The 55,779-nt window shown below is 67.2% G+C and carries 57 protein-coding genes (1 of these 57 only partly in view); 36 read left to right on the top strand and 21 right to left on the bottom strand.

Annotation, left to right across the window (positions count from 1 at the left end; genetic code table 11):
* Positions 1-866: the 3' portion of an ATP-binding protein gene (locus H9638_RS03075; RefSeq protein WP_191745698.1), read on the top strand. The gene continues 730 nt to the left of window position 1, outside the view; only the last 866 of its 1,596 coding nucleotides appear in the window; its start codon lies beyond the left edge, outside the window; its stop codon occupies positions 864-866.
* Between the two features lie 175 nt (positions 867-1,041).
* A complete protein-coding gene (locus H9638_RS03070) occupies positions 1,042-1,521 on the top strand; it encodes a GtrA family protein (protein ID WP_191745697.1) in 480 nt (159 codons plus the stop codon).
* Positions 1,522-1,593: 72 nt separating this feature from the next.
* On the opposite strand, the gene H9638_RS03065 is transcribed toward H9638_RS03070, so the two are convergent.
* The 4 genes from H9638_RS03065 to H9638_RS03050 all read right to left on the bottom strand — a co-directional run bounded on the left by H9638_RS03065 (position 1,594) and on the right by H9638_RS03050 (position 5,139).
* Complete coding sequence (locus tag H9638_RS03065) at positions 1,594-2,427, bottom strand: glucose 1-dehydrogenase (protein WP_191745696.1); 834 nt, start codon at positions 2,425-2,427, stop codon at positions 1,594-1,596.
* A gap of 103 nt (positions 2,428-2,530) precedes the next feature.
* Positions 2,531-3,256: an AAA family ATPase gene (locus H9638_RS03060; protein ID WP_191745695.1), complete on the bottom strand. Its 726-nt coding sequence runs from the start codon at positions 3,254-3,256 to the stop codon at positions 2,531-2,533.
* Positions 3,257-3,402: 146 nt separating this feature from the next.
* Positions 3,403-4,701, bottom strand: a complete 1,299-nt coding sequence (locus H9638_RS03055) for an MFS transporter (protein ID WP_191745694.1) — start codon at positions 4,699-4,701, stop codon at positions 3,403-3,405.
* Positions 4,702-4,770: 69 nt separating this feature from the next.
* The gene (locus H9638_RS03050; protein WP_191745693.1) at positions 4,771-5,139 is read right to left on the bottom strand and encodes an L-rhamnose mutarotase; all 369 of its coding nucleotides are present in this window, start codon (positions 5,137-5,139) and stop codon (positions 4,771-4,773) included.
* A 302-nt stretch (positions 5,140-5,441) separates the two neighbouring features.
* On the opposite strand from H9638_RS03050, the gene rhaI reads away from it, so the two are divergent.
* The 5 genes from rhaI (at position 5,442) to H9638_RS03025 (ending at position 12,053) form a co-directional block, all read left to right on the top strand.
* Entirely contained in the window at positions 5,442-6,608 is a 1,167-nt protein-coding gene (rhaI, locus tag H9638_RS03045) for an L-rhamnose isomerase (RefSeq protein WP_191745692.1), read from the top strand.
* Between the two features lie 65 nt (positions 6,609-6,673).
* A complete protein-coding gene (locus H9638_RS03040; protein WP_191745691.1) occupies positions 6,674-8,740 on the top strand; it encodes a bifunctional aldolase/short-chain dehydrogenase in 2,067 nt (688 codons plus the stop codon).
* Positions 8,741-8,771: 31 nt separating this feature from the next.
* Positions 8,772-10,250, top strand: coding sequence for a rhamnulokinase (locus H9638_RS03035; RefSeq protein ID WP_191745690.1), 1,479 nt, complete (start codon positions 8,772-8,774; stop codon positions 10,248-10,250).
* A gap of 143 nt (positions 10,251-10,393) precedes the next feature.
* Entirely contained in the window at positions 10,394-11,407 is a 1,014-nt protein-coding gene (locus tag H9638_RS03030; protein WP_191745689.1) for a LacI family DNA-binding transcriptional regulator, read from the top strand.
* 7 nt (positions 11,408-11,414) lie between these two features.
* Positions 11,415-12,053: a nucleoside/nucleotide kinase family protein gene (locus H9638_RS03025; RefSeq protein WP_191745688.1), complete on the top strand. Its 639-nt coding sequence runs from the start codon at positions 11,415-11,417 to the stop codon at positions 12,051-12,053.
* Positions 12,054-12,082: 29 nt separating this feature from the next.
* Here the strand turns inward: H9638_RS03025 and yczR are convergent, their stop codons facing one another.
* A complete protein-coding gene (yczR, locus tag H9638_RS03020) occupies positions 12,083-13,492 on the bottom strand; it encodes a MocR-like transcription factor YczR (RefSeq protein WP_191745687.1) in 1,410 nt (469 codons plus the stop codon).
* A gap of 61 nt (positions 13,493-13,553) precedes the next feature.
* Here yczR and yczE point away from each other — a divergent pair, with 61 nt between their 5' ends.
* Positions 13,554-14,216 (top strand): membrane protein YczE, encoded by a 663-nt coding sequence (yczE, locus tag H9638_RS03015; RefSeq protein ID WP_225216888.1) that lies wholly within the window; start codon positions 13,554-13,556, stop codon positions 14,214-14,216.
* A gap of 91 nt (positions 14,217-14,307) precedes the next feature.
* Here the strand turns inward: yczE and H9638_RS03010 are convergent, their stop codons facing one another.
* Both H9638_RS03010 and H9638_RS03005 read right to left on the bottom strand, forming a co-directional pair.
* The gene (locus H9638_RS03010) at positions 14,308-15,072 is read right to left on the bottom strand and encodes a PDC sensor domain-containing protein (RefSeq protein ID WP_191745686.1); all 765 of its coding nucleotides are present in this window, start codon (positions 15,070-15,072) and stop codon (positions 14,308-14,310) included.
* Positions 15,069-15,857, bottom strand: a complete 789-nt coding sequence (locus H9638_RS03005; protein ID WP_191745685.1) for a winged helix-turn-helix domain-containing protein — start codon at positions 15,855-15,857, stop codon at positions 15,069-15,071. The genes H9638_RS03010 and H9638_RS03005 overlap by 4 nt, the downstream gene beginning before the upstream one ends.
* A 167-nt stretch (positions 15,858-16,024) precedes the next feature.
* Between H9638_RS03005 and H9638_RS03000 the strand changes: the two genes are divergently transcribed.
* From H9638_RS03000 to H9638_RS02985, 4 genes are all read left to right on the top strand, one after another.
* Positions 16,025-17,089, top strand: a complete 1,065-nt coding sequence (locus tag H9638_RS03000) for an ABC transporter ATP-binding protein (RefSeq protein ID WP_318241761.1) — start codon at positions 16,025-16,027, stop codon at positions 17,087-17,089.
* Positions 17,090-17,174: 85 nt separating this feature from the next.
* Positions 17,175-18,374 carry an extracellular solute-binding protein gene (locus H9638_RS02995; protein WP_191745684.1) on the top strand — a complete coding sequence of 400 codons (1,200 nt, stop codon included), beginning with the start codon at positions 17,175-17,177 and terminating at the stop codon, positions 18,372-18,374.
* 144 nt (positions 18,375-18,518) lie between these two features.
* Positions 18,519-19,439, top strand: coding sequence for an ABC transporter permease (locus tag H9638_RS02990; protein ID WP_191745683.1), 921 nt, complete (start codon positions 18,519-18,521; stop codon positions 19,437-19,439).
* 9 nt (positions 19,440-19,448) lie between these two features.
* Positions 19,449-20,252, top strand: coding sequence for an ABC transporter permease (locus H9638_RS02985; RefSeq protein ID WP_191745682.1), 804 nt, complete (start codon positions 19,449-19,451; stop codon positions 20,250-20,252).
* A 3-nt stretch (positions 20,253-20,255) separates the two neighbouring features.
* On the opposite strand, the gene H9638_RS02980 is transcribed toward H9638_RS02985, so the two are convergent.
* Complete coding sequence (locus tag H9638_RS02980) at positions 20,256-20,717, bottom strand: TetR family transcriptional regulator (protein ID WP_191745681.1); 462 nt, start codon at positions 20,715-20,717, stop codon at positions 20,256-20,258.
* Positions 20,718-20,843: 126 nt separating this feature from the next.
* On the opposite strand from H9638_RS02980, the gene H9638_RS02975 reads away from it, so the two are divergent.
* Positions 20,844-21,419 (top strand): GNAT family N-acetyltransferase, encoded by a 576-nt coding sequence (locus H9638_RS02975; protein ID WP_191745680.1) that lies wholly within the window; start codon positions 20,844-20,846, stop codon positions 21,417-21,419.
* A 61-nt stretch (positions 21,420-21,480) separates the two neighbouring features.
* Here the strand turns inward: H9638_RS02975 and H9638_RS02970 are convergent, their stop codons facing one another.
* From H9638_RS02970 to H9638_RS02955, 4 genes are all read right to left on the bottom strand, one after another.
* A complete protein-coding gene (locus H9638_RS02970; protein ID WP_191745679.1) occupies positions 21,481-22,917 on the bottom strand; it encodes an MFS transporter in 1,437 nt (478 codons plus the stop codon).
* 117 nt (positions 22,918-23,034) lie between these two features.
* Positions 23,035-23,643, bottom strand: a complete 609-nt coding sequence (locus H9638_RS02965; RefSeq protein WP_191745678.1) for a TetR/AcrR family transcriptional regulator — start codon at positions 23,641-23,643, stop codon at positions 23,035-23,037.
* Between the two features lie 150 nt (positions 23,644-23,793).
* The gene (locus tag H9638_RS02960; RefSeq protein WP_318241760.1) at positions 23,794-25,125 is read right to left on the bottom strand and encodes an MFS transporter; all 1,332 of its coding nucleotides are present in this window, start codon (positions 25,123-25,125) and stop codon (positions 23,794-23,796) included.
* A 151-nt stretch (positions 25,126-25,276) separates the two neighbouring features.
* Positions 25,277-26,461 (bottom strand): helix-turn-helix domain-containing protein, encoded by a 1,185-nt coding sequence (locus H9638_RS02955; RefSeq protein WP_191745677.1) that lies wholly within the window; start codon positions 26,459-26,461, stop codon positions 25,277-25,279.
* Between the two features lie 156 nt (positions 26,462-26,617).
* On the opposite strand from H9638_RS02955, the gene H9638_RS02950 reads away from it, so the two are divergent.
* The 8 genes from H9638_RS02950 (at position 26,618) to H9638_RS02915 (ending at position 34,620) form a co-directional block, all read left to right on the top strand.
* Positions 26,618-28,279: an amidohydrolase gene (locus H9638_RS02950; protein WP_191745676.1), complete on the top strand. Its 1,662-nt coding sequence runs from the start codon at positions 26,618-26,620 to the stop codon at positions 28,277-28,279.
* Positions 28,276-29,526, top strand: coding sequence for a M20 family metallo-hydrolase (locus H9638_RS02945; protein WP_191745675.1), 1,251 nt, complete (start codon positions 28,276-28,278; stop codon positions 29,524-29,526). The genes H9638_RS02950 and H9638_RS02945 overlap by 4 nt, the downstream gene beginning before the upstream one ends.
* Before the next feature lie 67 nt (positions 29,527-29,593).
* Positions 29,594-31,312 (top strand): alpha-glucosidase, encoded by a 1,719-nt coding sequence (locus tag H9638_RS02940; protein ID WP_191745674.1) that lies wholly within the window; start codon positions 29,594-29,596, stop codon positions 31,310-31,312.
* 42 nt (positions 31,313-31,354) lie between these two features.
* Positions 31,355-32,188 (top strand): aldo/keto reductase, encoded by an 834-nt coding sequence (locus H9638_RS02935; protein WP_191745673.1) that lies wholly within the window; start codon positions 31,355-31,357, stop codon positions 32,186-32,188.
* A gap of 64 nt (positions 32,189-32,252) precedes the next feature.
* Positions 32,253-32,723, top strand: coding sequence for a DoxX family protein (locus tag H9638_RS02930; RefSeq protein ID WP_191745672.1), 471 nt, complete (start codon positions 32,253-32,255; stop codon positions 32,721-32,723).
* Positions 32,724-33,107: 384 nt separating this feature from the next.
* Positions 33,108-33,266 carry a hypothetical protein gene (locus tag H9638_RS02925; RefSeq protein ID WP_191745671.1) on the top strand — a complete coding sequence of 53 codons (159 nt, stop codon included), beginning with the start codon at positions 33,108-33,110 and terminating at the stop codon, positions 33,264-33,266.
* An 85-nt stretch (positions 33,267-33,351) separates the two neighbouring features.
* Complete coding sequence (locus H9638_RS02920; protein WP_191745670.1) at positions 33,352-34,158, top strand: DUF427 domain-containing protein; 807 nt, start codon at positions 33,352-33,354, stop codon at positions 34,156-34,158.
* Between the two features lie 132 nt (positions 34,159-34,290).
* Positions 34,291-34,620: a hypothetical protein gene (locus H9638_RS02915; RefSeq protein WP_191745669.1), complete on the top strand. Its 330-nt coding sequence runs from the start codon at positions 34,291-34,293 to the stop codon at positions 34,618-34,620.
* Between the two features lie 62 nt (positions 34,621-34,682).
* Here the strand turns inward: H9638_RS02915 and H9638_RS02910 are convergent, their stop codons facing one another.
* The 4 genes from H9638_RS02910 to H9638_RS02895 all read right to left on the bottom strand — a co-directional run bounded on the left by H9638_RS02910 (position 34,683) and on the right by H9638_RS02895 (position 38,612).
* On the bottom strand, positions 34,683-36,188 hold the full coding sequence (locus H9638_RS02910) for a thioester domain-containing protein (RefSeq protein ID WP_191745668.1): 1,506 nt from the start codon (positions 36,186-36,188) through the stop codon (positions 34,683-34,685).
* On the bottom strand, positions 36,185-36,484 hold the full coding sequence (locus tag H9638_RS02905; protein WP_191745667.1) for a hypothetical protein: 300 nt from the start codon (positions 36,482-36,484) through the stop codon (positions 36,185-36,187). The genes H9638_RS02910 and H9638_RS02905 overlap by 4 nt, the downstream gene beginning before the upstream one ends.
* A 156-nt stretch (positions 36,485-36,640) precedes the next feature.
* A complete protein-coding gene (locus tag H9638_RS02900; RefSeq protein WP_191745666.1) occupies positions 36,641-37,285 on the bottom strand; it encodes a response regulator in 645 nt (214 codons plus the stop codon).
* Positions 37,278-38,612, bottom strand: a complete 1,335-nt coding sequence (locus H9638_RS02895) for a sensor histidine kinase (RefSeq protein WP_191745665.1) — start codon at positions 38,610-38,612, stop codon at positions 37,278-37,280. Before H9638_RS02895 ends, H9638_RS02900 begins: the two co-directional genes overlap by 8 nt.
* A gap of 192 nt (positions 38,613-38,804) precedes the next feature.
* Between H9638_RS02895 and H9638_RS02890 the strand changes: the two genes are divergently transcribed.
* Together H9638_RS02890 and H9638_RS02885 are read left to right on the top strand one after the other, a co-directional pair.
* A complete protein-coding gene (locus tag H9638_RS02890) occupies positions 38,805-39,884 on the top strand; it encodes an ABC transporter permease (RefSeq protein ID WP_191745664.1) in 1,080 nt (359 codons plus the stop codon).
* Between the two features lie 50 nt (positions 39,885-39,934).
* Positions 39,935-40,636: an ABC transporter ATP-binding protein gene (locus tag H9638_RS02885; RefSeq protein ID WP_191745663.1), complete on the top strand. Its 702-nt coding sequence runs from the start codon at positions 39,935-39,937 to the stop codon at positions 40,634-40,636.
* Positions 40,637-40,643: 7 nt separating this feature from the next.
* Here H9638_RS02885 and H9638_RS02880 read toward each other — a convergent pair whose 3' ends face one another.
* Positions 40,644-41,189, bottom strand: a complete 546-nt coding sequence (locus H9638_RS02880; RefSeq protein WP_191745662.1) for a GNAT family N-acetyltransferase — start codon at positions 41,187-41,189, stop codon at positions 40,644-40,646.
* A 105-nt stretch (positions 41,190-41,294) separates the two neighbouring features.
* Between H9638_RS02880 and H9638_RS02875 the strand changes: the two genes are divergently transcribed.
* Positions 41,295-41,525 carry a hypothetical protein gene (locus tag H9638_RS02875; protein ID WP_191745661.1) on the top strand — a complete coding sequence of 77 codons (231 nt, stop codon included), beginning with the start codon at positions 41,295-41,297 and terminating at the stop codon, positions 41,523-41,525.
* Here the strand turns inward: H9638_RS02875 and H9638_RS02870 are convergent, their stop codons facing one another.
* Together H9638_RS02870 and H9638_RS02865 are read right to left on the bottom strand one after the other, a co-directional pair.
* On the bottom strand, positions 41,526-41,957 hold the full coding sequence (locus H9638_RS02870) for a MarR family winged helix-turn-helix transcriptional regulator (RefSeq protein WP_191745660.1): 432 nt from the start codon (positions 41,955-41,957) through the stop codon (positions 41,526-41,528). It abuts the gene before it with no gap.
* Complete coding sequence (locus H9638_RS02865) at positions 41,954-42,895, bottom strand: alpha/beta hydrolase family protein (RefSeq protein ID WP_191745659.1); 942 nt, start codon at positions 42,893-42,895, stop codon at positions 41,954-41,956. The genes H9638_RS02870 and H9638_RS02865 overlap by 4 nt, the downstream gene beginning before the upstream one ends.
* Positions 42,896-43,224: 329 nt before the next feature.
* Here H9638_RS02865 and fepB point away from each other — a divergent pair, with 329 nt between their 5' ends.
* The 6 genes from fepB to H9638_RS02835 are packed head-to-tail and all read left to right on the top strand — an operon-like array spanning position 43,225 to position 49,525.
* The gene (gene fepB / locus H9638_RS02860; protein WP_191745658.1) at positions 43,225-44,232 is read left to right on the top strand and encodes a Fe2+-enterobactin ABC transporter substrate-binding protein; all 1,008 of its coding nucleotides are present in this window, start codon (positions 43,225-43,227) and stop codon (positions 44,230-44,232) included.
* Between the two features lie 23 nt (positions 44,233-44,255).
* Complete coding sequence (locus H9638_RS02855) at positions 44,256-45,275, top strand: FecCD family ABC transporter permease (protein WP_191745657.1); 1,020 nt, start codon at positions 44,256-44,258, stop codon at positions 45,273-45,275.
* The gene (locus H9638_RS02850) at positions 45,272-46,333 is read left to right on the top strand and encodes a FecCD family ABC transporter permease (protein WP_318241759.1); all 1,062 of its coding nucleotides are present in this window, start codon (positions 45,272-45,274) and stop codon (positions 46,331-46,333) included. Before H9638_RS02855 ends, H9638_RS02850 begins: the two co-directional genes overlap by 4 nt.
* Positions 46,334-46,372: 39 nt before the next feature.
* Complete coding sequence (locus tag H9638_RS02845; RefSeq protein WP_191745656.1) at positions 46,373-47,302, top strand: ABC transporter ATP-binding protein; 930 nt, start codon at positions 46,373-46,375, stop codon at positions 47,300-47,302.
* Positions 47,299-48,171 carry a siderophore-interacting protein gene (locus tag H9638_RS02840; RefSeq protein WP_191745655.1) on the top strand — a complete coding sequence of 291 codons (873 nt, stop codon included), beginning with the start codon at positions 47,299-47,301 and terminating at the stop codon, positions 48,169-48,171. The genes H9638_RS02845 and H9638_RS02840 overlap by 4 nt, the downstream gene beginning before the upstream one ends.
* Complete coding sequence (locus tag H9638_RS02835) at positions 48,161-49,525, top strand: enterochelin esterase domain-containing protein (protein WP_191745654.1); 1,365 nt, start codon at positions 48,161-48,163, stop codon at positions 49,523-49,525. Before H9638_RS02840 ends, H9638_RS02835 begins: the two co-directional genes overlap by 11 nt.
* Positions 49,526-49,547: 22 nt before the next feature.
* On the opposite strand, the gene H9638_RS02830 is transcribed toward H9638_RS02835, so the two are convergent.
* The gene (locus H9638_RS02830; protein ID WP_191745653.1) at positions 49,548-49,805 is read right to left on the bottom strand and encodes a hypothetical protein; all 258 of its coding nucleotides are present in this window, start codon (positions 49,803-49,805) and stop codon (positions 49,548-49,550) included.
* Between the two features lie 183 nt (positions 49,806-49,988).
* Between H9638_RS02830 and H9638_RS02825 the strand changes: the two genes are divergently transcribed.
* The 3 genes from H9638_RS02825 (at position 49,989) to H9638_RS02815 (ending at position 52,182) form a co-directional block, all read left to right on the top strand.
* On the top strand, positions 49,989-50,486 hold the full coding sequence (locus tag H9638_RS02825; RefSeq protein WP_191745652.1) for a MarR family winged helix-turn-helix transcriptional regulator: 498 nt from the start codon (positions 49,989-49,991) through the stop codon (positions 50,484-50,486).
* 90 nt (positions 50,487-50,576) lie between these two features.
* Complete coding sequence (locus H9638_RS02820) at positions 50,577-50,825, top strand: hypothetical protein (protein ID WP_191745651.1); 249 nt, start codon at positions 50,577-50,579, stop codon at positions 50,823-50,825.
* A 124-nt stretch (positions 50,826-50,949) separates the two neighbouring features.
* Complete coding sequence (locus H9638_RS02815; protein WP_191745650.1) at positions 50,950-52,182, top strand: CynX/NimT family MFS transporter; 1,233 nt, start codon at positions 50,950-50,952, stop codon at positions 52,180-52,182.
* On the opposite strand, the gene H9638_RS02810 is transcribed toward H9638_RS02815, so the two are convergent.
* Positions 52,179-52,892, bottom strand: a complete 714-nt coding sequence (locus H9638_RS02810; RefSeq protein WP_191745649.1) for an NUDIX hydrolase — start codon at positions 52,890-52,892, stop codon at positions 52,179-52,181. The genes H9638_RS02815 and H9638_RS02810 overlap by 4 nt on opposite strands.
* Before the next feature lie 154 nt (positions 52,893-53,046).
* Between H9638_RS02810 and H9638_RS02805 the strand changes: the two genes are divergently transcribed.
* From H9638_RS02805 to H9638_RS02795, 3 genes are all read left to right on the top strand, one after another.
* Positions 53,047-53,661, top strand: coding sequence for a GyrI-like domain-containing protein (locus H9638_RS02805; protein WP_191745648.1), 615 nt, complete (start codon positions 53,047-53,049; stop codon positions 53,659-53,661).
* Between the two features lie 742 nt (positions 53,662-54,403).
* Positions 54,404-54,742, top strand: coding sequence for a PadR family transcriptional regulator (locus H9638_RS02800; RefSeq protein WP_191745647.1), 339 nt, complete (start codon positions 54,404-54,406; stop codon positions 54,740-54,742).
* Entirely contained in the window at positions 54,739-55,719 is a 981-nt protein-coding gene (locus H9638_RS02795) for a permease prefix domain 1-containing protein (protein ID WP_191745646.1), read from the top strand. The genes H9638_RS02800 and H9638_RS02795 overlap by 4 nt, the downstream gene beginning before the upstream one ends.
* Positions 55,720-55,779: the final 60 nt, after the last annotated feature.

The following is a 55,779-nucleotide window of genomic DNA, read 5'->3' as shown; positions in this document are numbered from 1 at the left end:
CGCCGCTGCCACCGGAGCTGCGCCCGGTGCGCCGCACTGTGCAGGGGCAGTCGTTTTCCGACCAGCTTGTCTGGTTTGGAACCGGCGATCAGCAGCGGGCCTTCAGCGTCACCGCACGGTCCGTGCAGCGGCAGGGTGGTTTCCAGGGCTCTGTGATCGCCTTTAGCGATGTCACCGGACTGGTGAACGCCGTCGCCGCGAAGGAAGACTTCGTGGCCAACGTTTCACATGAGCTCCGCACCCCGCTGACCTCAATCATGGGCTACCTCGATCTGGCACTGGAGGAGGAAGAGGAGATCCCGGCGCACGTGGCGACCTCGTTGAAGATCGCCCTGCGCAACTCCGAGAAGCTGCTCGAACTGGTTTCTGACCTGCTCTCCGCTGCAGCCGGCCCCAGCAGCATTAAGCAGCAAAGCTCGGATCTAGCCGACCTGCTCCGCAGCGCCATGACCTCAGCTGCTCCCCGGGCGGAAATCAACAGGGTCAAGCTGGTCTCCGACTTCCCCGCACAGCTGCCGGCCTTCGTTGACCCCCAGCGCATTGGCCAGGTGATCGATAACCTGCTTTCCAACGCGGTGAAATACTCGCCCGACGGCGGCCGGGTAACTGTCAGCGCGTGGTCCACCGGGGACAGCGTGCACTTCCAGGTAGCCGATACCGGAATCGGCATGACCGCGGCCGAACAGACCGAGGTCTTCACCAAGTTCTTCCGCTCAGGGACCAGCCGCAAGGCAGCAATTCCAGGTGTCGGGCTGGGATTGGTCATCACCAAGAACATCGTCGAGGGCCATCAGGGAACCATTACGCTCAACAGTGAAGTGGGCCGGGGAACGGTGTTCACGGTTCGCCTGCCGGCGGCGGGCTGAGCCCGCAGCAGCTGTGTGCAACGGCGCCCGCGGAGCCCGATTTTGTCCACCCTGTATGGATGTGAAAACATCCACTATGAACCCCGTTGTGTGGTTCCGCGGCGTGCAGTGAGGACTGCGGCCCGTCATGGCGCAGCCCTTTGCGGCTTGTCCTGGGAATAGAACTGGTAGCAGAATGAACGGCATTTCGACTTCCCGGAAAGTCCTCCGGAGACTGGGGTCGTTTTCCCTGGTTGGCACCGTCGCCTTCCTGGTGGACATTGGCCTGTTCAACCTCCTGTCGGCAACCGTGCTGCAGGACAGTCCGATCACCGCGAAGGTTGTCTCAGTAACTGTCGCCACCACCATCTCCTGGCTGGGCAGCCGTTATCTGACCTTCCGGCGCACCCGGGGCCGGAGCGTTAAAGCCGAGACCTTCCTTTTCGCGCTCACCAACCTGGTGGGCCTGGCCATCGCCACGGGCTGCCTGTACGTCTCCCACTACCTCCTCGGCTTCGACAGCCAATTCGCTGACAACGTTTCCGGCAACGTCATCGGTGTGCTGATCGGCAATGTGTTCCGCTATTTCGCCTACCGCTACGTCGTGTTCACGGAGCCGAAGGAACAGCGTTCCGAGGACCGCCAGCCTGATGACCTCCAGCAGCAGGATGCCTAGGGCATTCGCGGCGAGATGCGGGTCAGCTCTCCGGGCGTGACCGGGACGCGGGGGAACTCCCGGACGCCGCAGTCACATCTGCGGTTCCGGAAGGTCCGGCGGCGCCACCGGAGCTGACGGCGCAGCCGGGGCGGAGGGGGCCCGGCCGGGTTCGGAACTCAGCTCCGCCACGCCGTAGTGGGCCAGTCCGGCGGTTTCTCCGCCGTCGGCCACAAATTCGGCGCCGGTGGAAAAGCTGGATTCATCGCTGGCCAGGAACAGAACCAGGTCCGCAATCTCCTCCGGCTCGCCCATCCGGTGCAGCGCCACATGCTCCTGGCCTAATTCCAGTCCCCCGGTCATGGGGGTCCGGACGGCGCCCGGGTGCACCGAGTTAACCCGGATGTTGTACGGACCCAGGTCAATCGCAACAGACTTCGTGAGCCCGCGCACGCCGTACTTCGCGGCTGTGTAGCCGGGGAGATTCTGGTAGCCCTGCAGGCCCGCTGTGGAGGAAATGTTAACGATGGAGGCACCGCGTGAGCGTTTCATCGGTTCGACGGCAGCCTTGATGCCCAGAAAGACCCCGGTGAGGTTCACCGCGATGATGGTGTTCCACTGCTCCAGCGTGTAATCCTCAATGCTGCCAAAGTCCGCGATCCCGGCATTGTTCACCAGCACATCCACGCCGCCAAACCGCTCCTCGGCTTCCCGGATGGCAGCGGCCCAGTCCTCGGGGCGGGTGACGTCCAGATGAACGTAAGCCGCGGCTGCCCCGATGCTCTCCGCCAGGGCCCGGCCGCCGTCGTCGAGCAGGTCCCCGATGACCACCTGAGCGCCCTCATCCGTGAGACGGCGGACCACCGCCGCCCCGATTCCCCGGGCTCCCCCGCTGACCACTGCTGTTTTGCCGCTGACCCGTCCCATGGACCCTCCTCATCACCGGCCGCAGGGTGCGGGTGCGCCCCTGAGCAACAGCCGTTCCTGCACATCCAACTACCCTGCGGCAGGGAAGTCACGGTTTGCGGCATCAGAGGTGCCGCAGATACCGCTGCGGGGAGCCGAGGAAAGAGCGCCAGTTGCTCACGAGGTCAAGGTCCTCCCAGTCCCGGTGCCGCAGTCCCCAGGATCCCAGCTCCAGGATCTCCGCATTGGGCAGCGCGGCGAGCAGCGGCGAGTGGGTGGACATGATGACCTGTGATCTACCGTCCGCCAGCAGTCCTTTAAGTACTGAGAGCAGGCTGAGGCACCCCGAAAAGGACAGTGCCGACTCCGGTTCATCCAGCACCCACAGCCCGCGGCCCCGGAACCTGTCTGCGGTGAGCGCCAAAAACGACTCTCCGTGAGACATGTCATGGAAGCCGAGATCGGGCGGTCCGACGGTCCTCGGGTTCTCCTCCAGATAGGTAAAGAAGCCGTGCATCGTCTCGGCCCGCAGAAAGTATCCGCGGCGGGTGGCCCCCGCGTTCCTGACCAGTTTCAGATGATCGGCCAGGATGGATTCCGTGGACCGGGTGGTATGCCGCGCGCCGGTCGATCCGCCCTCGGCGGACAATCCGTAGGCAAGCGCGGCCGCCTCCACGAGGGTTGATTTCCCCGATCCGTTCTCGCCCACAAGGATGGTCGCCGGACCCAGGTCCAGCCCCCGGTCCAGGACCTGCGCGACGGCCGGCAGCACCGCCGGCCAGAGACCGCGGTCCAACGGGTGCGCGGGGTCCTCCTCCAAACGGCGGACCGGATACCGGTGCAGGGTCATGCGCCCATTGTTGCAGTCCGCCCTGCAGCGGCAGCCCACACGGAAAAGGCCCCGGTATCCGGTCCGGGTCTGCAACCCGGACCGGGCCGGAGGCCTTCACCGATCTGATGTGTTTTGCGCAGCGCTGAGCCTCCGGAATTCTGAGCCTAGACTGCGTCCTGCTTGACCGCTTCCGGAGCCCGTCCGTAGCGCTCGGTTTCAATGTCCTCCAGGCTCTTGCCCCGGGTATTCGGGGCCCAGAGGACACCGATGAGCATGGCGGCCACGAGGGCTCCGATCATGATCATGCCGACGAACGGCACACCGCGTTCGGCCAGCAGCGTCGGGAACCAGTAGCTGAGCAGGCCGACGACGATGCGCGCCACGAAGAACAGCACACCCTGGGCGCTGGCCCGGAGGCGGGTCGGGAACATCTCCGCGGCCCACAGGGCATAGAAGGCCTGGGCGCCGATGCCGGCTGAGATACCCCAGAGGGCGGCAAACACGATCAGCACCGGCATGGTGACGTGGGCGAAGACCAGCAGCAGCCAGGCAATGATGCCGAGCACGGCGCCGATGCCGTAAAGCAGCCGGCGGTCCACCCGGTCGCCGTACTTCATAAAGCCGAAGTAGGTGGCTGCCACGGTCAGGGTCCACAGCAGCACCTGCAGCAGGTTCTGCTGCGTTGCGGATTCGACGCCGGCGGTCTCGTAGACGCGCGGCATGAAGATGCCCATCTGCCCGGCCACCAGGTTCCAGAGCGCGTAGACGCCGGTCAGGAACAGCAGGGCTTTGAGGTTGGTGGCGCTGGTCAGCAGTTCACGGTAGTTGCGGCGCTTCACTCCGCCGGCCTCGGCGGTGCGGCGCTCTTCGTCGGACTTCTTCCAGGTAGCCGACTCGGACAGGCCGCGGCGGATCCACCAGGTAACCAGGGCGACGACGAACAGGTGCGCGAAGATGATCCGGCTGCCGGTCAGGCCCAGCGGAACCACTAGCGTGGCGAACAGGAATACCAGGGCCGGGCCCAGCGACCAGGCGAGCTGGGCGGTGCCCACATGCTTGGCGCGGTGTTCCGCGGGGGCTTCCTCCGCGATGTAGGTCCAGGCGACCGGAACGCCGGCGCCGACGGCGATGCCGGTCAGGATCACGCCGGCGATCAGCATCCAGGGTGCCACGGCGAAGATGACCAGCAGGGTTCCGAACATGTACAGGATCAGGTCATAGGTATAGATGAACTTGCGCCCGTACCGGTCACCCAGCGGACCGCCGATGAGGGCGCCCACGGCTGCGCCGAACGCGTTGGCACTCAGCGCCGCGACCAGTCCGACGACGAGGTTGGTGAACCCGAAGTATTCCTGCCAGAGGGTGAGGCTGGTGGCCAGGGCGATGATGGAGCCGGCCTCGATGTAGTTGGACATGGACACGGCGATGGTGGCTTTCCATCCGCCGAGCTTGGTGGTGCTCATGGCGAGCCTTTCTGCAACGGTGAAGAAGGTGCTGAGAATCGGGCACGGCTGTGCCCGGGATAAAACGGTTCAGGAGAGATGGAAGTACTGCGTCAGCGTCTGCGCCGAGGTGCCCTCGACGAAGTACTGGGCCATCTCGGACTGCCACCGCGCGTTGACCGGATGGGCGTCCATCAGCTGCTGGGTGGCTGCGGCGTCTGCCGCCTCGTAATAGCCCACAACCAGGCCGTCCTGCGGGCGGAGGAACAGCGAGTAGTTCCGCCAGCCGGTTTCCCGCAGCGCATCCAGCATTTCCGGCCAGACCCGCTGGTGGACCTCGACGTACTCGGCCAGCCGCTCCGGACGGATGTGCAGCAGGAAGCACCGGCGGGTGCGGGTGGTCTCCGTGGGAAGCCGGACCAGCTCCTGCAGCTCACCCATGGGTGGGGAAGAGCCCATTCATCACTCCTTCGTAATGTGGCGGGTCCGGGAGGACCTTCGCACCTGTGGCGGCAGCAGGGACGGCCGCCCGCAGAGAAACCGTGAGGACCGGCCTGTGAGGGGGATCTCATCCAGTGCCGGACTTATCGTACCCAAAATTTGAGACGTTTCAAGTCGATTGGGGGCGGATATTCCATGCAGCTGCGGAAGGCAGGTTTGACCGCATACGACTTTCCGGCTTAGTTTAGTGAAACGATTCAAAAGCGGTGTCCAGGTTTAACCGGCGCCGCCCGCCGGCTACCCACAGAGAAGTGACGCACATGCCTGTATTCGACGACATCGCCTCCCAGCTGGCCGCCCAGGCCATTGAGCTTCCGTCCTGGGCCTTCGGGAACTCCGGAACCCGCTTCAAGGTTTTCTCCACGCCGGGAACGCCGCGCACGGTGGAGGAAAAGATTGCCGACGCCGCCCAGGTCCACCGCTTCACCGGACTGGCTCCCGCCGTCGCGCTTCACATCCCCTGGGACAAGGTGGAGGACTACACCGCCCTCGCCCGCTACGCCGCAGACCATGGCGTGTCCCTCGGCACCGTCAACTCCAACACCTTCCAGGACGAGGAGTACAAGTTCGGCTCGCTGACCCACACCGATCCGGGGGTGCGCCGCAAGGCGATCGACCACCACCTGGAGTGCCTGGAGATCATGAACGCCACCGGGTCCCGGGACCTGAAGATCTGGCTCGCGGACGGCACCAACTACGCCGGCCAGCAGGACATGCGCGGACGCCAGGACCGGCTCGCCGAGTCGCTGGCCGAGATCTACGCCCAACTGGGCGCCGAGCAGCGGCTGGTGCTCGAGTACAAGTTCTTCGAGCCGGCGTTCTATCACACCGACGTGCCGGACTGGGGCACGGCCTACACCCAGGTTGCCGCCCTCGGCGAGAAAGCCATGGTCTGCCTCGACACCGGACACCACGCACCGGGGACCAACATCGAGTTCATCGTGATGCAGCTGCTGCGCCTGGGCAAGCTCGGTTCCTTCGATTTCAACTCCCGCAACTACGCCGACGACGACCTGATCGTCGGTGCAGCGGATCCCTTCCAGCTTTTCCGCATCATGGTTGAGGTGGTGCGCGGCGGCGGACTGGACCCCGAAACCGGCGTGGCGTTCATGCTCGACCAGTGCCACAACATCGAAGAGAAGATCCCCGGCCAGATCCGCTCGGTGCTCAACGTTCAGGAAATGACGGCCCGCGCCCTGCTGATCGACGGCGAAGCCCTGGCCGCAGCCCAGGCCGCCGGTGACGTGCTCGGTGCCCACCAGGTCCTGATGGACGCCTTCTACACCGATGTCCGCCCGCAGCTGGCGGCCTGGCGCGAATCCCGCGGACTGCCGGGCGACCCGATGGCCGCCTACGCCGCCTCCGGATACCAGCAGCGCATCAATGAAGAACGCGTCGGCGGCACCCAGGCTTCCTGGGGTTCCTGAGTCCGCCCGCCCTGCGCCTGCCCCCTGACCCACAGATTCCGTCCACTCCCCGAGGAGACCTCCGCATGAACGCCCCCGCCAGCACCCCGACGACCGGCCAGCAGACCGTCGTAGCCGACCTCATCGCCCGCTCCAACCGGCTTGGCTCGGACCCGAAGAACACCAACTACGCCGGCGGCAACACTTCCGCCAAGGGCACCGCGGCGGATCCGGTGACCGGTGAAGACGTCGAGCTGCTGTGGGTCAAGGGCTCCGGCGGGGACCTCGGCACCCTCACCGAGCAGGGCCTGGCCGTGCTGCGGATGGACCGGGTGCGGGCGCTGAAGGGCGTCTACCGCGGCGTGGAGCACGAGGACGAGATGGTCGCGGCCTTCGATTACTGCCTGCACGGCAAGGGCGGTGCGGCGCCGTCGATCGACACCGCCATGCACGGGCTGGTCGACGCCGCGCACGTGGATCACCTGCACCCGGATTCGGGCATCGCCGTCGCAACGGCGGCCGACGGTGAGGAACTTACCGCGAAGATCTTCGGCGACAAGGTGGTGTGGGTGCCCTGGCGCCGCCCCGGCTTCCAGCTGGGCCTGGACATCGCCGCCATCAAGGAAGCCAACCCCGCCGCGGTCGGCACCATCCTGGGCGGGCACGGCATCACCGCCTGGGGCGCCAGCAGCGGCGAAGCCGAGGCGAACTCCCGTTGGATCATCGACACGGCCGAGGCCTACATCTCCGAACATTCCAAGGCCGAGCCCTTCGGCCCCGCTCTCGCGGGATATGCGGCGCTGCCCGAGGCCGAGCGGCACGCCAAGGCAGCCGCCCTGGCCCCGGTGATCCGCGGCCTCGCCTCGCACGACCGCCCGCAGGTTGGCCACTACATGGACGATCCGCGGGTCCTGGAGTTCCTTGCATCCGCTGAGCACCCCCGGCTGGCTGCCCTGGGCACCTCCTGCCCGGACCACTTCCTGCGCACCAAGGTCAAGCCGCTGGTCCTGGACCTGCCGGCCGACGCGCCCGTCGAAGACTGCACCGCCCGCCTGAAGGAGCTGCACGAGGCGTACCGCGCCGACTACCAGGCCTACTACGACCGGCACGCCGACGCCGGTTCCCCGGCCATGCGCGGCGCTGATCCGGCAATTGTGCTGGTGCCCGGCGTCGGTATGTTCTCCTGGGGCAAGGACAAGCAGACCGCACGCGTGGCCGGCGAGTTCTACCTCAACGCCATCAACGTCATGCGCGGGGCCGAAGGCATCTCCAGCTACGCCCCGATCGACGAGTCGGAGAAATTCCGGATCGAATACTGGGCACTGGAAGAGGCCAAGCTGGCCCGCATGCCCAAGCCCCGCAGCCACGCCACCCGGATCGCACTGGTAACGGGCGCGGCGTCGGGCATCGGCAAGGCCATTGCCACCCGCCTCGCAGCAGAAGGCGCCTGCGTGGTGATCGCCGACCTCAACCTGGAAGCCGCCGAACAGGTGGCCGCCGAGCTGGGCGGCTCCGACGTGGCCATCGGCGTCCGCGCCGACGTGACCGACGCCGGGCAGGTCGCCGCTGCCATCGAATCCACCGTGCTGGCCTTCGGCGGCATTGACCTGGTGGTGAACAACGCCGGCCTGTCCATCTCCAAGCCGCTGCTGGAAACCACTGAAAAGGACTGGGACCTGCAGCACGACGTGATGGCCAAGGGCTCCTTCCTGGTCGCTAAGGCCGCTGCCAAGGCCATGATCGCCCAGGAAATGGGCGGGGATATCCTGTACATCTCCTCGAAGAACTCCGTCTTCGCCGGACCCAACAACATTGCCTACTCCGCCGTCAAGGCCGACCAGGCCCACCAGGTGCGCCTGCTGGCCGCGGAACTGGGTGAGCACGGCATCAAGGTCAACGGCATCAACCCCGACGGTGTGGTCCGCGGCTCCGGCATCTTCGCCGGCGGCTGGGGTGCCAAGCGCGCCGCGGTCTACGGCGTGCCCGAGGACGAGCTGGGCAAGTTCTACGCCCAGCGCACCCTGCTCAAGCGCGAGGTGCTGCCGGAGAACGTGGCCAACGCCGCCGCGGTCCTGACCAGCTCCGATCTTTCCCACACCACCGGCCTGCACATCCCGGTTGACGCCGGCGTCGCTGCAGCGTTCCTGCGCTAAGCGGCGCGGCGGGCAGCGAAAGGACAAACACGTGGCGACAGCAACAGCGGCAGCGGCAGCGGTGGCAGCCGTCGATCTTGGGGCGACCAGCGGCCGCGTCATCCTCGGCGGGGTGTCCGGCGGCCGGATCCGGATGCGGCACGTGGCCCGCTTCCCCAATCAGCCGGTCCGGCTGCATGAGGGGAACGGGCCCGGGCTGCACTGGAACATCACCGAGCTCTACAGGTCCCTGTCCGCCGGGCTCGCCCAGGCGTTCCGGGAGGAACCCGGTGTCCGTTCCATCGGCGTCGACTCCTGGGCCGTGGACTACGGGCTGCTGCGCGGCGGGAAGCTGCTGGGCCTGCCCTACCACTACCGGGACGAACGCACCGCAGCCGGGGTGCAGGCCGTCCACGCGGCCCTGCCCCCGGAAGAGCTCTACTCCCGCAGCGGGCTGCAGCACCTCCCCTTCAACACGGTGTTCCAGCTGGCTGTGGACCGGGAGCGCGGCGACCTGGACATGGCGGACCGGGCACTGCTGGTCCCGGACCTCATCGCTTACTGGCTCACCGGCCGGGAGGTGACCGAGGAGACCAACGCTGCGACCACCGGGCTGCTGGATGCACGCACCCGGCAGTGGGACACGGAGCTGATGGCCCGGCTCGGGCTGGCGGGCGATCTGTTCGCCCCGCTGATCGCCCCGGGTGAGCGGATCGGCGGCCTGCTGCCCGCAGTGGCGGCGGAGCTGGGTGTCCCGGCAGGCCTGCCGGTCACGGCCGTGGGCTCGCACGACACCGCCTCCGCCGTCGTCGCCGTGCCCTTCGCGGATGAGGACGCAGCATTCATTTCCTCCGGCACCTGGTCCCTGGTTGGCGTCGAGCTGCCCAGCCCGGTGCTCACTGCCGAAAGCCAGGCCGCCAACTTCACCAATGAAGGCGGCGTGGACGGACGGATCCGATACCTGAAGAACGTGTCCGGACTATGGCTGCTCTCCGAGTCCATCCGCACGTGGGACGGACCCGGGGCCACCGACGCCCAGCACACCAGCAACCTCGCCGGGCTGATCAGCCAGGCGGCGGCCGTCACCGCGCCTGTGCCGGTGTTTGATGTGCAGGACGAGCGCTTCACGGCGCCCGGCGACATGCCGGCGCGGATCGCCGCGTGGTGTGAGGAACGGGGGCTGCAGCCGCCGCGCGGGCGGGCCGAGACGGTCCGGTCCATCCTGGAGTCCCTGGCGGCCGCGTACGCGGATGTCATCGAGCAGATTGAGCGGCTCACCGGGCGCAGTATCCGCACCGTGCACGTGGTGGGCGGCGGATCGCAGAACACCCTGCTCTGCCAGCTCACCGCCGACCGGACCGGCCGCACGGTGTTCGCCGGGCCGGTGGAGGCCACCGCCATTGGCAACGTGCTCATCCAGGCCCGGGCCGCCGGCCTGGTCTCGGGAGGACTGGAGGAGCTGCGCCGCCTGGTGGCCCAAACGTTCGAACCGGTCCGCTACGAGCCGCGGGTCGCCGCCGGGGTTCCGTAGCCGCCGGGGTTCCGTAGCCGCCGGCGCTGGCCGGGTCAGCGAAAAGGACATTCTGCTTACAATAAGACCCTGCCCGCGGGCCCGGCGCTCCGGTGGCTGCGCCCCCAGAGCAGTGGACCCGTCCGGACGGAAGTGAAGAGAGCATGGCCAGATTCCCGGTGAGCATCAAAGACGTCGCCCGGGAAGCCCAGGTATCGATCGGCACCGTCTCCAACGTGATCAACCGCCCCGAGGTGGTCTCCGAGGACCGCCGCCGCCGGGTCCTGAAGGCCATCGACCAGCTGGGATACGTCCGCAACGACGTCGCCCGGCAGCTCAAGGCCGGCCGCTCCCGGACCATCGGACTGGTGGTGCAGGACACCGGCAACCCCTTCTACAACGAAATCGCCCGCGGAGCCGAAGCTGCCGCGGACGATCACGGCCAGGCCGTGATCGTTGGCAACTCCGGGCTCTCCCGCAGCCGGGAACAGGTCTACCTGGATCTGTTCGAGGAACAACGGGTGCGCGGGGTGCTCATCACCCCACAGTCTGACGACCTCCGGCGGGTGGAGCGGCTGCGCTCCCGCGGCACCCCGGTGGTGCTGGTGGACGAGCGGGCTCCCGCTTCCCAGTACTGCTCCCTGGCCGTCGACGACGTCGAAGGCGGCCGGATGGCAGTGGCACACCTGCTGGCCGGCGGAGCCCGGAACATCACCTTCGTGGGCGGCCCGGCGGGCCTGCACCAGGTGGCGGACCGGCGGGCCGGCGCCCGGGCCGCCGTCGACGCCGTGCCCGGTGCCACGCTGGACGTCGTTGGCACCGCGGCCTTGACCGTGCTGGAGGGCCGGCGCGTGGGTGAGGAACTGCTCCACAGGCCGGCGGCCGAACGCCCCTCAGGCGTGTTCGCGGCCAATGACCTGCTTGCGATCGGACTGCTGCAGGCATTCGTCTTCGACCACCGGCTCCGGGTGCCGGAAGACATTGCCCTGATCGGCTATGACGACATCGATTTTGCGCCCTCCGCCGTCGTTCCGCTGTCTTCCATCCGGCAGCCGGCGCGGCTGATCGGGCGGACCGCGGTGGAACTGCTGGAAGATGAGCTGTCCGAGGACCACCACCACCGCCACGTCACCTTCCAGCCGGAGCTGGTCGTGCGGGACTCGACGGACGCCATTTAGGGCCTGCATGCAGATTCTCGACCGCACCCTGGGCCAGCTCACCGCGGAAGCCCGCGCCCTCGCCGCCGGCCGCCGGCGTATCCTCGGCATCACCGGTCCGCCCGGCGCAGGGAAATCCACCCTCGCGGCGGCCCTGGCCGAGGCGCTGGGACCGGAACTCGCCGTCGTCGTGCCCATGGACGGTTTCCACCTGGCGAACCGAATTCTGGGCCAGCTTGGCCGGCAAACGCGCAAAGGCGCCATCGACACGTTCGACGACGGCGGCTACGCGGCTCTGCTGTGCCGCCTGAAGCGGCAGGAACCCGGAGATCCCGTGATCTACGCGCCGGAATTCGACCGCACCCTGGAGGAGCCGATCGGCTCGGCGGTGCCTGTGCGGCCGGACGTACCGCTGGTGATTACGGAGGGGAACTACCTGCTCCAGGACAGCGGTTCCTGGCCGGAAGCGCGAAAACAGCTCGACGCCGCCTGGTACCTCTCGCTGGCGGAACCTGTCCGGATGCAACGGCTTGCTGCGCGGCACGCGGCTTTCGGGAAATCCCCGGAAGAGGCCCGGCGCTGGGCGCAGGGAAGCGACCAGGTGAACGCGGACCTGGTGGCGGCCCGCGCCCACACGGCTGACGCCGTGCTGAAGCTGATCCCGTAGCTCACGGATTCCGGATACCCTGCGGCCGGTCACACCACGGCAGGCTGGTACGACGGCGGCGCCGGGCTTTCGCCCAGCCCGGACCAGGCGTCCGCCAGCACTTCCACGGCCCGGGTGGTTTCCGGCGCTCCGTAGCTGATTGGCAGGCGGAGGAAGCGTTCAAAAACACCGTCACTGCCAAAGACCGGGCCGGCGGCCAGCAGGAGTCCGCGGGAGCGTGCCGCGAGGGTGAGCTGGGAGCTGACCGGACGGCCAATATTCACCCAGGTGCTCAGTCCCCCGGACACCCGGGGAACGTCCCACTCCGGCAGCGCGGCTGCCAGCAGCGCCTCGAGCCGGTCCCGGCCGGCCCGCAGCAGCTCCCGCCGCCCGGCCAGGATCTCCTCATACTTGGCCAGTGCCTGCACCGCCACCAGCTGCTCCAGGACCGGGGTGCCCAGGTCATTGGCAAACCGGGCCTGCACCAGCCGGCTGATCAGGTCCGGTTCGGCCCGGATCCAGCCGATCCGCAGCCCGCCCCACACGGTTTTGCCCAGGGATCCCACCAGCACGGCCGGACCATGGATCGCCAGCGGGGCCACCGGTCCGGCGGAATCGATGGACAGCTCGGCCATGGTCTCATCCGCAACCACTACCGTTCCCGTACGGGCTGCGCTCTCCAGCAGGGCGGTGCGCTCCGGCGGTGCCATCACGGCGCCGGTGGGGTTGTGGAAGTCGGGCATCACATAGGCCATGGCCGGCCGTGCCCGGCGGAAGGCCTGGGCCAGGCCTTCGGCGTCCCAGCCGTCGCGGGGTGTGACGGCAACCGGGACGATCCGTCCGCCGGCGGCCCGGACGGCTTCCGCACCGTGCGGGTAGGTCGGGGATTCCACCAGGGCAGTGTCTCCCCGCTGAAGCAGCACCCGGGAGAGCAGTGCCACCGCGTGCTGGGCGCCGATGGTCACCATGATCTGCCCGGGCTCAGTGGGCAGGCCGCGGAAGGCATAGCGTTCCGCGATGGCTTCCCGCAGCGCGGGCAAGCCGACAGGATCGTAGCCGGGTTCCGTGAGCATTCCCGGAAGCTGCCCGAGTGCCGCTGCAGCGGCGTCGGCCAGCTGGGGCGCGGCCGGCAGGGCCGCTTTGCTGAGGTCCAAGGTATCGGGTCCGGCCAGCGCCGCGGAGGGGGCCGGGGTCCCCGGAATCCGCACCACACTGCCGGAGCCCCGCAGGCTTTCCAGGTAGCCGGATTCCCGCAGCCTGGCGTAGGCAGCACTAACCGTCGTGCGGGAAAGCTGCAGGCGTCCGGAGAGTTCACGTTCTGCCGGCACCCTGGCACCGATGGGGAGCCGGCCGTCCAGGACCAGCAGCCGGATGCGCTCCGCCAGGTCCGCGTACGCCGGGCCGTTGGCCCGCCACGTACCGAGCATGCCCGCGAACCGGTTCGCACCCAGGATCAACATCAGGCCAGCTTAGACCAATTGGCATCTTGAAATAAGACCAATTCAGCGATTGGCTTGCAGGATGTCTTGGAATTTTGTCCGCCGCATGGCGCAGTTGCTGATTGGCCTTTTTCTTTACGGTTTTGCCATTGGCATGATGGTCCGCGCGGGGATCGGCGTCTCGCCCTGGGATGTCCTGGGTCAGGGCACCAGCATCCAGTCAGGGATCTCCTTTGGCTGGGTGACCAACCTGATTGGCCTGGCGGTGCTGCTGCTGTGGATTCCGATCCGGCAGAAGCCCGGCGTGGGAACTGTGCTGAACGTCGTGCTCATCGGGCCAAGCGCTGAGGTGGGCCTGGCGGTAGTGACGGCACCCTCGGCGTTTTGGGCCCAGGCGCTCCTGTTCGCCGGCGGACTCGTCCTGCTGGCCGTGGCCACGGGCCTCTACATCGGCGCCCGGATGGGACCGGGGCCGCGGGACGGACTGATGACCGGCATCCACGCCCGGTTCGGCTGGCCGCTGTGGGCCGTCCGCAGCGGAATCGAAGTTGCCGTCCTGGCCACCGGCTGGGCCCTTGGCGGATCAGTGGGCCTGGGTACGGTGGCGTTCGCGCTGCTGATTGGCCCGCTGGTGAGCCGGACCCTGCCTTTCTTCCATATGCCGGAGGTATCGGCCGCCGGGTCTGCCGGTGCCACCCCCTCAACTGACGCAGAACCGGATCCCCGCCCGGTCACCGGCGGGTAGTGCCGGGCCGGAGGAGCCCCGCCCGGTCACGGGCGGGGCAGGCCTGCGCTCCCGGTCACGGGCGGGGCCGGCCTGCGCTCGGGGTCGCCGGCTAGCCCAGGGAATGCGGGATCGCCACCGCCAGTGGCAGCTGCCCGCAGGCATGCACTGCCGCCCGCTGTCCGGCAAATTCAGCCCCCCGCAGTTCCATCTGCAGTGGATCCGGCGCATGCCGCCAGTCGCCGACGAGCAGGCGGCCGGCTGCCAGCTGCGGGTCCGCCGACACAACCACGCGTCCCACCCGGTTCACCAGTGACGCTTTCCCGTGCAGCTGGCGCAGGCCAGGAAGCAGGACCTCTTCGAGGGATTCCACAAAGACATCCGCTCCCACCACGCCAACCACCTTCCCTCCCACGCTGACCGGAGACGTCAGGGTGACGGTGTACTCGTCGGTGCAAATAAAGTCCACATAGGGTCCGGTGATGTGGCTGAGGCCGGTTTCCACCGGAACGGTGAACCACTCGCGGCGCGAGTACGCCTCCCCCATCGATTCGATCGAGGTCAACATCTGGACCTCCTTGCTTCGCCCCTGCCACCAGGCCATATGCCAGGCTGCGTCGCCGACCGCCCCGTGCGCGGCAACGAACCCGCCACCGGCCAAGGGATAGCGGATGCCTCCCAGAAGCGCGGCAGCCAGAGGTTCGACGACGCCGTCCACCTCCCGCCGCACCGGCGGAACTGCGGGATCGGCAAACAGGGCTTCGATCAGGGGCTTCCAGGCTTCGAGGAGGTCCAGGACCTCTTCGAAGAAGCTGCCCAGGGCAGCGGCGGGAGCGGCGGCCAGGGAGATCGGGGATTCACTGCGGGAAATGCTCATGCTTTCCTCCAGGCGGGTGCGGGGGGTGATTTCTCTGCCGTAGTGAGGTCGGCGGAGGTGGAAAGGCGGGTGTGTTCATCAATGAGCCAGGCCACGGAGGCCTGGACGTATTCGCGGACCAGGGCGCGGGACGCGGAGGCATCCGCGTCCGCCACGGCGGCGCAGATGCGGCGGCACAGACTCACCATGGCGGCATCATAGGCTGCGTCGGCGTGGGCCAGCCCGAGCAGTGATCCGTAGTCCGTATGCAGCCGGACATATTCCCTGGTCAGCCGCGCGGACTGGCTCAGCGCAGCGAGCTCCAGCAGGAAGTCTCCCACAGCCCGGTTGCCGCGGCCCGGCGCTTCCAGCAGGTGTGCGAGGGCCTCAACATCTTCCGTGTCCGCTGCGTCGGCCGCCAGCTCCGCGGCGGTGGCGGCTATTGCGGCGTAGTGGATCGCCAGGTCGCGCAGCTCCACCCGGCTCATGGCCGCAAGCCGGCGGCGGACCAGTTCCATCCGGTCGCCGGAGGGCAGCGTAACGAAGGTGCCGCCGTCGCGTCCCCGCCGGGTTTCCACCAGGCCGCGCGTCCGGAGTCCGGCCAGCGCTTCACGTGCCGTTACGGTGGCCACGCCCATCGATGCGGCCATTTCCATCTCGGTCGGGAGCCGGTCGCCGTCGAGCAGTGCCCCGGCGGAAATCCCCTGAATGATGCGTTCCTCGACACGGCTGGCTTTCCCGGCGTCGCCGAGTGGCGCGAAGACGGCGGTGAGGAGGCGTTTTTGCGGAGCGGAATTCTGGGGCATGTTCACGATCTTTCCAGCTTGGCGGACCGGGAAGCGCCAAAAGCCCTGGCCGCGCATCCGTAACAAGAAATTTACCTGAAGTGATGTGAATTACATATAACATCTGGTTTCATAGCTTTACGACTTGTTGCGCTTCCGCGCTTCCTGCTGAAGTGAAAGGACTTACCGTGCCAGCCAGCACAGCACCCATCTCCCCCACCGCCGAGGCCCTGGCGTCCTCAGCCCACGCCATCAGCCTGTCGCGGGTGACCAAGAGCTTCGGCGATTTCTCCGCGGTCAAGGACTTGGACCTGGACATCCGATCGGGTGAGTTCTTCTCCCTGCTGGGGCCCTCCGGCTCCGGCAAGACCACCGTCCTGCGTATGGTGGCCGGCTTTGAACCAGTGACCAGCGGCCATATCTACCTCCACGGCTCCGATGTCACCGGCAAGGCGCCCTTCGAGCGTGATGTGAACACCGTGTTCCAGGATTACGCGCTGTTCCCGCACCTGACCGTTGCCCAGAACGTGGGCTACGGGCTGAAGCTGCGTAAGACTCCCCGGGCGGAACGCCTGCGCCGCGTCGCTGAGGCGCTGGAAATGGTCCGGCTGCCGCAGGTCGCGGACCGGCTGCCGTCCCAGCTGTCCGGCGGCCAGCGCCAGCGCATCGCCCTGGCCCGGGCCTTGATCCTGCGCCCGCAGGTCCTGCTGCTGGATGAACCGCTTGGCGCCCTGGACAAGCAGCTGCGTGAACAGATGCAGATCGAGCTCAAGCAGATCCAGCGCGAGGTGGGCATCACCTTCGTCTTCGTCACCCACGACCAGGAGGAGGCACTGACCCTCTCAGACCGCGTCGCCGTGTTTAACGACGGCGGCATCGAGCAGGTCGGCACCCCGGAGGACCTGTACGAGCGCCCGGCCACCCGTTTCGTTGCCACCTTCCTGGGCAGCACCAATCTGGTTGAAGGTGCACTCGCCAAACGGCTCACCGGCGTGGACGGCCTGGTGAGCATCCGGCCGGAACGCATCCACATCGCAGCTCCCGGCACTCCGGCTCCGGAAGGCTTCTCCGCTGTTGCGGCCCGGATCGAGGAAATCGTTTACACCGGCCCCACCACCCGGTACGTGGCCGCCACGGACACCGGGGACCGGCTGATCGTCCAGGAACAGAACGATTCCCGGGCCACCGCCTGCGGCCGCGGCGACGCCGTCGAACTCCAGTGGCCCTCCCGGTTTAACTTCACCGTCAGTTAGTGACCCCAACCCCCCGGAGACCGGGCCAGTCATTACCGGCTCTCCCCGTCACCGTTTCACCGCACCCACTATGAAAGGTTCTCCCATGAAGATCACTAAGGCACTGCCGCTGGCAGCGCTCGCCTCGCTCTCACTGGTCCTGGCAGCCTGCGGCGGCGGCAACGCCTCCGATTCGTCCTCCACCGGCATCCAGGTTCCGGACCTGCCCATGGCCAGCGAGGTCGGCGAGGGCGAAGGACAGGTCAACATCATCGCCTGGGCCGGCTTCGTTGAGGACGGTTCCACCAACCCCGACGCCGACTGGGTCAGCGCCTTCGAGGAAGAGACCAAGTGCCAGGTCAACCGCAAGGTGGGCGCCACTTCCGATGAGATGGTCCAGCTGATGCGCAGCGGCGAATACGACCTGGTCTCCGCCTCGGGTGACGCCTCGCTCCGCCTGATCGCCGGCGGCGACGTTGCCCCGATCAACACCGAACTGATTCCGAACTTCGGCAACATCGTCGAGGGGCTCAAGGGCCAGGTTTATGACACGCTGAACGGCCAGAGCTACGGCGTCCCGATCGGCCGCGGCGCCAACGTGCTGATGTACAACACCGAGCACGTTGCGCAGGCCCCGGATTCCTGGGCTCCGCTGTGGGAAGAGGACAGCGAGTACGCCGGCAAGACCATGGCCTACGATTCCCCGATCTACATTGCCGACGCCGCCGTGTACCTGATGGCCACGCAGCCGGACCTGGGCATCACCAACCCGTACGCGCTGGACGCCGACCAGCTCGCAGCCGCCGTCGAACTGCTCAAGACCCAGAACGGCATGGTGGGCGAGTACTGGAACGACGCGCTCAAGGCGGTCAGCTCCATCTCCTCCGGCACCGCGCACATGGGTACCGGCTGGCAGGTGATCGTGAACCTGGCGCAGGGAGACGGCGCCACCGTCGAATCCGTTCTGCCCAAGGAAGGCGCCACCGGCTGGTCCGACACCTGGATGATCGCCGCTGAGGCGAAGAACCCGAACTGTGCCTACAAGTGGATGGACTACGCGTCCTCCGCCGAGGTGAACGCCCAGATCTCGCAGAACTTCGGCATGGCTCCGGCCAACTCGCTGGCCTGTGAAGGATCCGAGGCCAACGCGGCACACTGCGAGACCTTCTTCGCCACGGACGAGGAGTACTACAAGCAGGTTTGGATGTGGACCACTCCGGTGGAGCAGTGTGTTGACGGCCGCACGGACGTCACCTGCACCAACTACCAGGACTGGACCAAGGCCTGGACCGAGATCAAGGGCTAGCACCACCGAAGCCCTGAGTACCGGTGGTCGGCGGTCACAACCGCCGCGGCCCACCGGCCAGAACCTCACAGCCGCGCACGCGGCCAACCGTCCCACAGATCCGGCCACAGAGGAGAATCGGCGGAGCATCCGCCGGAAAGCGCCATGGCAGTAACCGAACGAACCCCACCCACATCCGCCGCGCCCCCGGAGCAGCCCCGGAACAGCCTGGGCGACCGCGTCTCCCGCATGCTCTACGCCCGGCCCAGGACCCGGCTGACCGGGCTGCTCCTGCTGCCGCTGACCTGGCTGGGTGTGCTTTACATCGGGTCACTGATCCTGCTGTTCATCACCGCGTTCTGGACCACGGACAGCTTCACCTCGAAGGTCATCCCCGCATTTACGCTCGAAAACTTCATTGAGATCCTCACCGTCCCCGCCTACCAGCAGACCGCCCTGCGGACCATCGGGATTGCCCTGGCCGTGACCGTGCTCTGTGCCGCGCTCGCGCTGCCGCTGGGGCTCTATATGGCCAAGGTCGCCTCCCCTCGGATGCGCGCCGTTTTCGCCATCGGCATCACCCTGCCGCTGTGGGCCGGGTACCTGGTCAAGGTCTTCTCCTGGCGGATCACGTTTTCCTCCGGCGGGCCGCTGGACTGGCTGCTGGCCCCGCTGGGGATGTCCGGTCCGGGCTACGGCACCGCCGCGCTGATCATCACCCTGGCCTACCTCTGGTTCCCGTACATGGCCGTCCCGGTCTACAACGCGTTCCGGCAGATCCCGGACAGCCTCTTCGATGCCTCCGCTGACCTGGGGGCCAAAGCCTGGTCCACGGTCTGGACCGTGGCCGTGCCGCTGCTGAAACCGGCTTTCGTGGCGGGGTCCATCTTCACGTTCTCGCTGAGCCTCGGCGACTACATCGCCGCGCAGTTCGTGGGCGGCAAGACCCAGGTCATCGGCACCGTGATCGCCTCCAACATCAACCTCAACCCGCCGCTCGCCGCAGCCTTCGGCACCGTGCCGATCATCGTCGTCGTGCTTTACCTGTTCCTGGCCCGCAAGTCCGGCGCCCTGAAGCAACTGTAGGAGACTGCCATGAGGCTTTCCGCTTCCGCCAAGATCACCCTCCGTATTTTCGCCGGACTGGTGATGGCCGCGATCTACCTGCCGCTGCTGCTGGTCATCGCCAACTCGTTCAACGCGACCACCTCCGGAGCGTTTCCGATCAAGGAGTTCACCACCCGCTGGTGGGTCGCCGCCTGGCATAACGACGGCGTCCGCGAGGCGCTGTGGACCTCGCTGAAGGTGGCGTCCGTTGCCACGGTGATCGCCCTGCTCCTGGGCACCATGGTCGCGTTCGCCCTGTCCCGCTATGACTTTTTCGGCAAAAACACGATCAACCTGCTGGTGGTGCTGCCCATCGCACTGCCCGGCATCGTCACCGGCGTCGCCCTGAACAACACGTTCAAGACGGTGCTGGAACCGCTGGGGATCGGGCTGGGGCTGTTCTCGGTGATCGTGGGCCATGCGACGTTCTGCATCGTGATGGTCTTCAACAACGTCCAGGCCCGGCTGGGCCGGATGAACCGCGGCTTGGAGGAAGCGGCCATGGACATGGGCGCCAACGTGGTGAAGACCTTCTTCGGCGTGACCTTCCCGGGCTTCCGCTCCGCGTTCGTGGCCGGCGGCCTGCTCGCCTTCGCCCTCAGCTTCGACGAGGTGGTGGTCACCACCTTCACCGCTCCCCCGGGCACCGAAACCCTGCCGATCTGGATTTTCAACAACATGGCCCGGCCCAACCAGGCGCCGGTGGTCAATGTGATCGCCGCCGTGCTGATTGTCTGCTCGATGATTCCGGTCTATCTCTCCCAGCGCCTCAACGGCGACGACAAGAAGTAGGCGCTAGCGGGCGTCGACGCACTCCGGGAGGAGCTCCGCCATCCGCTCGTCGCTGAGCCGGGACAGGGCGGTGAGCAGGTTGGTGATCCGGTCCCGCTCGGCCCGGGTAAAGCGGCTGGAGTCCAGGATGTCGCTGACCCAGAGTCCGTCCATGGCCAGCCGGATGACGACGCCGATGATCCCGGCCGGGTCCCGCGGGCCGAGGTTCGCCTCGTCCAGCCGGCGGTTGAGGTACAGCAGGGATTCCGCCAGGTTGGGACGCCCGACGGCGGTGGCCAGCAGGGCTGCCTGGTCCATTGAGCTGTTGGCCCGGACATCAGAGAAAGCCTTGATGTAGGCCCGCTCCTGGGCACCAACCGGATCCGGATCCGCATCGGCCAGGTCCCCAAGCCGGTGAACCAGCCCCACGATCATTTCCTCGACGTCCTGCTCAATCTCGGTAATGGACGCTCCAGCGGCAAACATGGGTTTCTCTTTTCTTTGGCTGCTGCATCGGCACCGGGCAGTCCGTCCGCCACGGTGAACCGGCTAGTCTAGCCCGTTCCGCAGGGTTTCTCAGCTTGGCTCCCGTTCCGGGAGTAAGGTATGCGCATGGTTATTGAGGTCCGCCCGGCCACCGGCTTCGAGGACACTGCTGCCGTCCTGGGCCCCAGGTCTCCGGACGCCAACGTCTGCTGGTGCCTGAGCTATCGGCTGACGTCGAAGGAGAACCAGTCGCTGGTGCGCACAGCGCGGGGCGAACGGGTCCGCGGGCTGGTCCGGGAAGATCCGCCGCCGGGAGTCCTGGCGTACGACGGCGCCGAACCGGTGGGCTGGGCGGCCATCCATCCGCGGGCAGACACCTCCTTTGCGAAGAGCCGGAAGATCCCGCATCTGGACGAGGCCGCGGTGTGGTCCCTGTGGTGCCTCCGGGTCCGTCCCGGACACCGCGGCCAAGGCATTTCCCATGCCCTCGTGGCCGGTGCCGTGGACTTTGCCCGCGCCGCCGGGGCGCCGGCTGTGGAAGCCTATCCGGTGGACAACCGCGGCGCAAAGGTCGATCTCACCATGGCCTACGTGGGCACCCGCAGCCTCTTCGAAGCGGCCGGGTTCACCAAGGCTGCGCAGACATCGTCCGCCCTGAACGGGTTCCCCCGCGTCCTGATGCGGCTGGACCTAAATATCTGACCTGCGAAACCTGACCCGCGCAGCCAGCGCCGCTGGCCGACCGTGCTGCCAACCGGCGTCGTTACCCGGACACTGCCCCGGCAGCCTTCTCCCGCGGCCAGGCCAGAGCCGCGAGGCAAGCCCCCGCAGCAACGGCCGCGGCGAACCAATAGCCTGCGGCGAAGACCTCAAACTGCGGGATCAACAGTCCGGCCGCGATGGAAGAGACCGCGGAGACTCCGGCGGCAGCACCGAACTCGTGGAAGGTGCTCAGCACCCCGGAGGCAACCCCCGCCTCCTGCGGCTGCACCACCGAGAACAAACTGCCCGCGGCGGCGACGAACACGGCGCCGATGCCGAACCCGGCAACGCTGGTGGCTGCAATGAGCACTGTCATGGAGAAGATTCCTGCAGCCGCTGCCAGTCCGGCGCCCGCGATCAGCAGTCCGGTTACAGAGACGGTGCGGATCCCCCAGCTGGGCAGCACACGGCCGGCAAGGTTGGAGCCGAGAATCGTCCCGAGCGCCACGGGAAGGAAGGACAGTCCAGTCTCCAGTGCGGTGAATCCGTGCAGGTTCTGCAGGACGAAGGAGCCCAGGAAGAACACCGAGATCATCAGGGCCGTGGCTACGAAGATCAGGCCGAGGCCACGGAGCACCGGCCGCCGCCGAAGCATCGCGGGGTCGACCAACGGTGTGACTGCCCGCCGGATCCGCTGCCAGAACAGCAGATAGCCGATCAGGCCGGCGGCCACCGGGAGAAGGGTCTGCGCGCTGACCCAGCCAAAGTCACCGGCGGAGACCAGCCCGTAAACCACCGCGGCGGTGGCTGCGGTCACCAGGGCTGCCCCGGCGGCGTCGAGGCGTCCACCGGAACCCGGCAGCGGCCTGATCCACCGCGCCAGGCACACCAGCAGGACCAGCCCCACGGGCACATTGACGTAAAACACCCACGGCCAGCCCGGCCCCGCCGTCAGCACACCGCCAAGGAGCACGCCCAGGGCCGCGCCCGCTCCGCCGAGGGCGGACCAGACACCCAGGGCGCGTGAGAGTTCGCTGCCGGTGAAGGTCCGGGCGATCACCGACAGTGCTGCCGGGGACATCGCAGCGGCTCCTATCCCCTGCAGCGTCCGCGCAATCAGCAGGACTTCAGGTCCTGCCGCCAGGCCGGCGAGCATCGACGCCGCCGTGAATAGGGCAAGTCCCGCCAGCACCACCCGGCGGGGGCCCAGGATGTCCGCGGCCTTTCCGCCCAGCAGCATCAGCCCGCCGAACACCAGCGCGTAGATACTCGCCACCCACGCCAGTCCGGCCCGGTCAAGGCCGAGATCGGCCTGCATGGCCGGCAGTGCCACCGCCACGACAGTGACATCCACGATCAGCATCAGCTGGGCCACACCCAGCAGCCACAAAGCACGCCAGCGGTGGGGAGAGCCAGCCGCTGCCGGCTCTGCAGCGGTGGCTGGATCAGCTCCTGCTCCGGGCTCAGTATTTCGCTCTGAATTGTCGAAAGACTGCATCTCAAACACCCTCTCAGCACATTGGAATGTGATGCCGGACCCAACGTAACTCGAACAGGGGTGTTCAACAAGAGATTCCGGAAGACTGAGGTGGCCGGCCTGTTCCGGCAGTCCGGGTTAGCCGGCGAGTGCGGCCAGGACCGTGCTGCGCACCAGCTCCGGCGCCTCGTCCGCCGTAATCTCCCCGCGGTGCACAGCGGCGGAGGCGCCATGCAGGACAGCCTGGATCACGCTGATCTGCCATTCGATGGGCATGTCAGCACGGAAACTGCCGTCGGTGCGTCCGCGTTCGAGCAGCAGCCGGACCCGTTCGGCTGGCTGGTCATGTGCCCTTCTGATCTCTTCAGGCGGGAGCGTGCCCGAAGCCGCGACCACCAGGGCCCCGAACCGATGGGTCAACTGCCAGCTCATTTCCAGCAGCCGTCCCAGCGCCTCGCGGGGAGCGCCGTCGAAGTCCACGCCGGCCAGAGTTCTATCTGTCTGGTCGATGGCGCGGTCAACCACCTCGCGGAGAAGGGTTGTCCGGGTGGCGAAGTGGCCGTACAGCGTCACCCGGCCAACCCCGGCCACCTTCGCTATCTCGCTCACGCTGGCATCCGGGTCGACGGCCAGCAGGCGGGTTGCCGCCTCGACGATGGCCTCGATGTTCCGGCGCGCGTCGGCGCGCTTGCGGTCATCCGCCCCGGAACCCGCGGGCGCACCTGGGGCGTTCTGAGCTCCAGACATCCGGATACCTCCCAACGTGGACAATCTTGTTCATGCTAGCCGGACCGGTGGCCCACCGGCCGGGCATGGGAAAGGCCGGCAGGAACAGCATGGGGGGACAGTTCCTGCCGGCCGGATCTTGAGCGCTTCCCGGCGCCGGTTCAGCTGGTTCTAGTCAGCGGCAACGATCCGCTTGTCCTGCACCCGGAGGCGTTCGCCCAGGAAACCGCCCACCGCGGTGATCAGTGCAATGAGCACAAGGATCAGCGCCGCACCCCAGGACTGGTTGCCGGAGAAGCCAAGCATGGCGGTTGCCAGCAGCGGCATAAACCCGCTGGTGGCGCCTGCGATGTTGTAGCCCAGGGCCACACCGGAGTACCGCAGCTTCGGCGGGAACAGTTCAGTCAGCAGCGCTCCGTTGACCGCGTACGCCACTGCGATCAGAACAATGCCCAGCGTGATCGCCAGCGTGATCATCAGGGGGGACTTGGTGTCCACCATCGCGAAGATCGGGAACGAGGCCGCGGCGGTGAGGATGCCGCCCCACATGGTGACCTTGCCCGGACCGATCTTTTCGGCCAGCCGGCCCATTGCAACGGTTACGAAGATCTGGGCAACGGCCGCAATCAGCGTGGCGTTGACCATCACCTGGCGGTCAACGCCCAGGGTGTTGGAGCCGTAGCTGACGATGAAGGTGGTGATCATGTAGAAGCCGCCCACACCGAGCAGTGCAGCCATCACAGCGACGACCAGGCGGCCGCCGGCGTTGCGGAACACATCCAGGGCCGGAACCTTGACCGTTTCTTCCTGCGCCAGCAGGTCCTTGAAGATCGGGGATTCCTCAACCCTCACGCGGATCCAAAGGGCAACCAGCAGCAGCGGGAAGGCCATCAGGAAGGGAATGCGCCAGCCCCAGGCATCAAAGGTCTCGGAGGGGAACAGGAGCACCAGCGAGAACGCTCCGGCTGAAAGCAGGGTGCCAACGGGGGAACCAACCTGGACCAGTGCAGCGAAGCGTCCGCGCTTCTCCACCGGCGCGTGTTCGATCGCCATGGTCACGGCGCCGCCCCATTCGCCGCCGACGGCGAGGCCCTGCACCAGGCGCAGGACGGCCAGCAGAATCGGAGCGGCAAGACCGATGGTGCCGAAGTCCGGCAGGAAGCCGATGAGGCCGGTGGCGATGCCGATCATAACGATGGTTGCCAGCAGGGCGGGCCGGCGGCCATAGCGGTCACCGATGTACCCGAAGAGGACCGCGCCGATGGGCCGGGCAGCGAAACCAACACCGAAAGTGGCGAAGGAGGCCAGCAGCGCAGCCGTGGGGTCCATGGTGGTGAAGAAGAGCCGGTTGAAAACCAGCGCCGCAGCAGTGCCAAAGAGGTAGTAGTCGTACCATTCCAGGGCGGTGCCGACGAAGGACGCCCGGGCAATGGTGCCCGCGTCCTTTCCGGAGATGGTCACGGGCGCGCCGCGTTCCCCCGGTTTAGTGTTGGTTTCAGTCACGAGTGGTGCCTTTCAAGGTGGCCGCTGCCGCAGTCAAGGAATGGAACTGGCTGCTGGGCCGGCTGTGGGAGGTCTCTCCCTGAGCGTAGTCAGGCGGCATTTCCACAAACAATGACAAATTTCACCCACCTTTCACCCAAAGTTTGGGCATTTAAACAGTGTGGGGAAATTCCGGGAGAGAGCTGAGCGCTATCAGGGCCTTCGCCGCCTGACCCGGGACCGCCAGGTCCAGACCGATGACCTGCTGAAGTGAATGCAGCCGGTTCACCACGGTATTGCGGTGGCAGTACAGTTCCTCTGCGGTCTCCTTGATGGAACCGGTCCGGGCATAGCTTTCCGCCACCTGCAGCAGGCGCTGGCGTTCATGTTCGGTGCAGCGGGCCATCGCCTCATGCACCGCGGCACAGAACCCGGGAAGGGTCTGTTCCAGGAGATCCGCGGCGATGCGCATCCAGGCCTCGTCCATGGTCTGCAGGCCGGAAGCACCGCTCCGCGCCAGCACGAGGGCCGAGGCCGCGGCTCCGGGAACCGCCGTCAGCCCGGCGACGTCCTGCACGTATCCGGCAGGGAACGGCGGCGGTTCGTCAAGCCAGGCATGGCCCCGGCGCTGGACCCTGAACACATAGAGAACGCCCGCACGGTCATAGGAGTGGCACCGGCGGTCATTCAGGAACGCCCGCTGGGCCGCCGGAACGGCGTCCCCAATTACGGCTATCACTTCGAAGACGTCGAGGGGTTTGACTCCCACGCCGGCGCAGATGTCCTCGATATCCTTGCCGGATTTCGGTTCCCCGGTAAACAGGCGGGAGATCAGCCGCTGGCGGTAAAGCTGTTTGTCCCGTGCCAGGAGTGCCTCGGCCTCAACAAAGGACTGCTGAATGCTGGAGACATAGCCTTCCACCACATCCATCACCCGGTCCATGTTGGAGACCAGCACCGTCACACCGTCCCCGTCTGCCACGCGTTCCAGGCCTTTCCACAGCACACGGAAATCGTTGCGGACCGCCTCGAGGAAGGAGTGCAGGGGCACTCCCTGGGCCGCCCGCCGGGCAGCAACCTCACGCGGCAGGTTCCGCAGATCCGAGGGGAGTTCAAAGCCCGCCATCTGGTACAGGAACATGTCCATGGTGTCCACGGCGGTTTGGTAGACATCCTCCGGCGGAACCCGGGCGTCGTCGTAGGAGACTGCCTCGAACCGGCTGAGGAAATCGCTCACCAGGGTATCCCGCTGGACCCAGAGCCGCTGGATGAGGTCCTCCCACTGCTGGCCGCCGGAAGGCTCACGCGGGAGGCTGCGGGTAGACGGAACGAAGGCCGATCCGGGAGTTTCAGTCATGCAGTCACTTTATGAAAATGCATAATCCAATCCCCAATTTTGGCGGCTAATGTCCATTGAGTGAGACATTTAGCCATAGTTGAATGGTTTTGGCTCGAACTGCGCTGCCTCTTTACCCGCTCCCTCGCCGGGGGCGGCATCAACTGCTAGGAATTCATGCTCGCCGACCTGATGATCACCAATGCCCGCGTCCTGACGCAGGATCCGCACCGGCCCACAGCACACACCCTGGTGATTCACGGCGGCCGGATCCTCGCCGTCGATCCCGATCTGGAGATCCCGGCCCGGGCGGTCCTGGATGCCGGCGGCCTGACGGTGGTGCCCGGGTTCAATGACGTGCACAGCCACAGCGTGTGGTTCGGCTTGGGCCTGATGGAAACCGCGCTGGGAGCCGTCCGGTCCCTCGAGGAGGTGTACGCCGCCGTCGGCCTGGCAGCCGCGGACCTGGAGCCCGATCAGTGGGTCATCGCCTCCGGCTTCAGCCCCCTCCTGCTCGGCGGCGCCCAGCCGGACAGGGACCGGCTGGACGAGGCCTCCGGCGGCCGTCCGGTCTGGATCAAGCACTCCTCCGGCCACGCCTGCACGCTCAACGGTGCGGCCCTGGCACTGGTTTCCCGGTCCGCGGATCTGGACGCGGCGGTCGACGGCGGTGTGGTGGTCAGGGACCCGGCGGGCCTGCCCACCGGGCTGCTGGAGGAAAACGCCATGCGCCTGGTCCAGGACCTGATGCTCCCCTACCCGCTCGAGACCATCGAGCGTGCCCTCGAGCTGGCCACCAGCCACTACCTCACCGAGGGCATTACCAGCGTGACCGACGCCGGAATCGCCGGCGGCTGGATCGGTCATTCACCCCGCGAATTCGCCGCTTACCAGTCGGCCCGGGACAAGGGCCTGCTCAAAGTCCGGATGCAGCCCATGCTGGTCCTGGACGCCCTGCGCCAGCTTCCCGGCCACGCCGACGATCCCGACGGCCTGGGTCTGGACACCGGGATCCGCTCCGGACTCGGCGACGAATGGCTGCGCCTTGGACCGGTCAAGATTTTCAGCGACGGTTCCCTGCTGGGCAGCACCGCCTACATGTCCGAGGACTACGTCGGCTGCACGCACAATCACGGCTACCTGCAGATGGACGCGGCGCAGCTGAGGAGTTCGGCGCTGGCCGCCTACCGGGCCGGCTGGCCGATCGCCATGCACGCGATCGGGGACGCCGCAGTGGACCACGCGATTTCAATCATCACCGAGGCGCAGGAGACCTATGGCGCCAACTGCTTCCCCAACCGGATTGAGCACGGCGGTGTGGTCCGGCCCGAGCAGCTGGACCGCATTGCCGACGCCGGAATCGTGCTGGTCCCGCAGCCGCACTTCATCACCGAGTTCGGCGACGGTATGGCGGAGCTGCTCGGACCGGAGCGCACCGCGTGGTCCTATCCGGCTGCCAGCGTCCTCAACCGCGGAGCCGTGCTCCCCGGCAGCTCGGACCGGCCGGTTTCCAACGGCCGCCCGCTGGACGTGATGCAGTCCTTCGTCGAACGGCTCACGCCCTCGGGAACTGTCTACGGCCCGGGCGAGCGGCTGACCGCCGGCCAGGCGCTCGCCGCATACACCACCGGATCCGCCGCAGCCACCGGCACGGACGCGGAAAAGGGACGGCTCTCCCCCGGGATGCTCGCGGACCTGGTGTTCCTGGACCAGGATCCCACCGCCGTCGCCCCCGGCCGCATCAGCGCAACCATGGTGCTGGGCACCATGGTGGGCGGAGAGCTACGCTACCGGCATCCAGATTTCCACCCCACCCACAGCGCGAAGGAAACCCCATGAGCACCTCGAACACCGGCTTCCTCGCCGATTTCACCGTGATGTCCAGCTTTGGAGCGACGCCGGGCGGCGGAGTGGACCGCCAGGCCGGCACCCCGGAGGACCACGCCACGCGCTCCTGGTTCAGCACCTGGCTCGCCGGGCACCGACTGCGCGAAGCCGTGGACGCGGCCGGTAACCAGTTTGGCCTGGCTGAACTGGTGCCCGGCGCGCCGTGGGTCCTGCTCGGATCCCACCTGGATTCCCAGCCGCTGGCCGGCCGGTACGACGGCGCGTACGGGGTGCTGGCTGCCGCCCACGCCGTCGTGCGGGCCGCGGCCGCCGCGGAGGCCGGCGAGTTCACTCCGGTGTTCAACCTTGCCGTCGTGAACTGGTTCAACGAGGAAGGCAGCCGGTTCACGCCCAGCATGATGGGCAGCGGTGTCTTCACCGGCAAGCTCCCCCTGGAGACCGCGCTGGCCACACAGGACCTGGCCGGAGCCACAGTGGCTGAAGCCCTGGCCGCCGGCTCTCCGGCGTCGGACTCCGCACCCTGGCTTGGCAGCATTGCCCGCTACGCGGAAATCCACATTGAGCAGGGAAAAATCCTGGAGGAGCAGAACATCCAGGTCGGACTCGTGGACCGCACCTGGGCCGCGGCCAAGTACCTGGTGACCGTGGACGGGGACCAGTCGCACACCGGCTCCACCCGGATGCCGGACCGCCGCGACGCACTGTACGGTGCGGCGCTGGTGATCGCGGCCGCGCGGGAACTGACTGAGGAGTTTGAGCCCGGCCAGCTGCACAGCTCCGTTTCGCAGCTGCAGGTCCTGCCGAACTCGCCGGTGACCATCGCGCGCCAGACGGTCATGAACCTGGACCTGCGCTCCCCCGACGAATCCGTGCTGGCACGCGCCATGGACCTGTTGGGCAAGCGCATTGCCGAGGCGGAGGCCCGCTCGCGGACCGAGGTGTCCCTGGCCCTGACCCACCAGTGGGGGCTGAACCCCTACTCACCGGCCGGCGTACGGCTGGGCCGGGCGGCAGCCGAGGCACTCGGCTTCAGCCACATGGACATCATGACCGTGGCCGGGCACGACTCCACCAACCTCAAGGACCACGTGCCCACGGTGATGCTCTTTGTTCCCAGCGTGGACGGCATCTCGCACAATGAAGCGGAGTTCACCCGGGACGAGGACGCCGTGCGCGGCGTCGAGCTCCTTACCGAGGTCACCCGCCGGCTGGTGCGCGGTGACGCTGTGGAGGACTAGCCCTCATCTGCCGCCGCCCGGGGCCCCGGCGTAGACTCCCACGCACTGCCTGTGAGAGGAGCCAGCCATGATCGATCCGCACGAGCCCGCGTGGTGGACCAGCGCCGTCGTCTATCAGATCTATCCGCGGAGTTTCGCAGATGGTTCCGGCGACGGAGTCGGAGACCTCAAAGGCATCCTCGCGCACCTGGATTACCTGCAGGAGCTGGGAGTGGACGTCATCTGGCTCTCACCGGTCCATGAGTCCCCGCAGCGGGACAACGGCTACGACATTTCCAACTACCGGCGGATCGACCGGCTGTTTGGCACCGAAGCGGACTTCGACGAGCTGCTGGGGGCGATGCACGTCCGGGGCCTGAAGCTGGTGATGGATCTGGTGGTGAACCACACCTCCAGCGAGCACCCGGTCTTCGCCCAGGCGCGGCAGTCCCGCGACAACCCCTACCGGGACTACTTCTGGTGGCGGGACGCGCGGCCCGGCTTCGAGCCGGGTGAGCCCAGCGCCGAACCGAACAACTGGGGCTCGCATTTCGGCGGCCCGGCCTGGACCTTCGAACCGGAAACCGGCCAGTACTACCTGCACCTGTTCACCCCGCACCAGCCGGACCTGAACTGGGAGAACCCGCACGTCCGGAACGAGGTTTATGAAACCATGCGCTGGTGGCTGGACCGCGGAGTCGACGGATTCCGGATGGATGTCATCAACTTCATCTCCAAAGACCTTGCCCTGCCGGACGGGCTGGTGGAACCGGGCAGTGTCTGGGGCGACGGCGCACCGTACTTCACCAACGGTCCGCGGATCCACGAGTTCCTGCAGGAAATGCGGCGGGAGGTCTTCGGCGGGCGCAGCGGCGATTTCCTCACCGTCGGTGAAACCCCCGGAGCCACCGTGGAGCAGGCCCTGCTGTACACCGACCCCTACCGGGCGGAACTGGACATGGTCTTCCAATTCGAGCATGTGAACGTCGACCAGATTGGCGGCCGGAAATGGAACTACCGCCCGCTCAGCCTCCCGGACCTGAAGACGTCCTGGAACCGCTGGCAGCGTGGCCTGGCCGACCGCGGGTGGAACAGCCTGTATCTCAGCAACCATGACCAGCCCCGGCATCTCTCCCGGTTCGGCGACGACGGCGCGTTCCGCTATGAATCCGCCACCCTGTGGGCCACGCTGCTGCACCTGCAGCGGGGCACACCGTACGTGTACCAGGGCGAGGAAATCGGCATGACCAACGCCGGCTTTACCTCGATCGACCAGTACCAGGATGTGGAATCGCTGAACTTCTACGCCGAGGCCACTGCGCAGGGGATGCAGCCCGAGGAAGCCTTGGAGGCGCTGCGGGCCATGAGCCGGGACAACGCGCGCACGCCCATGCAGTGGACTGCCGGCCCCAACGCCGGCTTTACCGCCGGCGAGCCGTGGCTCCAGGTCAATCCCAATCATTCGGAGATTAACGCCGACGCCGATCTGACGGCGGAGAAGTCTGTCTTCCGGTACTACCAGGACCTGATCCGGCTGCGGCACACCCAGGATGTTGTGGTCCTGGGTGGCTTCCATCTGGAGGACCCCAATCATCCGCATCTCTTTGCCTTCCGCCGGATGCTGGGCGACACCGAGTGGTTGGTATTGGCCAATGTTTCCCGCGGGAACCTGGAGCTTCCACCCGATCTCTGTGTCTCCGGGGAACTGATTCTGGGCAACTACGCTGAGCCCGGGGACCCGGATGTGCTGCGGCCCTGGGAAGCCAGGATCCTGGACATTTCTGCCGCGGCAGGCGGGGTTGGTTAGGGTTGCAGCATCGTCAGGAATCCTGCAGTGAAAGGACGCACCATGCCCAACGCCTCCGTCCCCACGATTACGCTCCGCAACGGCCTTGAGCTTCCGGCCATCGGGATGGGCACGTGGCCCATGGATAATGCCCAGACGGCCAGTGCCGTTGCAACCGCCGTCGACGTTGGCTACCGCCTTTTTGATACCGCGGAGAACTACGAGAATGAGACCGGCGTGGGCGAAGGCCTGCGGCGCATCGGCATTGCCCGCTCCGACGTTGTCATCACCACCAAGTTCAACAAGCGCTGGCACAGCCGCGAAGGGGTTCGGGAGGCGTTCTCCGCGTCGGCGGCAAAGCTCGGCACCGAATACATCGACCTGCTGCTGGTGCACTGGCCCAACCCGGACCAGGACCGGTTCGTCGAGGCGGTGCAGGGCATCGCCGATCTGCTGGCGGAAGGCCTGGTGCGCGGCATCGGCGTCTCCAACTTCAAGCCTGCCCACCTGGAGCGGCTCGCCGATGCCGGTCTCATTCCGGACCTGAACCAGATCCAGGTGGACCCACGGCACATCCGCGAAGCCTCGCGTCAGGCCAACACCCGGCTGGGAATCGTCACCGAGTCCTGGAGTCCTCTCGGACGGGACGGCGGCCTGCTGCAGGATCCCGTGGTCACCGCCCTGGCGGAGAAATACGGCCGCACGCCGGGGCAGATCGTGCTGCGCTGGCACGTGCAGCAGGGCCTGGTGCCGATCCCCAAGGCCTCCTCGCGTGCACATCTGGAGGAAAACCTGGCCGTCTTCGACTTCTCCCTGGAAGCGGGCGAGGTTGCGGGCCTTTCGGCCCTGGATACCGGGGACGCTGGCATCCTGGATTCGGATTCCTTCGGGCACTAGTTTTGGCGGCTGCGGGCACGCCGGTGGGGTTTCCCCACCGCAATGTCCCTGTTAGCGTCGGGAAATGTCTTCAACTCCTGTATTGAGAGCACTCGCCGAGCGCGCCCCGCAGACCACCCGTCCGCGCCGGGCGGCCGCCGTCGTCCTGGGCCTGTTCCTGGTCTTTGCGGGAACCAGCCACCTCAGCTTCGCCCGGGAGGAGTTCCAGGCGCAGGTCCCGGACTGGGTTCCGTTGAATGAGGACACCGTGGTGCTGCTTTCCGGCATCGCCGAGATCGGCCTCGGCGGTGCCCTGGCCGCGCTGCCCAGCCGGCGGGTTCCGGCGGGCCTGGCTGCTGCTGCGTTTTTCATCGCCATTTTCCCGGGCAACATCTCGCAGTACGTCACCGGCACGGATGCTTTTGGGCTGGACTCGGACCAGGCAAGGTTGATCCGACTGTTTTTCCAGCCCCTGCTGGTGATCTGGGCGCTCTGGTCCACCGGCGCGTGGCAGGCACTGCGGGCTGCGGTCCGTACGCGGAGCGCCAGCCGGTAACCTGCGGCGCCGCCCCGCTGCCGCAGTCCGTCCCGGCGATCACATTCCCGAACTCCGGCGTGCGTTCCAGGGTGAAACCATCCTCACGGAACCGGCGGGCGGCGTTGGCCGCGATGAGCTCTCCCGGCAGCGCGGGTGCGCCCCTTCCGCGGCCGCCATGGCCGAGCACCAGCCGGAAAGGCCGGTAACAGCACGCACGGTGGGCAGGGATTTGGCGAACACCACACAGGCACGTGGGCAACACCACTGCTCTGGATCCCGTAATTGTGAGGCACGTTATGCAAGCCGACTGCCAAACTCCCTAGCATTTTTAAGTGGGGACAACGGCTGGCGTTCCGGCCGGCCCATTAGTTCCCCGCAACCCCCACCATAGAAAGGAGGACCATGTTCCAGTCACGGTCCACTCACGGAACCAACAACCGGACAACAGCCCTCCTCACGGGCATTGCCATCGCTTCGGCCCTTGTTGCCGGCGGTGTCTCCGCTGTTGAGATGAACTTCGAATCCGCTCCGGCCATCGCCGAATCGGCCACCACGGCCTAACGCCGGATCCCAACCGGGCGCCGCACGTTCGGCGGGGTTTCCGGAGGACCTTGCCGGCAGCGGCGAGCAGGTAGACCATCGAATCATGGCACTGCAGTTAAGCCCGGCCTGGTGGCAGTTGATGCCACAGATGAGATTTGAGCCCACTCCCCGGCGGGTCCGCGCAGAGTTAGGCACCGATACGGTACTCGACACAACGGATGCCCTGCTGGTCTACGAACCCCGGCGTGTGACACCCGTTTTTGCCGTACCGGCACAAGACCTGGCTGCGGACCTTGTACCGGCGGCTCCGCCCGGAAACAATCCGGAGCCGGCACCGGTCATGGACCCGCGCTTCCCCTTCTCCGTGCACACCACGGACGGCACCGCCTTTGACGTGGTGGCGTCCTCCAGGTCCCTCCCCGGGGCGGCCTTCCTGCCGGATGACCCGGACCTCGGCGGGCACCTTCTGCTGGATTTCAGCGCCTTCGACCGTTGGCTGGAAGAGGACCAGGAAATCAAAGGGCATCCCCGGGACCCGTTCCACCGGGTAGACGCCCGCGAGTCCTCCCGGACCTCCCGGGTGCAGCTGGACGGAATGCTGCTGGCCGAAACCGCCCATCCCCTGTTCGTTTACGAAACCATGGTGCCGGTGCGCACCTACTATCCGCGCGGGGATGTGGACTGGGACCTTTTGGAACCCTCGGCCCACCACAGCGTCTGCCCGTACAAGGGGTCCGCAACTTACTGGTCGGTGGCCGGGCAGCCGGAGGGCAGGGACCTTGCCTGGTCCTACGAAACCGTGCTGCCAGACTCGGCCCAGTTGAAGGACCGGGTGTCTTTTTACGACGAGCGCACCGAGGTATTTGTGGACGGCCAGAAACGGGACGTCGCGTCGCTCTTCCGATTCTGATTCTTCGGTCCAACGAGACTAAGCCGAAGGGCTGCAGGCAAATTAGCCTGCAGCCCTTTTTTGCTCCCCGGTGACGGTGGAAGAATCGACGCAGGACGGCGGACACGGCATGATGTGCAGGAGCTGACGAACATGGCTGCAACCCAGCGGACACCCGGTTCCGGACCAAACTACGGAAACGTTCCAGTCATCGCCTCAGGGGTCATCGCCGGATTTGTGGCGGTTACGACGGCGGTGGTCTCCACGGGCGGGGCCACGAACACCTTCCGCTGGGAGCTGGGACTGGCCGCCGGCTGCATCGCTTTCATCGTCTGCCTGCTGACCTTCCTGCTGATGATCATGGCCGCGAAACCCAACCCGGAGTCCTTGGGCCGCGGCTCCGGGGTGAACCGCCGGTTCGGTGCGGTTCCCGGGGCCGAGGACAAAGATCCGGAAGATCCGCGCGGGACCGCTCCGCGCTAGGCGGCGGTCCGGCAAGGTCCTGCGTCCCCTCACCCCACGGGCGGAGATGAGGGGACGCCGGCTTAGCGCTGGGTCCGCCGGAGGCGGCTGGCTGCGGTGACGCCGAGTCCGCCGGAAAGCAGCAGTCCTGCACCCAGGAGGAGCAGCCCGCCGACGTCGTCACTTCCGGTATTTGGCAGCTGGCGCTTCCCATAGTCGAAGTGCGCCCGCTTAATCTTGGAGAACTCGTAGGTATTGGTCAGTGCCGTCTCCACGGCCGCGCCCGCCGGAATGGTCACGTTTCCGCCCCCGGTGACGCTGACCAGAACGCTGGCGGTGGAACCATTCGCTGTTTCGGTGATGCTGCAGTTCGAGCCTGCCGGCAGGTCAGGAAACTCAGTGGCCACAGATTCGACCGCGCCGGCAGGAATGAGAATCGTTTCCTCAAGGACAGTGCCACCGGCGGCCGTGCAGAGGACGGCGATCCGGATCTCCTCCTGTGCTCCGGCCGCTGCGCCGGTGATGGCCTTGCTGACCAGCAGGGTTCCAGGCGCGAAGCTGTAGCTGTCCGTGACCGCCGCTGCGGCGGTGGCATTCGCCGCGATTTCAACCGGGTCCGGCAGCACAGTGGTCACCAGGACGCTTTGCGTCGCTCCATTGGTTGGTTCGGTGATGGTGCAGGTGGACCCGGCGCGGATGCCTGTGAAGGTCTCCGAGACGCTGCCGGTGGTCCCGGCCGGGACGTTGAACGCGAATTGGAAACCGGGGCCGCAGTCGATGCTGATCAAAACGTCTCCCTGGCTTCCGGCTGCCGGGCCCGCGATTGCCTTGGTGACGGCCAGGGCGCCCACCGCGTAGAAGGACACTGCGGCGTCCGCATTGGCGGTTAGGTCCCGGGTGGCCGCCAGAATGAGTTTCTGGGCGGCAGTCGTCTCGGGAGTGGCACCGTCATAGAGATACACATTTCCCGTCTGCACGGTGACGACGGCGCGTGCAGAAATACCGCCCGGACCGGTTCCGCCGGAATCACTGCGGACCCAGAACTGGCTCCCGCTGGCCACCGGGTTGGTTACCGGGACGGTTCCTCCCGCGTCCGAGTACACCGTGTAGCCGGCGTCGGCGGTCAGGGTGATTTCCGCGGCGTCCTCGGCTGTTGCGGTGAAGGGCCCTGCCACCCCGCCGATCGGCGCTTCGGCGAGCGCCGGCGTGATGGAGATGTCCGGTGCATCGGGCTCGGTCAGGGGCCCTGCCGTGATGGTGCCGTTGACGATTGCCGTCACCGCCGTTGCCAGGGGATCCGCCGGATTGATGACGTACCCATCGGTGAAGAACCAGATGGCTGTCTGGACCGCTGCTGCCTTCTGGTTATCCGTCAGCCCCGTGGGAAGGTCGGTTTCCGGGTAGTACGTGTTCAGGATGCGGTTCACGTGGCCGATGTTGGGCACATTGCCCTCGTCCCAGGTTCCGTTCACATATCCGAGGCCTACCCGGGTCTCCGTGCGCAGGTCGATGCAGTACATCTGCGCAGTGTTGGTTCCGAGGATGTCCGTGGTGTTGATGATCCCCGCAAAGCTGGCGTTGTCAGTCACGTAGCCCGGCGGAATGCTGGTGGGATAAGTGTCGATTCGCCAGGTTTGCCCTGGCGGGGCAGGGCGCCCTGCACTGCCTGGCCTTCGCCGGTGGACGTGATCACGATGTCCGTGTCCGCGGTGTACTGCGGGTCATCAACCGGGGCTTCACTTCCCAGCTCCGCGTGGGCCGGCCCGGCCAGCGGGAGACCCAGCAGCAGCAGGGAGACCAGCAGCCCCAGCAGGGTGGCTGCCCGCACCCTGCTGCGGTGTGGAGGCTGACGCGCAGCAGAATCAGGAGACTGGTCGGCACTCATATGGGACCCTCAATACGCTAGGCACGGTGGAATCACGCCGATGGTGAGCACCAGCGAGCACCGACACTATGGACCCCGGTGGCTGTCGGCTAGTAGTAATCCCGTTTTTAGTGCCGTTGATCAGAACTCCGTGCCCGCTGCCGGGGTATCTCCGGCTTAACCGCGGATGATCCGCCGTTCCCGCGCGACCGATATAGCTGCGGTGCGGTTATCCACCCCAAGCTTTTCGTAGATGTGCACCAGATGGGTCTTGACCGTGGCCTCGCTGATGAACATGGTCCGGGCAATGGCACGGTTGGACATCCCGGTGGCCAGCAGCTCCACGAGCTCTATTTCCCGGCTGCTGAGGGAAGGCTCGGGGTTCCGCAGCCTTCCCATCAGACGGGCCGCGACCTCCGGGGCCAGTGCGGTCTGTCCGGCGGCGGCCGATCGGACGGCGTCCCGGATCTGCTCCGGCGGCGCGTCCTTGAGCATGTATCCGCTGGCGCCGGCCTCCACAGCCGCCAGGATATCGGCGTCGGTGTCATAGGTGGTCAGCACCAGCACCGGAAGCCCGGGGTCTGTTTCCTTGATCCGCCGGGTGGCGGTGACCCCGTCCATGCCCGGTCCCATCTGTAGGTCCATCAGCACCAGGTCCACCGGCTGGCCGAGCGCTTTCTCCTTCGCCAGCATCCGCAGGGCTTCATCGCCGTCGCCTGCCTCGGCTGCGACGGAGACACCGTCAAAACCCGAGAGCATGGCGCGGAGCCCGGACCGCACCACCGGATGGTCATCCACCAGCAGCACCCGCAGTTCACTCATGATTTCGTCCCCTTGTTGTGGGTCCTGCGCCCGGGAGCGCCTCGCCGGCTGCTTCGGTGCCGGCTTCCGCGCGCAGCGGGAGCCGGATGCCCAGCACCGTTCCCTCTCCGGGAGCCGATTCCATGTCCATGTTCCCCCCGAGTGCCGTGACCCGGTCCCGGAGGGAAATCAGCCCGTACCCGGATCCATCCGCCCGCGGCTGTTGGCGTGCCGGAACGGCGGACGGATCGAAGCCGCGGCCGTCGTCGAAAATATCCAGGGTCACGTCCTGTCCCACAAAGCCCAGGGTAACGACGGCGGTGGAGGCCCCGGCGTGCTGGAGCACGTTGGCCAGCGCGGACTGCACCGCCCGGAGGATCGCCACCTCATACGGGGCCGGCAGCTGAACCGGATCTCCCTCCAGCCTGAACCGGCATTCCAGCGCCTGCCCCTGGGCCGCGGCCTGGTCCTGTACCGCTGCGCAGACCCGCAGCAGGCGGTCCGGGAGGGACCCGGTCTCACTCTGGGGGGCCTGCAGGTCCCGGACAAAGCGCCGGGCTTCGGTGAGGTTCTCCGCAGCTGTGGCCTCGACTGTCCGCAGCCGCTCACGCACGGCTGCCAGGTCCCCGTCCCCGAGGGAATCACCGGCCGAGCGGCTGACCAGCACAATGCTCGCCAGCCCCTGGGCCAGGGTGTCGTGGATTTCCCGGGCCAGCCGCTCCCGTTCAGCCAGGACACCCTGCTCCCGCTGGCTGCGGGCCAGCTCCGCGCGGGTGCGGTGCAGTTCATCCAGCGCCCGGCGCTGGTTGGTGACTTCGGCGTAGAGGGCCTGGTAGGCCATGCCCATGATGACCGCGAATCCGGCGCCGATCGCCGGGCCCAGCAGCATGGCTGCGTGGAAGGTGCCGGCATGCGCCCATTGCGCGGCGACCACTGCCGCCGTCGTCACGCAGACGGCGAGGACCGCGGACCGGACGGACAGCAGCCGCAGCTCCAGGAAAAACAGCGGAAAGGCCAGCCAGGAGAAGTCCGGACTGAGCACCATCAGCGCTCCCCACAGCCCGGCGACTACGGCCAGCCAGGCCAGACCGTGCCGCTCGGGGTCGAATCTGCCGGTCCGCCGGCTGCCCTCCGAGGTCCGTTTCTCCGCCACGGTGCCGGTCACGTACACCGCGGCAAGGACCGCTGAGAGGAAGAGCGCAGCGTAGGTGGTCCAGGACACGGGCGCCATCAGCAACAGCCGCGCCACGGCTACGGCGAGCAGCAGTGCAAATCCCACATGGAGGGCCAGACGGAGGACTTGCAGGATGCGCTCGCCGGCCTGCGACCGGCCGAACTCGGCGGACATATCCGCCAGCCTAGCCACCGTACTCAGGCGCCGCATCAACCGTTTGGTTGACCGGCTCTTCAACCGGACGGTTCCGGGGAACCGCCCGCCCAGCCGATGCCGCAGGACGCGGCGGACAGGAGAGTGGAAAGGGAGGGAACAGCCCAGTCTGCATCTGACGAAGAAACAACAGCACAACGAAGGAAACAGCCCATGTATCTGGCCCTGCGGGAGATCCGCTTCGCGAAAGGCCGTTTCGCCCTGATGGGAACGGTCGTCGCGCTTATCAGCTTCCTGCTGGTTATGCTCTCCGGCCTCACCGCCGGACTCGCCGATCAGTCCACGTCCAGCATCAAGGACCTGCACGCTGACGAGGTGGTGTTCGGTGCGCCGGCGGGAACCGAACCCAAGGCGTCCTTCACCGAATCCCAGGTCAGTCCGGAACAGCTGGAGACTTGGCAGCAGGCTTCCGGTGTGAGCGGTGCCGAGCCGCTGGGCATCGCCCAGGGCCGGATCCAATCCGGCGGAACAGCTTCCGCGGCGCTGTTCGGTGCGGTCCCGGACGGCGGCCTGGCTCCGGACGGCGTGGCCACCGGAAAGATCGTGGTGAGCCAGCAGCTCGCCGATGACCTGGACCTGTTGCCCGGAACCGCTGCCACCGTCAACGGAGAGTCCCTGACCGTCGCCGGAGTCATCGAAGACCAGTGGTACAGCCACACCCCGGTCCTTTGGGCCTCGATTGTGGACTGGAAGCAGTTCGCGCACGTCGAGCCCGGTGTGGCCGGGACGGTCGTGGCCGTGAACTACGACGGCGGGAGCCGGGACGATGCCGGGCTAGACGCCGCCAACGCCGCTGCCGGGACCACCAGCCTGACCCGCTCCGCCAGCTTGTCCGCCCTGCCGGCCTACTCCTCGGAGAACGGTTCCCTGCTGATGATGCAGGCGTTCCTCTACGGCATTTCCGCCCTGGTGATCGTGGCGTTCCTGACTGTCTGGACGCTGCAGCGCACCCGGGACATTGCCGTGCTGCGGGCTCTGGGCGGAACCAAGTCCTACGTCCTGCGCGACGCCCTGGTGCAGGCCGCCGTCATTCTGGCCGGCGGAACCATTGCCGGCGGACTGCTCGGTGCCGGTGCCGGCGCCCTGGCCGCCCAGGTAGCTCCCTTCGCCGCGACCGCCGCCACAACGGTGCTGCCGGTGGCCGGTGTCTTCCTGCTCGGTCTGGCCGGTGCAGCGATTGCCGTACGCCGCGTGACCCGGGTGGACCCGCTGCTGGCTCTTGGCGGAAATTAGACCGCCTGCCAATCCCACCCCACACGATTCAAGCGACTGACAGGATCACCATGACCAACTCAACCACTCCCCTGCTCCTCGAGAACGTCACCCTGGAATACCCGGACGGCCAGGACAACACCATCAAGGCCCTGGACCACGTTAGCCTGGCGGCGGAACGCGGCACGGTCACCGGCCTGGCCGGCCCCTCAGGGTCGGGCAAATCCAGCCTGCTGGCCGTGGCAGCCACCCTCATCCCAGCCACCTCCGGGACGGTGCTGGTGAACGGGTCCGACGTCGCCGGCATGACGGACGCTGAACGGTCCCGGCTGCGGCGGGAAGAGATCGGCATCGTCTTCCAGCAGCCGAACCTCCTTCCCGCGCTGACCGCCCAGGAACAGCTGGTGGCCGTGGCGCATCTGCGCGGGGAAAGCACCCGGCCGGCGGAAGCGCGGGCCGCGGAGCTGCTCGACGTCGTCGGGCTGTCCGGCCAGCTGGCGAAGCGCCCGCACCAGCTCTCCGGCGGCCAGCGTCAGCGCGTGAACATTGCCCGGGCCCTGATGGGGCACCCGTCCCTGCTGCTGGTGGATGAGCCGACGGCGGCCCTGGACCATGAACGGTCGGCCTCCATCATGAAGCTGCTGCGGCAGGTCACCCAGGAGTTTGATCTGGCCACGGTGCTGGTGACCCACGACGTCGAGTTCCTCCCGCTGATGGATTCGGTGGCCCGGATGCGCGACGGCAAGCTGACCCTCCCGGCGTCCGTGGCCTAAAGCCCGCCTAACCGGGCCGGCTGACGAACAGTTCGCAGGTGGTGTTGTAGTACTTCTCGGTCTGTCCGGCGTGTTCCAGGCCGATCCGCCGGCAGACCGATTGGGAGGCAGTGTTGGCCGGGTTGGTGACGGCCACAACTTTCTCCAGTCCGGAGGCAAGCGCCAGCTGCAGGACGGCGGACGCAGCCTCCGTGGCGTAGCCGTGCCCCCAGAAATCCGGGTGGAGATGCCAGCCGATCTCGGTGTCACCGGAGGGCTGCAGCGGCACCTCGCCGGAGGCCGGGATGGACTTGAGCAGGAGCGTTCCGACCAGCTGGCCGTCCCCGGTGCCGTCCGTACCCCTGCGTTCGATGGCCCAGATGCCGTGCACGGGATCGTCCAGGTTTCTCCACCGTTCAATCATGGCCAGGGCCTCGGCCAGGTCCGGCATAACCCGCGGCACCCGGCCCAGGTAGCGCTGCACCTCCCAGCGCGAGTACATGTCGTACACGAAGTCAGCGTCCCCGGTTTTCCAGGGGCGGAGAAGGAGGCGTTCCATGGCCAGGGTCTGCATCCGGCCAGTCTAGGCCCGGGAATGTGGGCGGGTCCCCTGCCGTTACGCTGGTGTTGGCCGCGGCCGGCGATCCTGGCCGCGGACAGAACAGGACAGGAAGGTGCCATGCTGACGCTCAACCAGAACGTCATTGACTTCGTCCGGCGCTACGGACGTGTGCAGCCGCAGGAAGTAGCGGAGGAGTTCGACCTCGGCGGAGTGCAGACCCTCAGGGTGCTCACCGAGCTGGAGGAAATGGGTGCACTCCGGCTGATCGAAGGCGGCGATGGTGTCTACGCTGTGCCGAACGGCGGCCAGTCGCTGTGTGATCCGTTCACCGGCACCTGCAGCATCTAATCAGCCCACCGATTTGGAGACGTGCGCCAGCCAGCGGGCCACTGTCTCCAGTTCCTGGGCACTGAACCCGTCTGTCACCAAGCCGTTGAGGTCGGAGACGGCTGTCCGGACGTCCTTCATCGCGTCCTCCCCTGCCGGTGCCAGTGAAATCCGGATGCTGCGCCGGTCCTCCGGATCCAAAGTGCGCTGGATCAGCCCGGCTGACTCCATCCGGGCCAGCAGCCCGCTGGTCCCGGCGGCCGAGCCGTGCAGGGCTTCGGCCACCTGCCCGGTGGTTGCCGCAGGATTGCCTGCCACATAAAAAAGGACTCCGGCAGCTGCGGCGCTGATCCCGCGGCTGCTGCCCCGCCGGCTGATCCAGCGGCCCAGACGGCGTTCGGCTTCCATCAGGAGGAACACCAGGCGGGGAGGTTTTTCCTGGTCCGGTCTCACTTTTCGGCAACCCCTGCCGTGGCGGCGAGCCAGGCCGCGGCCTCCGGCCAGAGCACCGCTCCCGGGCCCCGCCGGAAATATCCCATGTGCCCGATCGCGGTCACGCCGGCGTCCGCCGGGGCGTAGGTCCGGGTCTGCACCTTGGCATTTACCAGCTGGCGGGCAATCACTCCGATTTGCTCCGGGGTCGCCCACGGATCGTCGTCCAAACCAACGCACAGGACATTGGTCCGCACGCGCGCCGTCCGCTCCCTGGCATGCATGGTCGGATCATCAAAGAAGTAACCCGGAGTCCGGGACCATTTGCTCCATTCCAGCATGGCGGCGGCTGGCATGTCCTCCCCCAGTCCGAGTTTCCGGCCCGGCACATATCCCAGCAGGCGCGCCGCCCCGGGGCCCAGGACCCGCAGGATGAGTTCCACCCGGGCCCGTTCTGTCCGGTTCGGGATGGCCGCGCTGACTCCGGCGTGGGAGGCGACGGTCATAAAGCCCCGGAGCCCTTCGGTCCCGTTGTTCAGCGCCAGGGCATGTCCGCCAAGACTGTGCCCGACGGCGACCTGAGGCAGGTGGGCGAAGCGTTCCCGCATCCATTCCGCGGTGGCCGGGACGTCGTCGTCCATCCAGTCCCGCATGCGGAGCCTGCGGTTGTCCTTCGCTCCACCGGAGGCGCCGGTTCCCCGGTAGTCGTAGGTCAGGACGGCGAACCCTTCGCCTGCCAGATATTCCGCGAAGCCGTTGTAGAGCCGCTCCGGAACGGCCGTGGCGGGGTGGATGGTGACTGCCGCGCGGGGCGGCCGCGGGGCGGAGCTGTCTGGGACCGAGCTCTCTGAGCCGGGGATGCGCAGTGTCCCGCCGATGGTCCCCGCCCGCACCCCAATGCGCACCCGCTCCGACTGAACTGCTGGGACAGCCGCTGGGACTGCGTCGATATTTCGCATGCGAACCATTCTGGGCCGAACCGTCGGCCAGCACAATAGGCCGAACCCACGGCCACGCTCCGGTTTGTGTCATTCGCTCCGATCCGCGGCGGCAGCGAAGTCCCAAACCGGATGATTCCGCCCAAACCGAGGCGTTTCCCGGTCGCCGGCGTTCCCGTTAGGCCCTCATAGTGCGAATTTCCCCAGCCAGTACGATTAGCCCACAGTAACGTTGCGTAATTCCAAGTGACTTAGGTTAGGCTAACCAGTGCTGCAGCGCCGATGCTGTCAGCGCTGTCAACTCACCGCCGTCCGCGTCCGTGGCGGCGTGCATTCCCTAGGAGCACGTCTTGCGTCTTCCCCTGCCCAAAAAGGCCCTGGCACTCACCGCCACCGCGATCATGGCCCTCACCCTCGGAGCCTGCAGCGACGGTGCCGCAGAAGCTGAATCCACCGAAAGCGCGGCCGCCAGCGCCGAATGGCCCCGCATCATCGTGCACGAGGCAGGCGAGACCGTCCTCGACGCCAAGCCGGAGAACATCGTCTCCACCTCCCTTTCGGTCACCGGGACACTGCTGGCCATCGACGCACCGGTCACGTCCACCTCTGTCAGCACCGCCCGCAGCGGCACCGCGGATGAGAACGGTTTCTTCAGTCAGTGGGCAGACGTAGCCGTGGAACGCGGCGTCGAACCCCTCTACACGATCGGTGAGCTGGACCTCGAAGCCGTCATCGCCGAGGATCCGGACCTGATTGTCGTCTCCACCTCCGGCGCCGACTCCGTGCTGGACCAGTACGACGCCTTGAGCGAAATCGCCCCGACCATCGTGGTCAACTACGGCGACCAGACCTGGCAGGACCTGGCCGTGGAACTCGGCGAGGCCACCGGCCTCGAAGAGAAGGCAGCCTCCGTAGTCGAGGAGTTCGACGCTTCAGCCGCCAAGACCGCCGAAGCTTTGGCCATCGAGGAAGGCACCACCGCCTCGATCGTCAGCTTCAACGCCGGAGACGTTTCCCCGGTCGGCAAGAGCACCGGCCCGCATTCCCAGCTGCTCACCGCGCTGGGCTTCACCGTCGTTGATCCGGACGAGCAGTTCGACACCTCCACCCAGAAGCGCGAGGACTTCGCCTTCACCTCCTACGAGGGCCTGTCCGCTTCCGTGACCGGTGACTACACCTTCCTGATCAGCTCCACCGAAGCCACCGTGGAGGCTTTCACCGGCGATCCGACGCTCGCCAACCTGCCTTCCGTGCAGGCCGGTCAGGTCTACTCGATGGGTCCGGAGTCCTTCCGCCTGGACTACTTCAGTGCCAGTGACATCATCGACTGGTTCAACACCTCCTTCGCCGCGAAATAGCTCCAGTTACGCAGTAGAACACCGTGTTCCAAACACCGCGCACGCAGCACCGGCAGGCAAGTGCCTGGGCCCTCGGCCTGGCCCTGCTGGTGCTGCTGGCGTTCGCCAGCTTCGCCTCCGGCTCCCGCACCATCCCGCTGGCCGACACCTGGGCCGCCCTGACCGCCTTCGACCCGTCCCAGGACACCCACCTGCTCGTCCGGGAACTGCGCCTGCCGCGCACCTTCCTGGCCATCACGGTCGGCGCCGCCCTGGGCCTGGCCGGTGCTTTGATGCAGGCGCTGACCCGCAACCCGCTGGCCGAACCAGGCCTGCTGGGCGTTAACGCCGGAGCAGCCTTCGCCGTCGCCATCGGCCTGGGCTTCTTCAATATGAGGTCCCCGTACCAATACATGTGGCTGGGTTTTGCGGGGGCGGCCGCCACCTCCGTGCTGGTCTATCTCCTGGGACGGGCGCACGACGCCGGCACCAATCCGGTGCGCCTGGTCCTGGCCGGTGCCGGGTTGTCCGTGATGCTCGGCGCGGGCACCAAGATCATTCTGATCGGAGGTCCGGACGAAACCATCACCGCCTATGCCGCCTGGGCCTCTGGGTCCCTGCAGGGCCGCGGCTACGATGTGCTGCCCTGGGTCCTCGGCGCCTGCCTGCTCGCCGCCCTCACAGCGCTGCCGCTGTCCCGGAGCCTGGACTCCATGTCACTCGGCGCTGACCTGGGCCGGACCCTGGGCGTGCGCATCCGCACCACCTGGATCCTCGGCGCCCTCGCCATCCTCGTGCTGGCCGGTGCAGCCACCGCCGCCGCCGGCCCCATCGCCTTCCTCGGCCTGGCCGCTCCGCACATCGCCCGGATGATCACCGGCCCGGCCCACCGCCGGCTGCTGCCGCTGTCCATGCTCCTCGGGGCGCTGCTGCTCCTCTTCGCCGACGTGGTTGGCCGGGTTGTTGCAGCACCCGCCGAAATCGGCGCCGGCGTGATGAGCGCCCTGGTTGGCGCTCCCTTCTTCATTGCCCTGGCCCGACGGCGGAAGCTGGCAAAGCTGTGAGCACCCTCAAGATCCGGCAGGCCGGGACCCGCAGCGGCACCCGCACCCTCAAACTGGGCCCGATGCGGCTGCGCTACCGCCGCCGGACCCTGGTGACCGGCGCCATCCTGGCCGCCGCCGCCGTCGTGCTGGGCATTGCCGGGATGCAGACCGGCACCATCGCCCTGGCGTTCGGCGACGTGCTGGGTGCGGTCTTCGGCCAGGGGGAGAACAAAACCCTGAAGGTCGTGCAGAAGATCCGGCTGCCGCGCACCGTCACTGCCCTGGGCGTTGGTGCCTGCCTCGGCGCGGCCGGAGCCACCTTCCAATCGATTTCCCGCAACGCACTGGGGTCGCCGGACATCATCGGCTTCACCACCGGTGCCGCCACCGGAGCCGTGGCGCAGATCGTCCTGTTCGACGCCGGGCCAGGAGCCACCGCCCTCGCCGCGGTAGCGGGCGGACTGCTGGCTGCCGGCGTCGTCTACCTGCTTTCGCTCAGCGGCGGAGTGACCGGCGGCTACCGGTTGGTGCTGATCGGCATCGGTGTCGGTGCCATGCTCGCCGCCGTGAACACCATCCTGCTGGCCAAGGGGGATTCCGATCTGGCCGCGGAGGCGCACCTCTGGCTCTCCGGTTCCCTGGCCGCGCGGAACTGGGGTCACGCCGTACCGGTGCTGATCGCCGTCGCGCTCCTGCTGCCGGTGCTGCTGGGACTGTCCCGGAGCCTGAACCAGATGGAAATGGGCGACGACGCCGCCCGGGCCCTGGGCATCCGGACCGAACGCACCCGGATCATCGCCATGGCCGCGGCAGTTGGCCTCACGGCCGTGGCGACTGCGGCTGCCGGACCGATCGTTTTCGTTGCCCTCGCCGCACCCCAGCTCGCCTCCCGGCTCACCCGCTCCCCCGGCGTCCACATCGGCACCGGAGCTCTGATGGGCGCTGTGCTGGTGGCCGGTTCAGACCTGCTCTCGCAGCGGCTGCCCATCCAGGCGGCCATTCCGATCGGCCTGATGACGGGGCTGGTCGGCGGCGTGTACCTGCTCTGGCTCCTGACCCGCAGCAAGCAGGTCTGACCCATGCCGCATAAACCCATGCCCAGCAAGGAGAACCCCATGGAAGATGTCCTCTCCGGCCGCGGCCTGAGAATCGGCTACGAGGGCCGTACGGTCTCCGAGCACCTGGACGTGCGGATCCCGCCGGGCTCCTTCACGGCCATCATCGGCCCGAATGCCTGCGGCAAGTCCACCCTGCTGCGTGCCCTCTCGCGGCTGCTGAAGCCGGCGTCCGGGCAGGTTTTCCTGCAGGGCAGGGACATCGATTCCTACCCCACCCGCGAGGTGGCGCGGCAGCTGGCGCTGCTGCCGCAGACGTCGACGGCGCCGGACGGCATCACCGTGGCGGACCTGGTGGCCCGGGGCCGGTTCCCGCACCAGTCGCTGCTGCGCCAGTGGTCCGAGGCGGACCAGCAGGCCGTGGACGCGGCCCTGGCCGCCACCGGAGTGCAGGACCTCGCCGACCGCACCGTCGGGGAACTCTCCGGCGGGCAGCGCCAGCGGGTCTGGCTGGCCCTGGTCCTGGCCCAGGACACCCCGGTGCTGCTGCTGGATGAGCCCACCACGTTCCTGGACATCGCGCACCAGCTGGAGGTGCTGCGGCTGTGCCGGGGCCTGCACCGCACCGGCAACTACACACTGGTGACCGTGCTGCACGAACTGGGAATGGCCTTCCGCTTCGCTGACCATGTGATCGCCATGAAGGACGGCCGGATCGTGGCGCAGGGGACGCCGGCAGAGATCGCCACCCCGGAACTGATGAAGGAAATCTATGGGATCGAGGCACTCGTCATCCCCGATCCGGCCACCGGCGGGCCGTTGGTAGTCCCCCTGGAACCGGAGGACCCTTCCTCAGGTTTGCCTGGAACCGGCAGGGCCGGTCGAACCGAAGTTCATCCGCACGGCCTTCCCGGCACCGCCACTGATCCCACCGGCATTTCCCGACAGCCCGGCACTCCGGCGCCGCTTACCGAAGGAGCACGCGCATGAGCGGCCACATCCTCACCGTCGAACGGGTCGAAGACGTAACCCCGCTGATGCGGCGGGTCCACTTCGGCGGCCCCGGGGTTGCCGGCTACGTAAACGCTGGCGCCCACATCCCCAACGTCAAGCTCTATTTCCCGGTCCCGGACGAGCCCCTGGACCTGCCCGGACGCGGTGAGCGCGGCTGGGAATGGAAGCCGGGTCAGCGCGAACGCGTGCGCACCTACACCGTCCGCTCCCTGGCGGCGGATGCTTCCTCGCTGAGTGTGGACTTCGTCCGGCATGCCGGGACATCCGTGGCTGCGTCCTGGGCCGAGAACGCGGTCCGCGGCGACGAGATCGCTGCCCTGGCCGGCGGCGGTGTGGTGGTGGGCGAGGCCGCCTGGGTACTGCTGGCTGGTGATGAGACGGCCCTGCCTGCCATTGGCGGCACGATTGAACGCTTTGGCCCGCAGCAGCGCGGACTGGCCCTGATCGAGGTCGCCGGCCCGGCGGAAGAGCAGGAACTCCATGCTCCCGCCGGCGTGGAAGTCCGCTGGCTGCACCGCAACGGTGCACAGCCCGGCTCCACCATGCTCCTGCAGGAAGCGCTGGCCGCAGCCAGGTTCCCCGCCGCCGAGCTGGCCGCCGGTGAAGTCCAGGTCTGGGTGTCAGCGGAGTCCGCCGTCGTCCGCTTTGCGCGGAGCTGGCTCAAGTCGCTGGGCTTCCCGCGGAAACAGCAGCTGATCATCGGCTACTGGAACCGCGGCGTCGACGAAGTCAGTTATGGCCGGGCCACGGACCACGACCGGGTGGAGGGTGAACTGGAGACCATCCTGCCCGGCCAGGAAGAAGACCACCACCACGGATCGCCCCGGTACGCCCATGACCACTAGGATCCCGGCCGCCGCGGAAGGAAGCTTTCCCCTGCCGCGGGATCCCGTACCGCAGCCCGCCCCCGCGCTCTCCACGCTTCCGGGACACTTCCGCGCGCACTGGCAAACGCTCTCCGTACCCGAACGGGCGCAGCTGCTTGCCGGCTGGGACACCCGCGAACTGCCGCTCATTGAAGAGGACCCGCAGGGCGATCCGGCGGTCCGGGCCGTCACCTTCCTGTACCGGAATCCGCTGGCCACGGCAGTCATCCTCTCCGCGAACGCCATGGTGCATCCGGACACGGTCAGCGCCTGTGAATTCGAAGCGCTGCCGGACGGGTTGTGGGCCCTGACCTGGCGGATGCCGGCGGATTGGGAAAGCAGCTACCGGATTACCGTACATACTGGTGCGCCGCCCGCGCCCTGGCAGTCCGCGGACGACCGGCGGGCTGTGCGCTTGGCGGCCGACGCCGGCGGTCCGGACCCGCGGAATCCTGCCTTGGGCACAGGCATGGCGGGGGCGCCGACGTCGGTGCTTCGGCTGCCCGACGCGCCCTCCACCGGGTGGCTCGCCACCCCCACGCCGGCCGCAGAATCCGGAGCAAGCATCATGGGTGAACCGGCCCGGCCCCGGCTGTCCGGCCGCAGGAACGCGGGGGTTCCCGGGGTTCCCACTGCGCCGCGGCAGGTGCTTGGCAACTTTGTGCGGGGGCTGGAACTGCGGCAGGTCCGGGACCGGCAGTCGGGCCAGCTGCGCACGCTCTGGCTGTACCGGCCCCGCGTGTCCGGCGGCCGCCGGACACCACTGGTCCTGCTGCACGACGGCCAGGTCTGGGCGAAGTACCAGAACCTGCCGGCCACCCTGGACCGGGCTATTGCCGACGGCGTGCTCCCGCCGATTCACGTGGCCATGATCGATTCAGTGGATGTTCCCACCCGTTCGCGGGAGTTGTCCGGCCCGAAAGGGGGCGTGGACTTCGTGGCACGGGACCTGCTGCCGGAACTGCGTCAGGCGCTTCCGGTCACGCAGGATCCGCTGCAGACGGTGGTCTCCGGCGCCAGCTATGGCGGACTGGCTGCGCTGTGGCAGCTGGCCAGATACCCGCAGGCGGCCGGTACAGCCCTGGCACAGTCGCCGTCCCTGTGGCGCTATGACCTGGCGGAACCTCTCCTGGCGGTTCAGGAACCACTCCGCGTCCGGATCCAGGCAGGCCGCTATGAGCCGAGCATCCACGAGCCCGCCGGGCGGCTCAACACCGTGCTGGCCGGCAGCGGAGTCGATACCGCTTTCCGTTCCATCACCGGGGGCCATGACTGGGCCTGGTGGCATCCCTGGCTGATCCGCGGACTCTCAGACCTGTTCAGCGGGCAGTGACCGTTCCGGCAGTCAAACCTGGCTAGCCGGCACTGTCTTCCGGATACTCAGCTCCCACGTCGCGGGGATAGTCTTCCTCGCCGTCCGGGCCGCCGCTGTCCCTGGCCTGCTCCAGCCGGTCTGCCTCTGACCCACCCGGCAGCAGCGGATCTCCGTGCGGCCGGACGGGATCCTCGGCGCTCTCGTCCTCCACGGTGTCCGGATCAACCGGGACCTGCTGCTCCAGCGTGTCCTCCTCATTGCTTCCGGGAATTACCGGTCCTTCATGTGGTGTGGCCATGCGCGGTCTCCTTTGCTGCTTCTGCACTCGAGCCAGGCGGGCTGGTCCAGCCAGTGGTGCGGGCTGGGAGCGGATCCCGGCCGCTGGACTACCCACCCTAGATGATAAGTTTGCTGAGTAACCCGGTCCTAAGAATCCGATTTAGTAGGCGGCCTACTAATCCGCTGGGCTAAACTTGTCCGCATGCCTGAAACCGTCAACCCCACAGGCGCCGGATATTGGTACCGGCAATCGCCTGAGACCGTCGGCGGCGTCGACGTCCTAAACTCACTGCGCGCGTACCGGGCTGCTGAGGCAGCCCTGCGGCGGCGCACCCGTGACTCCATGGGAATGAATGAAACCGACCTGCTGGCGATTCGCTACGTGATGCGGGCACGGCAGTCCGGGCAGTCGATCGGACCCAAGGACCTTTCCCGCTTCCTGAAAATCTCCACGGCTTCCACCACGGCCCTGATCGACCGGCTGCAGAAGGGCGGCTATCTCCTCCGCCGCCCGCACCCCACAGACAGGCGTGCACTGGAGATCATTCCCACAGACAGCGCGGACCGGGAGGTTCGGGAAACGCTGGGAACGATGCACCGAAAGATGCTGGAGGCCGCAGAAGCACTGACATCGGAGGAGGCGGCAACCATTACCCGCTTCCTGCAGCAGATGACCCGGGCCCTTGAAGCCGACCGGTAAGATTGGCATTAGCTGAACACTCCAGACCTTGTCTGGTTAACAACTAGCTTGCCTGGCTAGCATCCAGGGGCGTACCGAAGGATAAAGACTATGACAGCAACAGGTTCCACGCAGGATCCCGCTCTTCCCACTCCCACCGAAGATTCGCTGTCCACTCTGGCTCTGGCCGCATCCCAGCTGGAAGCGCAGCAGTGGGCCGTTGACCGCGCCGAGCAGGTCCTGACCGACCTGGTGCAGACGGCTGTCAACGACGGCCTGGAGACCGGAAGCATCGCAGCAGTTGCCGGCCTGACCCCCGAGGAGATCGAGCAGATCTCCACCGAAGGCACGGCCAGCTAACCGCCACTGGCCACGGCCACGCTTCCCGCAACTACTTGCTGCGTCATATAAGGCGTCCTTGCTGTTTCGGCTGAGTCCCGCGCTAACGTGATGCAGAGCATATTCGTGGCTGCAAGGGAGAAGCGTGGCGGTATCGGGCCGGACCAGAACCAATCAGCCGGTTCGTGCAGGCCTCGCACTCACCGGCGTCCTGCTGATCGGGACAAACCTCCGCGTCGCGTTCGTATCCGTAGGGCCGCTTCTGGCGGACATCGGGCGGGAACTCGATTTCACCAGCGCCCAGGCGGGCTTCCTGACCGGCCTGCCGCTGATTGCTTTTGCACTGTTTTCGCCAGTGGCTCCGGCGTTCGCCGCCCGTGTCGGGTTGGACCGGGCCCTGTGGCTCTCCCTGGCACTGCTGGCCACGGGAACCGTTTTCCGCTCCATGCCCCTGCCGGCGGCGCTCTGGATCGGGACCATTCTCATCGGCGTCGCCATCGCCTTCCTGAACGTCCTCCTGCCGTCACTGATCAAGCGGGATTTTCCGGACCGGGTCAGCCAGCTGACCGGCATCTATATCGCGGCGCACAGCGCAGTCGCGGCGCTTGGTGCCGCCGTCGTTGTTCCGATTTCCCTCGCCCAGGGCACCGGATGGCGGCTTGCCCTCGGCATCTGGGCAGGTTTGGCGCTGATCGCCATGGCCGCGCTGCTCCCGACCCTCAAGGGCGATCCGGCACCCGCCTCCGGCCCCGGACGCACCCCTAAGGTCCGCTACCGTTCCCCCTGGACCACCTTGCTGGGCTGGCAGGTCACACTCTTTATGGGACTGCAGTCCCTGGCGTTCTACATCCTGATGACCTGGCTGCCGAGCATCGAACACGATCAGGGCATCTCTGAAACCACTGCGGGGCTTCATGTTTCCGTTTTCCTGCTGGTCGGCATGGTTTCCAGCCTGCTCACCGGCGGATTACTGCACCGCTTCCGCGACCAGCGCCCGGTCGCCGTCTTCGGCAGCCTCCTGGCAACGGCTGGATTCCTCGGGCTGCTGCTGGCCCCCGCAGTGCCCTTGCTCTGGGTGGTAATCAGCGCAGCGGGAGCGGGCAGCCTGATTGTCACGGCCCTGTCCCTGTTCAGCCTGCGCACCACCAACCATGTCCAGGCGGCCTCCCTCTCCGGCATGGCACAGTCGGTGGGCTACGGCATCGGCGCCGCGGGCCCGGTGGTGTTCGGCTTCCTGTACGACCTCAGCGGGGACTGGACCCTGCCGCTGGCCGCCAGTGCCGGGGCCATGGCTGTGTGCTGCGGCATCGCCCTGCTGGCGGGCCGCAACCGGGTCCTTCCCGAGGGCCCCCGCACGGGAACGACGCGCAGCGCCTAGCTTCGCTCGTACCGCCAGTCGCTTCCACGCATGGTCAGCCGGTGCCGTGCCCCTTCGCCGGGACGCCCCGCCAGGGCGGCGTCCGGATACTCCGGGTCGCCGTGCCAGGCGATCACGGCATCCGGCTCATAACCCCCCAGGAGGCGGCTGCTGAATGTCTCCACCGGACCTGTTGCTGCGCGTGCCAAAGCGGACGCGACGTCGGCGTCCTGCTGCAGCAGCGTCAGCGTGACGAAGGTCGGGGCCACCAGAAGCATTTTGCCTTCCCGGTGCCGGGCCAGGGCCGCAGCGGGAGTGAGCCAGGCGGAATCGATGAGTTCACCCGGGTTGAGCCGGACCTCACCGCCGGGATGCGCCGCCAGGAAAAACCAGGTCTTGAGCCGCTTGGGTGCCTGCAGGGGCGGGATCCAGCAGGACAGATCGGTGAGGGAATCCGGGGGAAGGAGCAGCCCGGTCTCCTCAGCCGTCTCACGCGCCCCGGCAACCCGGGCAGCAGCGAGGTCCCGGCTGGGGTCCGGGGGTCCGGCGGCACCGGCCGGTGGGGCGTACCCCGCCGCTTCATAATCCTGGGGGTCCACCCGGCCGCCCGGGAAGACCCAGGCACCCGCGAATGTACCCGTGTGACGCGGCCGTTCCAGCAGCAGAACTTCCAACCCTGCCGTGCCGTCGCGCAGCAGCACCACCGTGGCCGCAGTACCTACCAGTGTCATCGTGCCCCTGTCGTGAACTCTTCATTCGGTTTCCAGCTTGGATCGTATCGAACCCATGCCCCGACATGAGGGGGCGGGCCCAGCGGGGTTGCCTGAGCCCGCAGCGTGGACTTGGATTGGGGTCCTGACCGAACACAGGTGGAAGAGGTCCGCCATGGACAAGTTCGACATCAAAAAGGAGCGCCCGGAGCTCTATGCCCCGGGCGCGGACTTCACCCTGGTGGAGGTTCCCGAGCAGAATTTCATCGCCATGGACGGGCAGGGCAACCCCAACACCTCCCCGGGTTACGCCGCAGCGGTGGAAGCCCTGTATTCAGTGGCGTACACGCTGAAGTTCGCAGCCAAGCGAACCCTCGGACGCGACTCCGTTGTCGGACCGCTGGAAGGGCTGTGGCGGGCGGAGAATCCGGCCGATTTTGTGCGCGGAAACAAGGATTCCTGGGAATGGACCATGCTGATCAGCCAGCCGGAGTGGATCACTCCCGCCCTGCTCGACGACGCCGTGGCGCAGGTGCTGGCGAAAAAGGGCCTGGAGTCGGTGGAACGGGTCCGCTGGCTTAGCCTGGCGGAGGGGCTTTCCGTCCAGATCCTGCATACCGGTCCCTATGATGACGAAGCGCCGGTCCTGGCCCGCCTGCACAACGACTACATGCCCGGCAACAGCCTGGAATTCAACGGTGACCACCACGAGATTTATCTGAGTGATCCGCGCCGGACGGCGCCGGAGAAGCTGAAGACCATCCTGCGGCAGCCAGTCCGGCGCCGCTGAGCGGACGGCATGCGGGCGGCGGCCCGGGGGCGGCGGCCGGGTGGGCGGCGGGTCTGGGGGTGGGCGGCGGCCCGGGGGCGGCCGGCCCCGACCCGGACCTCGACCCGGACCTGGTTCGTGGCCGGGGGCGGATCCCATTCGCAGCCATGGGCATGGTGCATGGCCGGGGGCGGTCTGGATCCCTGGCGGCACCGGATCGAGTGTGGGCCTGGTCCCCGGGCGGGACACTCGGCCGGGGGCGACACGCGTTCCCACTCTAAGTTCACTCCTGAGGCTGATGTGACCCCACCAGTCACGGCAGGTTACATAGAGTGGGAATCCGTGCCGCCTTGGTCCCGAACCCGAACAGCTCCCGCGCAGCCTCCCACCCCTTGTTACCTCTGTGGCAGATGTTTCCCCCAAGGCAACTTCTGCACCACACTGTGGGAAACTGGGCGGCTCTGGGGGACCTGGGTGGCTTCGGCCGATGGTCTCTTTCCCACGGCTTCCGAGGCGGCACCGGCTGAGCGCCGTGCCGGATCCTATGCCGGACGCCGCCCAGCAGCACAGCGGCGAACGAAGAGGCAGCACGGTGATGGATGCCCTCAGCAGCACCATGGCGCCCGCCCACAAGCCAGCACCCCGCCGGCACAACGGCGAACAAAGCACCAGCACGGCACCAGCCATGACCCCCTTGAACTCTGTCGAAAAAAGTCCCCACAACCTGTTGCATTATTGTGTCTGACACACCATAGTGTGAGTCATGGACGATGAACTGCTCGGCGGACACCTGCAGGAACTGCGCCGCGGAACCGTGGTGCTGGCTTGCCTCTCCATCCTCAAGCGGCCCGGCTACGGCTACGGCCTGCTGGAGGCACTGGATAAGGCGGGTTTCGCCGTCGAGGCCAACACGCTTTACCCACTGCTGCGCCGCCTGGAAAAACAGGGCCTGCTGACCAGCTCCTGGGACACCGGGGAAGCACGGCCGCGGAAGTTCTACACCACCTCTGAACAAGGCAGGGAACTGCTCGAAGCGCTGCTGCGCGACTGGGACAGCCTGCACGGCTCCATTCGCCAGCTCAACGAAGGAAGACAATCATGAGTACTCTTACCGACCGCTATGTCTTCGCAGCCCTGAGGTCGATCCCCGAAGCACAGCGTGGCGATATCGAACGCGAACTGCGCGGCTCCATTACCGACGACGTCGAGGCCCGGGTGGAGGGCGGACAGCCTCCGGCCGAAGCCGAGACTGATGTGCTCACCGAGCTCGGTGATCCGGCCCGGCTGGCCGCGCGCTACACCGGCAGGCCCCTCTACCTCATTGGCCCGGACCTGTTCCTGGACTGGTGGCGGCTACTGAAAACGCTGCTGCTGATCGTGGTCCCGCTCGCTTTTGTGGGCAGCATCGTGGTCCGGATGGCGATAGACCCCGGGGAACCGGCCGGTGCCTTCGGTGCCGCGATCGGCACCGCCGTCAACGCCCTGGTGCACCTGGGCTTCTGGGTGACCCTGACGTTCGGGATCATCCAGTACAACGGAACCCGGCGGAAGGACCTCGGACTGGGAGCCTGGACCCCCGCCATGCTTCCTGCCCTGCCGCGGAAGGCGCAGGTCTCCCTGGGCGACACCATCGCCACGGTGGTCCTCATAGCCTTCTTCATCGGACTGCTGCTCTGGCAGCGGATCGGATCGCTGATGTACCTGGACGGCGAACCGGTACTGGTGCTGCAGGAGGCTCTCTGGAGTTTCTGGCTTCCCTACGTGATTGCACTGCTGGTCATCGAAGCCGGGTTCGCCGTCGTGCTGTACCTGGCCGGCCGCTGGACCTACACCTTCGCGGCCGTGAATACGGTGCTGGCGCTGCTGTTTATGGTGCCGGTGCTCTGGCTGCTGGCCACGGACCAGGTGTTTGACTGGGCATTCCTGGCCAATGTGGACTGGGGTGCCGATGCCTCCGGCTGGATCGCGGGAATCACGGCCGCCGCGGTTCTGGTCATCGGGCTCTGGGATATCGGTGACGGATTCCGAAAGGCCTGGAAGGCCAGCCGGCCGGTTCCGGCGCAGCAGGCGCTGAGGTAGGCACAGTTCTGAACCAGTCAAGGCAGACGACGGCGGCGCCGGCCGGGGAAGGTTCCCGGC

Origin of the sequence: Arthrobacter pullicola (assembly GCF_014836875.1) — a bacterium.
Lineage (GTDB): Bacteria > Actinomycetota > Actinomycetes > Actinomycetales > Micrococcaceae > Arthrobacter_B > Arthrobacter_B pullicola.
The sequence above is the reverse complement of the archived record's forward strand: the minus strand, read 5'-3'. Positions and strand labels throughout refer to the sequence as shown.

Bases quoted from the DNA above. Each gene is read 5' to 3' on its own strand.
- H9638_RS02980 (WP_191745681.1), bottom strand. From the start codon at position 20,717: ATGTTTGCCGCTGGAGCGTCCATTACCGAGATTGAGCAGGACGTCGAG.
- H9638_RS02965 (WP_191745678.1), bottom strand. From the start codon at position 23,643: ATGTCTGGAGCTCAGAACGCCCCAGGTGCGCCCGCGGGTTCCGGGGCG.
- H9638_RS02890 (WP_191745664.1), top strand. From the start codon at position 38,805: ATGTATCTGGCCCTGCGGGAGATCCGCTTCGCGAAAGGCCGTTTCGCC.
- H9638_RS03025 (WP_191745688.1), top strand. From the start codon at position 11,415: ATGCAGATTCTCGACCGCACCCTGGGCCAGCTCACCGCGGAAGCCCGC.
- H9638_RS02955 (WP_191745677.1), bottom strand. From the start codon at position 26,461: ATGACTGAAACTCCCGGATCGGCCTTCGTTCCGTCTACCCGCAGCCTC.
- H9638_RS02885 (WP_191745663.1), top strand. From the start codon at position 39,935: ATGACCAACTCAACCACTCCCCTGCTCCTCGAGAACGTCACCCTGGAA.
- H9638_RS02840 (WP_191745655.1), top strand. From the start codon at position 47,299: ATGAGCGGCCACATCCTCACCGTCGAACGGGTCGAAGACGTAACCCCG.
- H9638_RS02800 (WP_191745647.1), top strand. From the start codon at position 54,404: ATGGACGATGAACTGCTCGGCGGACACCTGCAGGAACTGCGCCGCGGA.
- H9638_RS03050 (WP_191745693.1), bottom strand. From the start codon at position 5,139: ATGGGCTCTTCCCCACCCATGGGTGAGCTGCAGGAGCTGGTCCGGCTT.
- H9638_RS02835 (WP_191745654.1), top strand. From the start codon at position 48,161: ATGACCACTAGGATCCCGGCCGCCGCGGAAGGAAGCTTTCCCCTGCCG.
- H9638_RS02950 (WP_191745676.1), top strand. From the start codon at position 26,618: ATGCTCGCCGACCTGATGATCACCAATGCCCGCGTCCTGACGCAGGAT.
- yczR (WP_191745687.1), bottom strand. From the start codon at position 13,492: ATGTTGATCCTGGGTGCGAACCGGTTCGCGGGCATGCTCGGTACGTGG.
- H9638_RS03055 (WP_191745694.1), bottom strand. From the start codon at position 4,701: ATGAGCACCACCAAGCTCGGCGGATGGAAAGCCACCATCGCCGTGTCC.
- H9638_RS02940 (WP_191745674.1), top strand. From the start codon at position 29,594: ATGATCGATCCGCACGAGCCCGCGTGGTGGACCAGCGCCGTCGTCTAT.
- H9638_RS02830 (WP_191745653.1), bottom strand. From the start codon at position 49,805: ATGGCCACACCACATGAAGGACCGGTAATTCCCGGAAGCAATGAGGAG.
- H9638_RS02920 (WP_191745670.1), top strand. From the start codon at position 33,352: ATGGCACTGCAGTTAAGCCCGGCCTGGTGGCAGTTGATGCCACAGATG.
- H9638_RS02905 (WP_191745667.1), bottom strand. From the start codon at position 36,484: ATGAGTGCCGACCAGTCTCCTGATTCTGCTGCGCGTCAGCCTCCACAC.
- H9638_RS03010 (WP_191745686.1), bottom strand. From the start codon at position 15,072: ATGAGCATTTCCCGCAGTGAATCCCCGATCTCCCTGGCCGCCGCTCCC.
- H9638_RS03030 (WP_191745689.1), top strand. From the start codon at position 10,394: ATGGCCAGATTCCCGGTGAGCATCAAAGACGTCGCCCGGGAAGCCCAG.
- H9638_RS02875 (WP_191745661.1), top strand. From the start codon at position 41,295: ATGCTGACGCTCAACCAGAACGTCATTGACTTCGTCCGGCGCTACGGA.
- H9638_RS02925 (WP_191745671.1), top strand. From the start codon at position 33,108: ATGTTCCAGTCACGGTCCACTCACGGAACCAACAACCGGACAACAGCC.
- H9638_RS02805 (WP_191745648.1), top strand. From the start codon at position 53,047: ATGGACAAGTTCGACATCAAAAAGGAGCGCCCGGAGCTCTATGCCCCG.
- H9638_RS03005 (WP_191745685.1), bottom strand. From the start codon at position 15,857: ATGCCCCAGAATTCCGCTCCGCAAAAACGCCTCCTCACCGCCGTCTTC.
- H9638_RS02825 (WP_191745652.1), top strand. From the start codon at position 49,989: ATGCCTGAAACCGTCAACCCCACAGGCGCCGGATATTGGTACCGGCAA.
- H9638_RS02970 (WP_191745679.1), bottom strand. From the start codon at position 22,917: ATGCAGTCTTTCGACAATTCAGAGCGAAATACTGAGCCCGGAGCAGGA.
- H9638_RS03065 (WP_191745696.1), bottom strand. From the start codon at position 2,427: ATGGGACGGGTCAGCGGCAAAACAGCAGTGGTCAGCGGGGGAGCCCGG.
- H9638_RS02865 (WP_191745659.1), bottom strand. From the start codon at position 42,895: ATGCGAAATATCGACGCAGTCCCAGCGGCTGTCCCAGCAGTTCAGTCG.
- H9638_RS02845 (WP_191745656.1), top strand. From the start codon at position 46,373: ATGGAAGATGTCCTCTCCGGCCGCGGCCTGAGAATCGGCTACGAGGGC.
- H9638_RS03070 (WP_191745697.1), top strand. From the start codon at position 1,042: ATGAACGGCATTTCGACTTCCCGGAAAGTCCTCCGGAGACTGGGGTCG.
- H9638_RS02975 (WP_191745680.1), top strand. From the start codon at position 20,844: ATGGTTATTGAGGTCCGCCCGGCCACCGGCTTCGAGGACACTGCTGCC.
- H9638_RS02995 (WP_191745684.1), top strand. From the start codon at position 17,175: ATGAAGATCACTAAGGCACTGCCGCTGGCAGCGCTCGCCTCGCTCTCA.
- yczE (WP_225216888.1), top strand. From the start codon at position 13,554: ATGTCTTGGAATTTTGTCCGCCGCATGGCGCAGTTGCTGATTGGCCTT.
- H9638_RS02880 (WP_191745662.1), bottom strand. From the start codon at position 41,189: ATGCAGACCCTGGCCATGGAACGCCTCCTTCTCCGCCCCTGGAAAACC.
- H9638_RS02820 (WP_191745651.1), top strand. From the start codon at position 50,577: ATGACAGCAACAGGTTCCACGCAGGATCCCGCTCTTCCCACTCCCACC.
- H9638_RS02900 (WP_191745666.1), bottom strand. From the start codon at position 37,285: ATGAGTGAACTGCGGGTGCTGCTGGTGGATGACCATCCGGTGGTGCGG.
- H9638_RS02945 (WP_191745675.1), top strand. From the start codon at position 28,276: ATGAGCACCTCGAACACCGGCTTCCTCGCCGATTTCACCGTGATGTCC.
- H9638_RS02985 (WP_191745682.1), top strand. From the start codon at position 19,449: ATGAGGCTTTCCGCTTCCGCCAAGATCACCCTCCGTATTTTCGCCGGA.
- rhaI (WP_191745692.1), top strand. From the start codon at position 5,442: ATGCCTGTATTCGACGACATCGCCTCCCAGCTGGCCGCCCAGGCCATT.
- H9638_RS02795 (WP_191745646.1), top strand. From the start codon at position 54,739: ATGAGTACTCTTACCGACCGCTATGTCTTCGCAGCCCTGAGGTCGATC.
- H9638_RS02935 (WP_191745673.1), top strand. From the start codon at position 31,355: ATGCCCAACGCCTCCGTCCCCACGATTACGCTCCGCAACGGCCTTGAG.
- H9638_RS02915 (WP_191745669.1), top strand. From the start codon at position 34,291: ATGGCTGCAACCCAGCGGACACCCGGTTCCGGACCAAACTACGGAAAC.
- H9638_RS03040 (WP_191745691.1), top strand. From the start codon at position 6,674: ATGAACGCCCCCGCCAGCACCCCGACGACCGGCCAGCAGACCGTCGTA.
- H9638_RS02810 (WP_191745649.1), bottom strand. From the start codon at position 52,892: ATGACACTGGTAGGTACTGCGGCCACGGTGGTGCTGCTGCGCGACGGC.
- H9638_RS02990 (WP_191745683.1), top strand. From the start codon at position 18,519: ATGGCAGTAACCGAACGAACCCCACCCACATCCGCCGCGCCCCCGGAG.
- H9638_RS02930 (WP_191745672.1), top strand. From the start codon at position 32,253: ATGTCTTCAACTCCTGTATTGAGAGCACTCGCCGAGCGCGCCCCGCAG.
- H9638_RS02895 (WP_191745665.1), bottom strand. From the start codon at position 38,612: ATGTCCGCCGAGTTCGGCCGGTCGCAGGCCGGCGAGCGCATCCTGCAA.
- H9638_RS03060 (WP_191745695.1), bottom strand. From the start codon at position 3,256: ATGACCCTGCACCGGTATCCGGTCCGCCGTTTGGAGGAGGACCCCGCG.